Source organism: Ruegeria sp. BHSA162, from assembly GCF_059613385.1.
The window spans coordinates 1-43,178 of record NZ_JBXWSK010000026.1 but is presented as its reverse complement, the minus strand read 5'-3'; the positions used below and the strand labels follow the sequence as shown (position 1 = coordinate 43,178).

Genomic DNA, 43,178 nt, shown 5'->3' with positions numbered 1-43,178 from the left:
GCCCGAGGCCGTCCATGCGCCCGACATGCCGGTGATCGCCGGCACCACCTCGACGGGCACGACGTCGCGCAGGCGGCTGTAGAGATGCATGAACGAGCCGTAGAAGAACGGATCTCCCTCGCACAGCACCACCACGTCCTCGCCCTGATCGGCCAGTTCTTTCAAGCGTGCGGTGCAGCGTTCGTAGAACTCGGCCAGCAGAGCGTTGTAGCGCGGATCGGTGACCGGGATCTCGGTCGTGACGGGGTATTCCATTGGGAACTCGACCGCATCGTCGCGGATCATCTCGTTGACGATCTTGCGCGCCTGCCCGGTTCGGCCGGGCTTGCGGAAATAGGCCACGTGTTTCGCGCCGCGCAACAGGCGGTCGGCCCGGACGCTCATCAAATCGGGATCGCCGGGGCCGAGGCCCACGCCATAGATCGTGCCCATGGTCATTCCGCCCGGCTTGCGATGGCGTTGATCGCGGCAACGGTGATGGCGCTGCCGCCCAGGCGGCCCTTGACGATGCAGCTGGGGACGGGCTGGGCCTCCCACAGGGCGTCCTTGGATTCGACCGCGCCGACGAACCCCACCGGGCAGCCGATGATCGCGGCAGGGCGGGGGCAGTCGGGGTCCTCGAGCATGTTCAGCAGGTGAAACAGCGCCGTGGGCGCGTTGCCGATGGCCACCAGCGCGCCCTCCAGATGCGGGCGCCACAGTTCCAGCGCGGCGGCGGATCGGGTGTTGCCCATCTTCTCGGCCAGCGCGCGCACGCGCTCGTCATGCAGGGTGCAGATGACCTGGTTGTCAGCGGGCAGTCGAAAGCGTGTGACGCCTTCGGACACCATCCGCGCGTCGCACAGGATCGGCGCGCCGTTTTCCAGCGCGGCGCGGGCGGTGCGCACGAAGCCGTCCGAGAAATGGATGAATTCTTCCAGCCCGACCATCCCGGCGGCATGGATCATGCGGACGGCGACCTGCTCTTCGTCCGGATCAAAGCGGGCCAGATCGGCCTCGGACCGGATCGTGGCGAAGGATTGCTTATAGATCGCCGCGCCGTCGGTTTCGTATTCATAGGGCATCAGGTCAGGTCCATGGTCTTCAGTGTTTCGGGGTCCAGCCCGCGCTGGACGGGCTCATCCCCCGCGCGGCCGTGTTTTACAAGATCAAATCGCCCGTCGCGGCCCACCAGCGTCAGATCGGCCGCGCCCATGCGTGCGCAGCCCTTGGCGCAGCCCGAGACATGCAGACTGCCGGACACGCGCGGGGCCAGCGCGCGGGCGATGGCGCGGGTCTCAGCCTGCGCCTGCGGGCAGAATGGCGCGCCGGAGCAGGCGTCGGTGGTCAACAGGGGGTCGGCGCCGTCGGTCACGAAGGCCGGGGCCGGGATCGCCGCCCCGCCTTCCAGCAAGAACAGCCGCCAGGGCGTGACGCGCAGGGCGGCGGCGCCCGAGGCCTCGACCAATGCACGCAACTCGGCGGCGGGCAGTTGCCCGAAGGCCGCGCCATAGATCGGGCCGATTGCGCTGTTGCCGGGGTGCAGCGCCGGTGCCGTGGGGCCGGGGGCGTGGCCCTGCCATTCGTCGGGCAGAGCCTGCACCGCGATCAGGCGGGCCATGCGGCGGATGTCAGAAGTGAAGCGCTCGGAGAACCACCTGGCCAGATCGATCACGCAGTCGATCGCCGCGTCCTCGGTCACCAAGCGGCCGGTCTCGGCCCCGTCGGCGCGCAGGATCAGGCCCGCAGGTCCTCGCTCCAATCGGATATCGGCCGAGTCCCCGGCCAGCTGCCGCGCCTCGCCGGTATCCACCGCAAAGCCGAACTTGGCGGGCAGGGCGGGCAGATCACCGAGCCGGTCGATCAATGCCTGCGTCAGGCGCGCGGTCAGGTCGCCCGGTTGGTACAGCGGCGACACAAGGATGTTGCGCCGGGTCTCAAGCCCGGGCTCTGCATCCAGCAGGTTCAGCGCCGACAACTCGGCCAGCAGTGGCTGGTGATTGTCTTCGGCCACGCCGCGCAGTTGCAGGTTGGCGCGGTTGGTCAGGTCGATGGTGCCGTTACCGAACCGCAGCGCCAGATCGCACAGCCCCAGAGTCTGCACGGCGCTTAGCCGGGCCAGACGCGGGCGCACCCGCACCACCAGCCCGTCGCCGGACATCATCGGGCGATGCGCGCCGGGGCACCAGCCCTGAACGACCGGGGCGCTCATCCCAACCCCTCCAGATCCGCGCGGATCGAGTTGCGGCGGGTGTTCCACAGCCCGGCCTCGAACAGCGCGCGGAACCGGTCCTGCATGGCCTGATGAGCCTGCGGGTTGGCCTGCTGCAAGAACGCGTCCACCTCGGGGTTGCCGAGGGTGGCATCGTGATAGAGGTCGAACAGGTGCGGGGCGACGCTGCCCGACAGATGTGCGAAAGACGCCATGTGATCCAGCGTCGCGGCGATCTCGGCCGCGCCGCGGAATCCGTGGCGCTGCATACCGGCGATCCAGTCGGGATTGGCGGCGCGGGCGTGGACCACGCGGCTGATTTCCTCGGGCAGGGTGCGGGCGCGGGGTGTTTCTGGGCGGGTATTGTCCAGGTGGTACAGATGCGCCTGGCCGCCGGTCAGCTTCTTGGCGGCGGCAAAGCCGGCCTCGTGCGTAGCATAGTCATTGGCCAGCAGCAGGTCGGTCTCGGTCAGGTCCTGCAGGTGCACGAAACTGTCGGCCTGCGCCACGCGCTGGGTGATCCCGTCGGGGTCGTGGGCAATGTGCTCGCCCTCGAAGGCGAAGGCGCTGGCGTCCAGCCAGGCCTGACCGGCCTGCGCGCGGGCCTCGTCGGTATAGGTCTCGGACAGGTGGGTCATGTTCAGCCCATAGCTGCCCGGCGCTGGACCATAGACGCGGGCGGCGGGAGCGTGGCCCGCATAGGGGTTCCAGTCGGGTGCCTCATCGCGCTCCGACAGCGCCCGGACCGCCTGTCCGAACAGGGCCGACAGTGTCGGGAACACGTCGCGGAACAGGCCCGAGACGCGCAGGGTCACGTCCAGCCGCGGGCGCTCCAAGTCAGTGATCGGCAGAACTTCGATCCCGCTCACCCGCTCCGACCCCGGGTCCCAGACCGGTTTGACGCCCATCAGGTGCAACGCCATGGCGAATTCCTCGCCCGCCGTCCGCATCGTGGCCGAGCCCCACAGATCGACGATCAGGCCCTTGGGGTAGTCGCCCTCCTCCTGCAGGTGGCGGCGCACCAGTTCTTCGGCCAGTTTCACGCCCTGCGCATAGGCCGCGCGAGTGGGAACGGAGCGCGGATCGGTGGTGAACAGGTTGCGCCCTGTGGGCAGCACGTCGGTGCGCCCACGATAGGGCGAGCCGGACGGCCCGGCCTCGATCCGTTTGCCGGCCAGAGCATCCAGCAGGGCCTGGCGTTCGGCCTGGGCCGAGGCAGCGGCGTCGAAATTGCCCGCAACCTGCGGCGCGCGGCCGAAGACATGCAGCCCGTCGCCGAACTGGCTTTCCTTGATGTCGCAGACGAAACGGTCGATGCGGGTGATCGCCTCGGCGGTGCTGGTGGCTTGATCCAGCCCCAGATCGGCCTCGAGCCCGATGGCCTGCGCCTCATCACGGATATCGGCCTGCAACCGGTCGCGCCGTTTGGGGTCCAGCCCGTCGGCGTTCGAGAACTCGTCCAGCAGCGATTCCAGCCGCACCATGCGGTCGGGCGTGCTGCTTTGCTTCATCGGCGGAGGAATGTGGCCCAGCGTCACCGCCCCGATCCGGCGCTTGGCCTGCGCGGCCTCGCCCGGGTCGTTCACGATGAACGGATAGATCACCGGCAGATCGCCGATCAGCGCCTCGGGCCAGCATTCCGCCGAGAGCGCCACCGATTTGCCCGGCAGCCATTCCAGCGTTCCGTGGGCGCCGATATGGATCAGCGCATCGGCGCCCAACCCGTGCCGCAGCCACAGGTAGAAGGCTACGTAGCCGTGCCGGGGCGTGCGCGACAGGTCGTGGTATTCGTCGTCGCGCAGTTCCGGAGTGCCGCGTTCGGGCTGTAACGCCACCAGCGCCTTGCCGCGCCGAAGCGCGGTGAAGTGGAAGGCCCCATCGGCGCAGGCCGGGTCGTCCTCGGGTGCGCCCCAGACGGTTTCCAGATCGGCGCGCAACGCCTCGGGCAGTTGCGCCAGCGCCGCGCGGTAGGCCGAGACCGGCCAGGAAATCCGGGCGTCCAGCAGGGTATCGGCAATCGGTTCGGCGGGGGCGGTGTCATAGCCGGCGCCCTGCAGGTCGGACAGGATCGCCTCGGCCGAGGCCAGCGCGTCCAGCCCCACCGCATGGGCCATCTGCCAGTCTTTGCCCGGATAGGTGGACAAGACCAGCGCGGGGATCTGTTGCGCCTTTGGCTTCTCGGCCAGGTCCACCCAGGCCATCGCCCGGTCGACGATGGCGGTGATCCGGTCGGGCTCGGGCCGGTGGGCGAAACGGGAATATTCCAGTTGCGGGTCGCGCTTGCCCGGCTCCTTGAACGAGGCGACACCGGCTGTGATACGCCCGTCTACCTCGGGCAGGACCACATGCATGGCCAGATCGGCGGGCGACATGCCGCGTTCGGCCTCGGCCCAGGCATTGCGGCGCGAAGTGGCCAGCGCGACCTGAAATACCGGCACGCCCGCCACGTCCAAGGGCGATGTGCCCGACGCGCCCTTGCCCGAAAACGAGGTGGCATTGATGATCGCCGAGGGCGTCATCTCGGGGATAATCTCGGCCAGCCATTCCGCCGCCGCAGGCGCCTTGAGCGAGGGCGCGAACAGCCCTACCGCCTGATGACCCCGCGCGCGGATTTCTCGGATCAGGGCCGCGACCGGCGCGGTATCGGCCGCGGTCAGGTAGGCGCGGTAGAACGTCACGATGATGCGCCGGCCTTCGCCCGCGAATGCGTCCTCGGGCGCAATCACGCCGCGATCCGGGCACCACGCGCCGCAGTCGGGCAGAGTCTTGGCCCCCATCACCGGCCCGGCATAGAGCCCCGCCGCCAGCGCCATCTGCGCCAGCGCCGCCTGCGCGGCCACCTCGCCGCCGGTGTCGCACAGATGCGCCAGCCGCCGCAGGGTCGAGACCGGCAGGGTGGAATAGTCGTCCAGCCGCGTATCCTCGCGCCCGTCGGCGGGCAGCACCGCCAGCGCGATGCCCTTGGCCTGCGCCAGCGCCAGCACCTGCTGCAACCCGTAGGACCAATAGGGCACGCCGCCGATCAGCCGGATCAGGATGCCCTTGGCGCCCTCCAGCGTCTGCTCAACATAGGTGTCGACCGACAACGGGTGCTTCAGCGCCGTCAGGTTGGCCAGCCGCAACGAGGGCATCCGCGCCTCGGGCCCGCCGCCGCGATGCCAGCCGACCGCGAAAGCACCCAGGTCGCTGTCCGAAAAGGACAGCACCACCAGATCCGCCGAGCTCTGGCCCAGATCGGTCGGGGTCTCGGTTTCTTCGAGCCCGTGGCTTTCGCGGAAGACGACGTGCATCGGTGCTTACTCGGCGGCCTCGGTGACGCCCGAAAGGATGCCGCGGATCGCATCTGCGTCGATGTCGTCATGCTCGGCAATGACCACAAGGCGCGAGCGGCGCTCTTCCTCCGGTTTCCAAGGGCGGTCATACTGGTGCCGCACCCGCGCGCCGACCGCCTGGACCAGCAGGCGCATCGGCTTGCCCTGAACGGCGGCATAGCCCTTGACCCGCAGGATGTTCAGCTCGTTCGCCAGACGCTCGATATTGGCGACCAGCTGCGCCGGGTCGGTCTGTTCTGGCAGCTCGACCACAATGCTTTCGAAATCGTCATGTTCGTGTTCGTCATGGCCATCGTGATGCGAGGGGCGGGCGTCCATGTCGTCTTCGGCTGCGGCCTCCAGCCCCAGCACCACGCGCACGTCCACCGCACCCTCGGCCACTTCGACCACGGGCAGGGGGCGGGGCGCCTCGGCGGCGATGATCTCGCGCGCCTTGGCCACGCCTTCGGGGCCGGCCAGGTCAGGCTTGGTCAGCAGGATGATGTCGGCGCACGAGATCTGATCCTCGAACACCTCGGACAGGGGCGTTTCGTGGTCGATCGAGTCATCGGCCATGCGCTGGGCATCCACCGCCGCGACATTCGGGGCGAAGCGGCCTGCGGCCACGGCCTCGGCATCGGCCAGAGCGATCACGCCGTCCACGGTGATCTTGGAACGGATGTCGGGCCAGTCGAACGCCTTGAGCAGCGGTTTCGGCAGGGCCAGACCGCTGGTTTCGATCAGGATGTGATCGGGGCGCGGGTCGAGCGCCATCAGCGCCTCGATCGTGGGGATGAAGTCATCGGCCACGGTGCAGCAGATGCAGCCATTGGCCAGTTCCATGATGTTTTCCGCCGGGCAGTCGGGGATCGCGCAGCTTTTCAGGATTTCGCCATCGACGCCCACGTCGCCGAATTCGTTGACCACCACGGCCAGCCGCTTGCCCTGCGGGTTTTGCATCAGATGGCGGATCAGCGTGGTCTTGCCCGAGCCGAGAAAGCCGGTGATGACGGTGACGGGAAGTTTTTCGAGGGTGCTCATGCTCATGCTCCAATCGGGGGAATGCGGGCGGCGCAGTTCTTGCGGAAATGTTCAGGGCGGTCGCGCCATTTCACAAGGCCATCATCGGCGGCCAGATATTTGGTGGCGCCTTCGACGATGATCTCGACATGGTCGGATTCGTTCAGGTTTTCATAGACGAAGGTCCAGCGCGACGGCCCGCCGCGCAGAACGATCGAACAGCCCTGATCGCAGTTCGACAGGCATTCGACCGGCTTCAGGGTGATGCCCTCGGGCAGGTCGGCAGCGGCCAGCGCCTTGTGCAGCAGCGTGCCGGGGCGTTGGGCGTCATCCTCGATGGGCAGCCCGCGTCGGCAGGTGGTGCAGACCAGCAGTTCAACTGGTGTGGTCTCGGTCACGTCTCTCATCCCCCCTCACTCGGTTGTCGGGGGACGGGGTATGCGCGGGCCACGTTGCGGACATGGGCCCGACACCGGAACACCCCGTCCGGTTTGTCTTCGGGCGTTGGCAGGTCTCCCGGCTTGCGGATGTCAGAGCGGCGCTCTGTCGGATGTCCCGCCTTCCCGGCCAGCAGCCAGTGGCATTTGGGCACCCTCTCCGGTCACGGTCGCGGGGGCGGCTGCGTTTGACGGAAAACCGCTGACGCATTCCCTTTTCATCTGCTTGCACAGACACCAACGCAAGCGACATGCGGCACGGGCAGGGGGGTTGTCAAGCGCGCGGGGCCAAGTGCCTCGCGTCGGATCGAAAAAGCGACTTGCCGGGATCAATCCGCGGCATCGCCGGCCAGCCGGTCGCGCAGCCAGGCCAGGAACAACTGGGCAGGGATGGACGGAGGCGCCGCGCTGACGCTGCGGATCAGATAATGCGACTGGGCAAAGGGAATCGCCGGCCCCGCAACCCGGATCGGCGCGCCCTGGGCGATGGCGTTGCGCGCGAACCGCTCCAGAACGGTGGCATAGCCAGCGCCGGCCATCACCAGTTGCAGCGCCGTGACGGTCGTATCCGCCGAATTACGCGCGGGGCGGTCGGGCAGGTCGGTGCCCGTGGCCTCGAAGTACCGCGCCCAGTTGTCCTCATACCCCAGAATGTGAATCAACGGGCCGTTTTGCAGGTCTGGCGCCGGGTCCTGCGCCCGGCAGACGGGCACCAGCCGTTCCGAGCACAGCTGTTCGGCCGCAACTCCGGGCCAGTCGCCATAGCCCAGCCGGATTTCCACGTCCACATCCGCAGGCGCGGCCGAGTCGTTCCAGATATGTGACACCAGCCGCACCGGGATCTCGGGGTGCTGGGCGCTGAACGCGGGCAGCTCGGCCGCGATCCAGTAGGTCATCGTCGATATCGCCGCCCGGATGGTCAGCGCCTGCCGCGAGGCGGGGCCGAACAAGCTGTTGGTGGACAGCGCAATATCCGACAGCGCCCGGCGCACGGTCAGCGCATAGGACTGGCCCAGCTCGGTCAGCGACAGGTGTCGGGCGTTGCGGGCAAAAAGCGGCTGCCCGAGGTCCGCCTCGAGCGAGCGGATATGCAGCGACACTGCCGTCTGGGTCAGGCCCAGTTCCTGCGCGGCGGTGGTGAAGTTCAGATGGCGGGCGGCGGCTTCGAAGCTGCGCAGCCAGGCCGGATTGGGCAGGCGGTCCATTCAGCACCAAAATATTTTGCATTTAGATTGACTTATTATTCGTTTCTTTTGTCGATGGGCAACGGAAATACTCGTGTCAACGAAATTGCGCCTGCGGGAGGGCAGAACATGAAGGTCGGTTTCATCGGTTTGGGCAATGTGGGGGGCAAGCTGTCGGGGTCGCTGCTGCGCAACGGTATCGACCTGACGGTACACGACCTGAACCCCGATCTTGTGGCGGAGTTCGCCGCCAAGGGAGCAAAAGCCGGTGAAAGCCCGGCCCAGATGATGCGCGATTGCGATGCGGTCATCACCTGCCTGCCGTCGCCCGCTGCCTCGGACGCGGTGATGCAGCAGATGCTGCCCGAGGTCACCCGCGGCAAGATCTGGATGGAGATGTCCACCACCGACGAGGCCGAGGTCAAACGCCTAGGGGCCATGGTGATCGAACGCGGCGGGGCGGCGGTGGACTGCCCGGTTTCGGGCGGGTGCCACCGGGCGGCGACGGGCAATATCTCGATCTTCGCGGGCTGCGACCGGGCCACGTTCGAGCGCATTCTGCCGTTCCTGACGACGATGGGCCGGCGCATTCTGCATACCGGCGATCTGGGCACGGCCTCGGTTCTGAAGGTGCTGACCAACTATCTGGCCACTGCCAACCTGATCACCTGCGCCGAGGCGCTGGTGACCGCCAAGGCCGCCGGGATGGACCTGAACACCACCTACGAGGCGATCAAGATTTCGTCCGGTACCTCCTTCGTACATGAGACCGAAAGCCAGGTGATCCTAAACGGCTCGCGCGATATTTCCTTCACCATGGACCTGGTGAAAAAGGATATCGGCCTGTTCCAGGAGGTCGCCGACCGCGCCGGCGTGCCGTTGGAGATGAACCCGTTGATGATCAAGATCTTCGACGACGCCATCGCCCGCTATGGCGCGCGCGAGCTGTCGCCCAACGTCATTCGACGGCTCGAGGATGCAACCGGGCTGAGCATTACCGCGCCCGGTTTTCCGGCCGAGATGCAGGACGATGAACCGGAAGAGCCGGGGTATGAGGTGATTCCTCAAGGCCGAAGCGCGGTCTGATCCGACGGTCAGCGCAAGGCACGCCCTTTCCGGGGGGGCTCGCATGTACCGACCGCGTCGCTGGTGACCCAGCGCGGACTAAATCCTTGCCCGGAAATTACTGGTTAGCTCGGCTGCGCTAACCATCTCCGCGCGTATTTTGGCGTTTCGTATCAACAAACTGGTCCAGGCGACTATCACAGGACCAGAGAACAGCGATGCAATGCGAGGCTGGAAAGTTGGAGGCGAGTACCGGAATCGAACCGGTGTACACGGATTTGCAATCCGCTGCGTCACCACTCCGCCAACTCGCCTTTTCAAGCAATTTCAATTACTTGACGTGGTGCAGACGCGGTTCTAGCAGCTTTCCCGAACAACGTCCAGAGGGTTGCTGAAAATTCCGCCGACCACGGCGTTGGATGGTCGGTCAGCGCAGTGGCAACTTTTGTCGCGGCCTGCAATTTTTGCCGGGCTGGCCGTTGCCGGGCGGGATCGGATGTGGCAAAAGCCGAGCAACCATGGGAAATATACGAGCGGTCACATGACGGATTTCGCAGCCCGACGCCACACGATGGTAGACACTCAGATCAGGCCCTCTGATGTCACCAAATTCCCGATCATCGATTCAATGCTGAAGGTCCAGCGTGAGAACTTCGTGCCGGATGCCAGTCGCGAAGTGGCCTATGCTGGCGACCTGATCGACCTGGGAAACGGGCGCTGCCTGCTGGAGCCGAGGACTCTGGCGAAGATGCTGGATGCATTGAATATTTCGAATGACGAGGTGGTTCTGGATATCGCCCCAGCGTTCGGATACTCGACCGCCGTGGCCGCGAACATGGCGCAGCTTGTGGTGGGCGTCGAGGATGACGAGGCCAACGCAGCCGACGCGCAGTCCCGCCTGATGGAGGCGGATATCGACAACGCGATCATTCATGTCGGACCTTTGGAGCAGGGGGCGGCCGAGCATGGCCCCTATGATGTCATTATCATCCAAGGCGGTGTGGAACGTCTGCCCGATGCCCTACTCGATCAACTGAAAGATCATGGCCGCATCGCTTGCCTGTTCGTCGAAGGCAATCTGGGCACCGTTCGCATTGGTCGAAAGTCCGATGGGCGGGTGACTTGGCGTCATGGCTTCAACGCAAATGCTCTAGTACTGCCAGCGTTTTCGGCCGAGTGTGCATTTTCGCTATAGTCGATCAGCGGTTTTCCGCGGTCCCTTGATTAGTTGAAAACAAAGGCGCAAACTGCCTGCGGGCTTGCGTTATTTTGATTTGAGAGGATTTGGGTATGCTTGGAACGGCTGGAGGGAAGCTGGTCAAGGCAGTCGCTCTGACGGCGGGAATCGCGCTGAGCGTGATGCCGGGGCGCTCGGTTTTGGCGGACAATCTGACCGACGCGTTCATCGGTGCATACAACACAAGCGGGCTGTTGGAACAGAACCGCGCCTTGCTGCGCGCAGCCGACGAAGACGTTGCAATCGCGTTGTCGGCCCTGCGCCCGATCATCAACTGGACCGTCCGTGTCAGCCAGGATTACGCCAAGACCCGCGCCGGAACTGTGGTGTCGACGGTCGAACCATCGCGCTTCTTCTCGGGGTTAACGCTGAGCCAGCTGGTCTATGACGGCGGTGCATCGATTCTCGGGAAACAGTCGGCTCAGGAAACAGTTCTGGCAACCCGCCAGGCATTGATCGATATTGAGCAACAGGTTCTGTTCCGCGCAACGACGGCTTATCTGAGTGTTCTGCTGCAGGAAGAAACGGTTCAGATTCGCCAGAACAACGTCAATCTCTCGGGCGAGGAACTGCGGGCCACGCAGGACCGTTTTGAAGTCGGTGAGGTCACCCGGACCGACGTCGCGCTGTCCGAAGCGCAGTTGGCAAGCTCGCAGGCTGATTTGGCCGATGCGCGAGGCGACCTGAGCACCGCTCAAGCGGAATACGTGAATGCCGTCGGCAAACAGCCTGGCCGTACAGCGGGCCAGCCGCGTCTGCCGAAGCTGCCCGGTTCATTGGCCGAGGCCATCAGCCTGGCACAAAGAAACCATCCGGCAATCCTTTCGGCGCAGCATCAGGTGCGTGCCTTGGATCTGACCGTGCAGCAGCAGCGCGCGGGTCTCGGTCCGAATGTCAGCTTGAACGCAGACGCGGGGATCACGGAAAGCTATGACAACGACGACTATACCAACGATGCGTCCATCTCGTTGAATTTCAATCAGCCCATCTATGCCGGTGGTCGATTGGCGGCCAACGTGCGCCGCGCAATGGCTCAGCGGGACGCATCGCGCGCCAACCTTCTGAATGTGCAGAAAGACATCACTCAGGGTGTGACGGACGCCTATGTGCGCTTTGAAACGGCCACGGCCAGCCTGCGGGCATCCGTCGAACGGGTACGCGCATCGCAGGTCGCCTTTGACGGGATTCGCGAAGAGGCCACGCTGGGGGCTCGGACCACGCTGGACGTTCTGACAGCTCAGCAGGATTTGCTGGACGCACAATTGGCCGAAGTTGCCTCGCGGACGGAACGGTCTTTGGCTGCCTATCAGCTGTTGCAGGCGCAAGGTCTGTTGACCGCCGAGCGCCTTGGACTGGCAGTCCAGATTTATGACCCGACACTCTACTATAACTTGGTCAAAAAGGCGCCAGCACAGATCAGCAAGCAAAGCCGCGACCTGGATCGAGTTCTCAAAGCTTTGCGGCGCGATTGATCAGCCACACTATCTGTTGTTAGGTTCGACCGGATTGGATACACTGGTCCAAAAGGTCAGAGCGGTAGAGAACAATGACGGATAGCAGTGTCAAAGCAGGTGTCGAAGACGTATTGTCGTCGATCAAGCGTTTGGTCAGCGAAGAAGGGCGCAAGGTCCCGAACCTGATCAAAGCGACTGCGGCTCGCAAGCCGGGACGCCTGGTTTTGACGGATGCCCTGCGGGTTGGCACACCGGCCGAGGATCCAAAAGCACCTTTGAAACTGGCCCAAAAGATCTCGGCTGAGGCGGCCTCGCAGCATGCTGCGAATGTCGAGGCGGTGCGCCCGGCCAACGACCTGTCTCAACCTATGCGGTTGCGGTCTTGCGATATCGTTCGTCCCGGAACGCCGGCAATCAATGACATTGGCGGTGAGTCTTCGGATGATCGCGAAGGCCGCAGGGATCTGGCCGGAAGCCTGAGCGCCAAGATCGCAGCTCTTGAGGCTGCGATTGCGCGGACCGAAGATCAGTGGGAGCCTGACGGTGAAAGCGACGACGCTTATTCCGGCACGCGCACCGACACGGTCAGTTGGGCCTCGGACACCGGGTTTTCGACGTCGAAGGATGCGGCTGCGTCCGAAGCTGAGATGGACGCTGACAGCGACGAGGAAACAACGCCTGCCACGTTTATCCGCGACAACCGGGATGCCTCAGAGGCCGAAGTAAAGCTGGATCAGGAAACGCCGGCGATGGCGACCGGCACGATGGATGAAGACGAATTGCGCGAGTTGATCGCAGACATCGTCCGTCAGGAACTGCAGGGCGCGCTGGGTGAACGTATCACCCGCAACATTCGCAAGCTGGTGCGGCGCGAGATCAACCGCGCTTTGGCCGCTCAAACTTTGGATTGACGCTCAGCCGAACCGAGGCTCGGCTGTCAGTGACAGCAGGGCATCAAGGTCCATATGCTGTTCAAGGTGATCGGCCAAAGACTCCAACGTTTGCTCAACACTGACTTCGTATGCCAGTTCCGACTTGGCTCCAAACCGCTGCAGAAACGACGCGCGGAAGGCGTCTGACGCGAAAATGCCGTGCAAATAGCTTCCCAGAACGCGCCCGTCTCTCGATGCGGCGCCTTCCGGGCGCCCTTCCACCTGCAACCATGCGCGGGCAGTATCCGGACCTTGGGTGCGCCCCATGTGGATTTCGTAGCCGGTGACAGGCTCGCCGCCGGGCAAGGCCTGCGCTGATTGCAGTTCGACCCGTTTTTCCCCGGACATAACCGTTTCCACGTCCAGCAAACCCAGCCCATCGACGCCGCCGGGTCTGCCGTCCACTCCGTCGGGGTCAGCGATCACCCGGCCCAGCATCTGATACCCGCCGCAGAGGCCAAGAACATGGCCGCCCCGCCGTACATGGGCATACAGGTCGATGTCCCAACCCTGTTTGCGGAAAAAGGCCAAATCTCCGATCGTTGATTTGCTGCCCGGCAGAATCACCAGATCCGCGTCACCGGGAAGGGGGCGGCCAGCCGGAATGATCTCGACCGAAACACCCGGCTCGGCAGACAGCGGGTCCAAATCGTCGAAATTCGCCATGCGCTCCAACTGCGGCACCGCAACCTTGCAGGTGCCGCCGGCGTGCGAGCGGATATCCATCATGTCTTCGGCCGGTAGTTTCCAAGCATCGTCAAACCAGGGAACGACGCCCAGACAAGGCCATCCGGTGCGTGCCGCAATGTCGTCGCGCCCGTCATCAAACAGGCTGACGTCTCCCTTGAAACGATTGACCGCAAAGCCGCGGATCATTGCAAGGTCAGCGTTCTCCAGCACTGCATGGGTGCCTACGATCTGCGCTATGACGCCGCCCCGGTGAATGTCTCCCACCAGTATGACGGGCACATTTGCGGCGCAGGCAAAGCCCATGTTGGCGATGTCGCCTGCTCGCAGGTTGGTCTCGGCCGGACTGCCGGCGCCCTCGAGCAGCACAAGGTCGGCATCTTGGCAAAGCCTGGCAAAGCTTTCGAGCGCAGCGTTCAGAAGTTTGGATTTGTCCTTGCGATAGTCCTTGGCCCGCATCGTTCCCGCCCGCTTGCCCTGAACGATCACCTGCGCACCGGTATCGGTTTCCGGCTTCAGAAGGATTGGATTCATGTCCGTATGGGGCGCGCGCCCCGCCGCCCGGGCCTGCAGCGCCTGGGCGCGGCCAATCTCGCCTCCGTTTGCCGCCACTGCGGCGTTGTTGGACATGTTCTGCGGTTTGAAAGGGGCAACCTTCAACCCTCGCCGCGCAAAGGCCCGGGCCAGCCCGGCCACAAGCATCGACTTGCCGACGTTGCTGCCGGTCCCCTGAATCATGATCGCGCGAACCATCTGAGCCTCCTGCGGATGTTGGCAGATGACCGCATTTATTCAGCCGACGAAAGCGTGGATCGGGCCATTTGCACGACGAATGCGACCATTCCGCTGCGTACAGGGCAAAAAAAAGCGCGCCGAAAGTACCGGCGCGCGTTTTTGGGTCGGGCAAAGCCTTAGGCGGCTTCGGCCTGCTGGGCAGCGTTGCGGCGTTCGCTTTCTTCGCGCGACAGGGCGACGGACGTACGCACGCCACGGCCAACGAACTCCATCAGTCCGTGGACAACCCGTTCGTTCGGGTCGATGCCAGCGCAGGACAGCACTTCGCGACCATCGCGCGAGCGTGCCCAGCGGGCGATTTGTTCCGGGCCATTGCCGTATTTCTTGTCATCGGCGATGGCATCATCGAGTGCAGCCAGCACAACGGCCGCGAAAAGTTTGCGGGCACGGTTGCCTTGCTCATTGTTAAAGGCGGTGCCGTCAACGAAATCTCTCATCTCGTTTTCCTTGTTGTTCTTGCTCTTGTAATTTTCGGCGTGGCGGTCCTTATGACCTATTTAGTGCGATTCGGATACACCTAATTTGCATAGTTGCGTTGCGTCATTTGCATGGCTCTCTGCAGGTGCAGCACTAGGTTTCGTTGTATTGCATGGATCGGTCCCGCCAGATATAGGGACGACAACTGACGCATCAACCATGTGTGAAGGAAATATGTCATGCCCAAGATCAATGGGAACGAAATTCGCCCGGGCAATGTGCTTGAGCATAACGGCGGTCTGTGGGCGGCGGTCAAGGTCGATCACGTCAAACCGGGCAAAGGCGGTGCCTTTGCACAGGTGGAATTGCGGAACCTGCGCAACGGTTCGAAACTGAACGAGCGGTTCCGTTCCGCGGACAAGGTCGAGCGTGTTCGGTTGGAGCAGAAAGACCAGCAGTTCCTGTATGAAAGCGACGGGATGCTGGTATTCATGGATGCCGAGACCTATGAACAGATTGAATTGCCTGCAGATTTGCTGGGTGACCGTCGTCCGTTCCTTCAGGACGGGATGACCATCGTGGTCGAATTCTATGAAAGCGAGGCGCTGAACGCGACGCTGCCTCAGAAAGTCGTCTGCAAGGTCGTCGAGACTGAACCGGTCGTCAAAGGTCAGACTGCGGCGAACTCGTTCAAGCCGGCGGTTCTGGACAACGGGGTCAAAGTCATGGTGCCGCCGTTCATCGCGCAGGACGAGATGATCGTCGTGAACACCGAGACCATGGAATATTCCGAGCGCGCGTAACGTTGCGTCATACTCGGAGAAAGACCAAGAAACTGCGCCGCTATTCGGCGCGGTTTTTTTCTTGCGAGGCGGCCCCGCCCCGGCGGTAGCGGGCGCGGTCCGGGCCGAACAGTTCCAGCAACAGCTCGAACTTGATGCGATTGGCGCTGACCTGCCGGTAAAAAGCGATGAGAAACCCGGTCGGCCCCTGGATCCGGGCCAGACCGCTGGTCGCGGCGACGACGGTTCCCACGTCGGTTTCTCCCTGCAGAACCAGCCATCCGCCCAGCATCAGAACACCGACGGTGCCTGCACCGTTGATCACGCTCAGCAGAAACTTGGCCGACAATTTCCACAGGAACATCCGCCGCCGGGTGTCGTAGATCGCGTCGAACTGGTCGTGCACCTCTTGAGTCACGGCCTCAATGTTTTCGATTGTCAGATGGTCGGTCGCGCTACGCAATATGCGGACGCGGTCCGCCACGAACACGTTCACCTTTCTCTGCGAGACGAGAACGATAAGGATCTGCGGTGCGATCATCGAAAGGGCAATCAGTCCCAGCCAGGGTTGCGTCGACGAGATGTAGCCAATCACGCTGACCAAGGTTCCGATTTGTACGACCGGGTCCGAGAACGCGCCGCCTGCGAATTTGCCCAGTTCTTCGGCTTCGGCAGAAATGGCCGTCGTCATGGTCCCCTTGCGGACATTCTCGCCTGACTCGTCCACATCCACGGTGCGGGCCAGTAAAAGCTGGCGAATGCGACGGATCATGTCTTCGCCCAATGTCCCCGCGCGATATCCCAGCACCCACTTCAGAGCGAGGCTCAGCAGGATCACCCCCATCATGCCTGCACCCAGCAGCAGGAGATGAGGCGCCTCGATATTGTCCGAGGTCAGATGGTTGATGATGTCCCGTTGAAACTCCAACGGGGCCGCGGCAAGAGCCGCGACCGACAAGGACAACAGGATCAGTATGACTTGCCGTCCGGCGCTGGCGCGCCAGATGGCTGAATACAGTTGGAGCATGCAGGCACCCGATCAGCCAAGTGCCTCAAGTCTTACCGTGTGGCCGGGCCGGATAAAACGTTTACAAAGCAGCCCGGTTAGTGGTCGTGCCGGTTGGGCAACAGGCTCACTCCAGCAGACGCAGCCGGGCGTCTCCGGCCTGCATGTCGTCGCCCGCCCGATCAAGGCGCAGATAGGCGATGGCCTGTCCGTTCGATTGCGTGAACAGCGTACCAGCTGGCTTTCCCGCCGAGAGGATTTCGGAGCCGACCGGAGCCGCGCCGTCGATGGCGACAACCCGCAGCCCCTTGCGCAACTGGGTCTTGTGCTTCATGCGAGCGGTTACCTCTTGCCCGACATAGCAACCCTTTTTGAAATCAACGCCGTTGAGCGGCTCGAAACCGGCCTCGAGGATATAAGTGTCCGGTGTCAGCTCGATCCCGGTTTCCGGGATGCAATAACGCACCCGAATTGCGTCCCAATCCGTTCCATCATCGGCTTCGGGAGCGTCAGAATATGCGCGCCAGCCCATATCGGGGTGACGAGGATCGGGCAGGGCGCCTTCGGGTGCGGGCCCGGTTCCGCGTTGCAGGTGCAAGTTGGTTTCCTCGATACGCACGTCCGCCCGCAGCTTGTACATGTTCAGCCGCTTGATCAGTGCATCCGCCATCCCCTCAACCACGTCCAGCAGTACCGAGTCGCCATCGCGTTTCAGAAAGAAATCGGCCAGGTACTTGCCCTGCGGGGTCAGGATGGCCGCGTAGACAAGACCATCATCCAGCTTGCGGGTGTCATTGGTGACCAGACCTTGCAAGAAGCTGTCGGTATCCGTGCCGGTCAGGCGCAAAATGCGGCGGGTGCTCATCTTTGGGTCCTCGTCATTGCCCTGAGAGCGGTGATATAAGCGAACCCGTTGCCAAGACCAGAGGTTTCGAACGTGTCCGCCCCGATCAGTATCGTGATTCCGACATTCGATTCCCAAACCGAACTCGCGCGCTCGCTGATGACCCTGATGGAAGGTCTGCACGCCGGTCTGATCCGCGAACTTGTCATCGCCGATGGAGGGTCGACCGATCATACGTTGCGTATTGCCGATGAAGCAGGTGCCCGGATCGTTGCCGGGGCCGGGTCTCGTACCGCGCAGCTGCGCGTGGGATGCGACGCCGCGGTGGGCGACTGGTTGCTGATCATCCGTCCGGGGACCGAGCTTGAGCCGGGGTGGACCGATGCGGTGGCCGAGCACCTTGTAACGCAGCGTCCGGGTGTTTTTCGCCTTGGGTTCCGGTCCTCAGGCCTGAGCCCGAGTTTGACGGCAGGTTGGGCCAATCTGCGTAGCCGGGTCTTCGGACTGGCGTCTGGTGATCAGGGTCTGCTGCTGCCGGCGCAATTGTACAAGGCCGCCGGCGGATATCCGGATCAACCGGGGAAGGAGGAGGCGCTCATGCGCTCTCTGCCGCGCGCGACTCTGTTGCGGGCGCGTGCCATTACAGGTGCCGGGCGCCGTGGTCGGACGCGTCCTGAGGCGCCACCTCAGTAACCCCGGTCCCAGATGCTTCAGGGGGTGGCTGCCGCGCCGTCGGCTCGGTGATGAGGTTGGACCGCAACTCGACAACAGATTTGCCCAACCGGAATGGTGCCGCAAAGCTGACAAGACACAGCGCGATGATCTGTAGAACGAGAATGTGGGCGTTTTCCTGGAGGTACTCCCACTCTCCTTTCAGTTTGGCGACCTGAGCGATCAGGTCATCATAGCTTTGCGCGAGGATCATATAGTCTCCGGCGATTGCCGGCACTTTCCGCCGCATGTTGTCGATCGCGGTCTGCGTTTCTTCGTCCAGCGTGGTGAATACTAGGAATTGCTCGATGTCGAAGGCATCGGCCTTGGCGGCCATGTCCTGAATGTCATCCATCTGGCCTCGGGACCGTGCGCCGAAGATGAAGTTCAGGCCCTGCAGCGGCGCAACTTCGTTGGTGACGGCGATGAACAGCGGCAGGTCGGCGTTGCTGGCGGTCGAGGCCGACAGGAACTCGACCTTGTCGCACAAAACCGCCGTGTCCGGGTCGTAGGCCGGATCGCAGAACCGCAGCCGGAACCGCGCGGCGTCGCGATCGAAGGCCAGTGTCGCCGCATAGGCAACGTCGATCTGCCTGTCCAACCTTGAGCTGTCGGATTTGTAGAGCCCCGCCATGACCGCCACCAGCGCGCCCAGCCCACCCAACACGACCCACACGAGGTCGGCCAGCTTCCATGCCCGGTGACCCGCTGGTTTGCGAAACAGGAACGCGGTGCCAATCGATCCGGCCAGAAAGAACAGCAACAGCAGGGGCAGCTGGTAGTCGGTGATGAAGCTCATGCACCCGAGTTTAAGTTGTCAGTCTTCCCACGCAACAGCGATCACGTGCAGTTGTAACGCGTGTCAGGATGCCCATACTTGGGTCAGGGCCGGAGGGAGAACGTAATGAGCAAAGAGATTGTGCTGATCCACGGGGCATTTGCCGGGCCGTGGTGCATGGCGGACTACGCGGGGTTCTTCCGCGCCCGTGGCTGGACGGTGCACACCCCTGCGCTGAGGTTTCATGGCGGCGATCCCGCAGCCGAGTCCGATGCGGGTCTGACCGACACCAGCGTGATGGATTATGCCAACGACATCGCCGAATTCGTTCAGGGGTTGGGCAGCAAGCCCGTGATCCTCGGGCATGCCATTGCGGGCGTCGTTGCCCAGCAGGTTGCGTCTCGCGGGCTGGCCAGCGCCATCGTGTTGATCAACCCGAACGCGGCCTGGGGCACCCTGCCGGAAACCGATGACGAACGCGCCGTGCCGCGCGCCTTGATGGAGGGCGGGGCGTTCTGGAAGCAGCCCATGCGCGTCGATTTCGACCTGATGGCCCCATTTGCACTGAACAAAATGCCCGAACCCCAGCAACATGCGGTCTTCGATCAGCTTGGCCCGGAAAGCGGGCGGGTGATGTTCGAGATGTTTTTCTGGATGTTCGACGATCACCACGCGATGAAGGTTGATATCGACAAGGTCGACTGCCCGGTTCTGATCGTTTCAGGCTCGGAGGACAGGGCGGTGAACCCCAACACCTGCCGTGCCTTGGCGAAACTCTATGGCGACCGCGCGACCTTTCTGTCCGCAGAAGGTCACGCGCATTTTCTGTTCATGGAGCCCGGTTGGGAAAAGCCAGCCGCACAGATCGCGGACTGGCTGGACCAGAAGCTGGGCTAGGGGCCGTTCAGGCTTTATTTGCTGACCTGAAACGTGCTCTGAGGCCGCCAACGCAGCACGCCGTCGCTTTCGCGGTAACAACGCAACAGGCGTTCCTGCACCGTGCTCACCGTGCTGGTGACGGTGTTGTCACCGACCATCAGCACAAAGGCGTCCTCGGAATAGGCCATGCCTTCGTAATAGCAGAACCGGGTCTCGGCGCCGTCGGGGATGGGGGATGCGGTGCTGAGCATCTGCTGTGCGGAGGCTGCCGAGGCCATCAGGGTCAGGGCCAGCCCGAGGGTCAAAGTATTCATGTCGTCCTCCCGTTCGGATATCCGTTTTTCAAATTGGGTTTTGGACGCTCGGAACCTCAAAGCTCGTTCTTGAATGACGGTTTGAGGGTAAGTGTGAACGAGATCAACGGGTTAGGCAAGGGGCGTGTTTGCGTGCCGCTCGTGGCGACGTCCCGCGCTATCCACGAAATGCTTGATGCAAAGCCTCCTGCACGCGCCTAACTAGCCTCATGGGCGAGCGCAAGAATTGGAGGATTGGGGGTTCTTTAACCACAGTAAGCTTTTGACGAGTTTCGTCATCGGCCTTCAATGGAATTAGCGAGAACTCACAATTGTAGCCGTTATCATCGGAATAGTAACCTGTGTACAGCCAAATAGATGGGAAGGGCGTTAAAGAGATTTCATCCGCAATTGCGCCAAAAGCATCAAAGAAATCGTTCGGCTCGCTATGGGTTGTAAGATTATCAAGGACAAGAATCGTTTCATCTTTATCTCTATGTTTTTTTGAAGCTTTTTTTCTACTGCTTGAGAGATAGCTGCGCAAAGATCAATCTTTGGGTTCATTGGTGGGCGAAGAAATAGCTTTGGACCGTTCTCTACAAACTCGTTTTTGAAAGACTGTTTCTTGCCGTTTGGCGCATTTGCTTTTTCAACAATTTCACTCGGAAAAGTGCCGGGAAAGTGCTTTTCCACTTTGCGAATTTCAAAACCTTTCAAGTTCGCTTTCTGAAGCAGCAAAGTACAATCATTTTCTGCATTGATCGACTTCAGAAGTGCGGGATCGGCTACCCGGCAAATCTCCAAGTTAAAGCTGGTGCCATCGTGCATCACGTATTTGAAATCCCATGGGCAATCACGCCCAACTACGTAGAATTGCGGGGGCTCGCTACTCTCACTGTAGTTTAGTTTTCCGTACTGCTGACAAAAATGAAAGGCGATAAGATCTTCACGTAGGCGATCATCCCAAACGTTAAGACGAACTACTTCGCGTGAAGTGCCGTCCATGTCAATAAACACATGCCGACAATAATTGTGTTTGCCCTCCAGTCGGCTGCGAGGCTCAAACTTGTGCTCGCCACCTAATAGTACTTCTCTTTTGAATTCCGGCATAAGAAACATTCAAATCCGGAATAAATCAAACATCCAACTCCTCCACAAACCGCGCGTTCTCCTGAATGTATTGGAACCGCAGTTCGGGTTTCTTGCCCATCAGGCGCTCGACAAGGTCGCCGGTCTCACCGGGTTCGTCCTCGTCGATGGTGACACGGATCAATTTCCGCGATTTGGGGTCCATCGTGGTTTCTTTCAGGTCCTTGGCGTCCATTTCACCCAGACCCTTGAAGCGGCTGACGTCGATCTTGCCTTTGCCGCCCAGACCTTTCTCCAGCCATTCGTCGCGCTCGGCTTCGTCCAGGCAATAGACACGCTTGGCGCCTTGGGTCAGGCGGTAGAGGGGCGGGCAGGCCAGGTACAGGTGGCCCGTGTCGATCATCGGGCGCATCTGGGTGAAGAAGAAGGTCATCAGCAGCGAGGCGATATGCGCGCCGTCCACGTCGGCGTCGGTCATGATGATGACCTTGTCATAGCGCAGGTCGTCGATGTTAAACTTGGTGCCCAGCCCTACGCCAAGCGCCTGCGTCAGGTCATTGATCTCGGCGTTGGTGCCCAGTTTCGAGCTGGCCGCGCCAAGGACGTTCAGGATCTTGCCGCGCAGGGGCAGCAGGGCCTGTGTCTTGCGGTCGCGGGCCATCTTGGCCGAACCGCCAGCCGAGTCGCCCTCGACGATGAATAATTCGGTGCCGTCACGTGTTGAACTACTACAGTCCACCAACTTGCCGGGAAGACGGAGTTTCTTAGTGGCGGACTTGCGTTGTGTTTCCTTCTCGGCCCGTCGGCGCAGGCGTTCCTCGGCCCGCAGGATGAGGAAATCCAGAATGGCGCCGGCGGATTTGGTGTCGGCGGCCAGCCAATTGTCGAAATGGTCGCGGACCGAGTTTTCGACCAGCCGCTGCGCCTCGACCGTGGCAAGACGGTCCTTGGTCTGGCCGACGAATTCGGGTTCACGGATGAAGCACGAGACCAGCGCGCAGCCCCCGGTGATCAGGTCATCGCGGGTGATCTGGGCGGCCTTCTTGTTGTTGATCAGTTCACCGTAGGCCTTGATGCCCTTGAGGATCGCGGCCCAGAAGCCCGCCACGTGGGTGCCGCCCTCGGGCGTCGGAACGGTGTTGCAGTAGGACTGGATGAAGCCATCGCGCGACGGCGTCCAGTTGATCGCCCATTCCACCTTGCCGGGGGTGCCGAATTTCTCGTTGAAATCGACGGTCCCGGCGAAGGGCTGTTCGGAATAGGTCGAGGAGCCGTTCATCGTCTCCTTGAGGTAGTCCGACAAGCCACCTGGGAAGTGAAAGGTAGCCTCGGTAGGCGTCTCGCCGTCGTCGATCGCGGTTTTCCAACGAATTTCAACGCCCGAGAACAGGTAGGCCTTGGAGCGGATCGATTTGAACAGGCGGGCGGGTTTGAACCTGTGGTGGCCGAAGATTTCGGGGTCGGCGTGGAAGGTGACGGTGGTGCCGCGCCGATTGGGAGCCGAGCCCACCTTTTCGACCGGACCCAGCGGGATGCCGCGCGAAAAGCGCTGTTCGTACAGCTCCTTGTTGCGGGCCACCTGCACGACCATCGAATCCGACAGCGCGTTGACCACTGAGGCGCCCACGCCGTGCAGACCGCCCGAGGTCTGGTAGGCCTTCCCCGAGAACTTGCCGCCCGCGTGCAGGGTGCACAGGATCACCTCAAGCGCGGATTTGTCGGGGAACTTCGGGTGCGGGTCGATCGGAATACCGCGGCCGTTGTCCCGCACGGTCAGGGCGTAATCGTCGTGCAGTTCCACCTCGATACGGTTGGCATGGCCGGCAACGGCCTCGTCCATCGAGTTGTCGAGGATTTCGGCCACCATGTGGTGCAGTGCCCGTTCGTCGGTGCCGCCGATATACATGCCGGGGCGTTTGCGCACGGGCTCCAGACCTTCGAGGACCTCGATCGAGGAGGCGTCGTAGGTGTTGGTGGATTCGGGCGTCAACAGGTCGTCGGGCATGGGTGCTGCTCTTGTTTTTGGGTTTGGCCCATTATGGCAGGTGATGTGGGTCGGGGGAAGAGGGGCGCGAGGTGTTGTATCAAACTTGCGGGCGGCGGCGGGTTGCAAAACGGGTGGTTTTCCCGCTGAGATGCGGAAATCTTGGAGGAGCAGGTGATGAGCTGGATCAAGACGATACCATTCGACGAGGCACGCGGTCGGTTGAAGACGCTGTATGACCGGGTCACGGGGCCTGGGAACAATGTGGACAACATCATGATGGTGCATTCCCTGCGTCCACATTCGATGGAAGGTCACATGGCGCTCTACAAGAATGTGCTGCACCATTCAGGAAACTCGGTTCCCAAGTGGTTTCTGGAAGTGCTCGGGGTCTGGGTCAGCTCGTTGAATCGCTGCGGCTATTGTGTCGAGCATCATTTCAGCGGGTTGCAGCGACTCTTGGGCGACGAGCAGCGCGGTTTGGCCATCCGCGCGGCGGTCGAGGCGGAAACACCCGAGACGGCGCCGTTGGACCCCGCACAGATGGCGGCGATGGAATATGCCCGAAAACTGACCGAGAACCCGGCTGGCCTGGCGGCGGCGGATATCGACGCGTTGCGATCTGTTGGCTGGGATGATGGTGAGATCCTGGAGATCAATCAGGTTTGCGCCTATTTCTCCTATGCCAACCGCACCGTTCTGGGGCTTGGCTGTTCGACCAAGGGCGACATTCTGGGGTTGTCCCCGAACAATTCGGACAATCCGGATGACTGGGGCCATCGGTGAAGGGCGCTGCCTCTTGCGTCCTTCGGCGTCGGGCGAAGAGTTGGCTCAGTTGTCCTGAACCCAATCGAGAATAGCGTCGGCCACCGCCTGAGGTTTCTGGTGATGCAGCCAATGGTCTGTACCGTCGATCTGCATGCGGGTCAGGTTGGGAGCGAACTCTTCCAGCCCATCGGTGCATTCGGGAAGCAAGGCTTTGTCCCGCGGCCCCCACAGAAGCAAATGCGGGCAGCGGACCCTCAGCCTGTCAACGGGCAGTTCCGGCAGGTCCGTGCAGGGCGCGCCTGGCTCAGCCACCACAAGGGGTGAGGCCCGGTACCAGTTCAGCATGGCGTCGAGCCGTCCCGGGCGGGCCCATTCGGTGCGATAGTCGCCCATGCGCGCGTCGCTCATCCAGTCCAACCCCATGCCATGCCGAAAGAATTGTTCGAGCTTGGCGAAGTTGCCGGCCGAAAGAAATTCGGCTGCATCGGGCGCGCGCAGGCGGTTGATGTATTGAGAGGCCTCGGATTGTTTGCCTCCTGCCGCAAGTTCGCGCTGGAACGGGACAGGGTGAACACCGTTGGCGATGATCAGGCGGCTGACCAACTTGGGGTGGAACATGGCAATTCCGTAAGCCACCGAGGCGCCCCAATCATGTCCCAGCACAGTGACGGGGTCGCCAACCTGCTCGATCAGCACGGCCATGTCCGACACCAGCTTTGACAGCGCATAGTTCGAAATACCCTCGGGGGCCCAGCTTTGACCATAGCCACGCTGGTCCGGCGCGATGCAGTGAAAGCGGTCCGACAGGTGCGGGGCCAGGTCGGACCACGCGCCGCCATACTCCGGGAAACCGTGCAACATCAAAAGCGTAGGCAGGTTGGGATCGCCCCAGCGGCGGACGAAGAACGGGTGGCCGTTGAGGTCGAAGAATTCGCTGTCCATGCGGGATGCCCCTGACTGAGTTCACACCTGCAGAGTTTTCGGAGCCGTCGCCGAAGTCAACTTGATACGGATCAACGCGGAAAAGATGCAGATCTGCTAGGCGTTTCGGCGGACAGTGACACAGGAGAGAGCATATGGACGCAGTGATCCGAAAAAAGACGACCGCAGCCCCCGTGGCCGTCATGGCCAAACCGAACGCGGACACCGAAGCGCCCACCCGCGAAAAGATCCGGCAGGCCTTTGAAAGCGGGGAGTATCCGTATCGCTCGAAATTGTCCCGGGCGGCTTATGAAAAGCAGAAGGCCCAGTTGCAGGCCGAATTGTTGAAGGTGCAGTTGTGGGCGCAGGAGACCGGGCAGAAGTTCGTGCTGTTGTTCGAGGGTCGCGACGCCGCCGGCAAGGGCGGCACCATCAAGCGGTTCATGGAGCATCTGAACCCGCGTCAGGCCCGGGTGGTGGCGCTGAACAAGCCGACCTGGGAGGAGAAGGGCCAGTGGTATTACCAGCGCTATATCCAGGAATTGCCCACCGTCGGCGAAATGGTCTTTTATGACCGGTCCTGGTACAACCGGGCCGGGGTCGAGCGGGTGATGGGGTTCTGCACCCCGAACGAATACCTCGAGTTCATGCGCCAGACGCCCGAGTTGGAGCGCATGATGGTTCGGTCGGGAATCCAGCTTTATAAATACTGGTTCTCGGTGACACGGGATGAGCAGCTGCGCCGTTTCAAAAGCCGCGAGACGGACCCGCTGAAGCAATGGAAACTGTCGCCCATCGACAAGGCCAGCTTGGACAAATGGGATGACTACACCGAGGCGAAAGAGGCGATGTTCTTCTATACCGACACCGCCGACGCGCCTTGGACCATCGTCAAGTCGAACGACAAGAAGCGCGCCCGGCTGAACTGCATGCGGCATTTCCTGTCGACGCTGGATTATCCGGACAAGGATCATGACATCGTGGGCCAGCCCGATCCTCTGATCGTGGGGCAGGCACATCATGTGGTCCACCGGTCGGATCACATCCTTGGTACGGCGATCCATCCCGAGGCGCGCGTCACCTGATTGGCCCGACGGGCGTCACCGAGGTCTCGAAGTGAAATTTCAGAGATCTCCCCTTGCCCCGGCTCGGGGCCGCGCATATGGCTGGCGGGATGAGAAAGGTCATGACATATCCCGCCCATTTCCGGGCCATTGCTGTGCTGGGGCTGCCGTTGATCGGTGGTCATCTGGCGCAATTCGCCATTGGCCTGACGGATACGATCATGCTGGGCTGGTATGGCGTCGAGGCACTGGCCGCGGTGACGCTGGCCAGCAGCTTTTACTTTGTTCTGTTTCTTTTCGGAGGCGGATTTGGCCTGGCCGTCATGCCGATGGTCGCGACCGCGGCCGCAGAGGAGGATGAAACCAGCATTCGCCGCAGCACCCGAATGGGTCTGTGGCTGTCGCTGCTGTATGGCATGCTGATCATGCCGCTGCTGTGGTGGTCCTACCCGATTCTGATCGCCACGGATCAGGATCCACAAGTGGCGCAAACCGCGTCCGAGTATCTGCGGGTTGCGGGCTGGGGCCTGTTCCCGGCGCTGGTGGTGATGGTTCTTAAATCCTATCTGGCCGCTCTGGAGCGCACGCAGATCGTGCTGTGGATTACCGTCGCGGCGGCAGTGGTCAATGGACTTACGAATTATGCGCTGATCTTCGGCAACTGGGGCGCGCCGGAACTGGGCGTGATGGGTGCCGCGATTGCGTCGGTGGTCACGCAGACCGTGTCGCTGGTGGCGGTGATCATTTACGCGGTGAAAGTCCTGCCGGAGCATAACCTGTTCCAGCGGTTCTGGCGCCCGGATTGGGAAATGTTGCTGAGCGTCCTGAAGCTGGGTGTGCCCATCGGTCTGACCTTGTTGGCCGAAGTGTCTCTGTTCGCCATGTCCGCCTTCATGATGGGTTGGATCGGACAGGTGCCGCTGGCGGCGCACGGGATTGCGCTGAACCTGGCCTCGGCCACTTTCATGGTGCATCTGGGCCTGTCGAATGCAGCAACGATCCGGGCCGGCAATGCGCTGGGGCGCAAGGATCGACCGCATCTCGAGAAAGGCGCAATCGCGGTCACGGGCATGTCCCTTGTGGTGTCCGTGCTGACAATCATCCTGTTCCTGACCTGCGCCGAGCCGCTCATCTCGGTATTTGTCGAACCGGACGACCCGCAGCGTCCCCAGATTCTGGCCATCGGGACCGGTCTGCTGGCCATGGCGGCCCTGTTCCAGCTGGTGGACGGCGCGCAGGTAATCGCTCTGGGCCTTCTGCGCGGGTTGCAAGACGCCAAGGTGCCCATGGTTATGGCAGGCCTCAGCTATTGGGTCGTGGGGATCCCCGCATCCTACTACTTTGGTTTCGTGCAAGGCATGGCCGGGATCGGAGTCTGGCTTGGCCTTGTTCTGGGCCTTGCCTGCGCGGCGGTCATGCTGATGGGACGGTTCTGGCTGCGATCCGTCCGCGTGGTAGGTGCGCCCGCCGCGTAGCGACAACCGCCAGGCTCAACCCTTCTCCAGCCGGTCGGCCTTCTTGCGCACCAGTACCGTGCGCAAGTCGTGCATCGCCAGCAGCAACCGGTCCGTGATGTCTTCCAATTGGGTATCGGTCGCCTTGGACTGGGCCCATTGCGTGGTCAGGTTCAGGTGATCGATCGTGCGGTGGATGTCGTCGACGTCGCGCCGCGCAAGCAGGGCTTTGCGTTCGTCCATCCAACGGGCGATTTCGGTTTTGTCCGCTTCGGTCAGGGTACCCTGACCATGCGGCTTGACCTCGCCGTTGCGGATGTTGATCACCGCGATCTGGTCCATTTCGATCCGGCGCTGCCGGTTCTCCGTGTCGATCTTGAACACGACCGCGCCGTTCTCGCGGACGCGAAAGTAATATTCGGGCAGTGCTGCGGACATGTTGAACCTCGGTCTTAGCTCAGGGACGCGCAGAACCGCTGGATGCGGGTGCAGGCCTCGGTCAAGGCTTCGTCTGAAGTCGCGTAGCTGACGCGGAAATTGGGGCTGAGGCCGAACGCCGCTCCAAAAACTACGGCTACGTCGGCTTCCTCCAATAGGGCAGTCGCGAAGGCCTCGTCGGTGTCGATGACCGTGCCGGCCGGCGTGGTCTTGCCGATCAACCCGGCGATGGACGGATAGACGTAGAATGCGCCCTCGGGAGTGGGGCAGGTGATGCCGTCAATCTGGTTCAGCATCCCGACCACAAGATCGCGTCGGCGTTTGAAAGTTTCATTGTTCGGGGCAAGGAAGTCTTGGGTGCCGTTCAGGGCCTCGACCGCGGCCCACTGGCTGATCGAGCAAGGGTTCGACGTGGATTGCGACTGGATCTTGCGCATGGCCGCGATCAGCTCGACAGGGCCTGCGGCATAGCCGATACGCCAGCCGGTCATGGCATAGGCCTTGGAGACACCGTTGCACGTGAGCGTGCGATCATACAGCCCGGGTTCGACTTCGGCTGGCGTGCAGAACTCAAACCCGTCATAGGCGAGGTGTTCATACATGTCGTCCGACATGATCCAGACATGAGGATGCTGCATCAGAACATCGGTCAGAGCCTTGAGCTCGGCGCGGCTGTACCCTGCGCCGGTCGGGTTCGACGGCGAGTTGAAGATGAACCATTTGGTGTTTGGCGTGATTGCGGCTTCCAACTGGTCTGGGGTCAGCTTAAAGCTGTTTTCCAGTGTGGTCTCAACCACGACAGGCGAACCGCCCGCAAGCAGCACCATGTCCGGATAGCTGACCCAGTAGGGGGCGGGAATGATAACTTCGTCGCCCGGATTCATCGTCGCCATCAGCGCATTGTACAGCGTCTGCTTGCCACCTGTTCCGACCGAGATCTGTGCGGGCGTGTAGTCCAGCCCGTGGTCACGTTTCATCTTGGCGCAAGCGGCCTGTTTCAGCTCGGGAATGCCGTCAGGCGCGGTGTATTTCGTTTTACCGGCGGCGATTGCGGCAACGGCTGCGTCCTTGATGTTCTGCGGCGTGTCGAAATCGGGCTCACCTGCGCTAAGGCCGATGACGTCACGTCCGGCGGCCTTCAACTCGGCGGCTTTGGCCGTCATGGCAATGGTCGGCGAAGGTTTGACGCGCGACAGTGTCGCAGACAGAAAGCTCATGGCGGGCCCCGGTTTGTATGTTGCTCAGGACTGTCATAGGGTGCCGCCGAAACACGATCAAGCGATATGCTTTTGAAGAACTGGAGAGTTTGATGAGCGACGAAACCGACTGGTTCGGACCCGAGGCCGCGACATTCGGAGACCGCGTGGCCGGCGCGCGCGAAGCCGCCGGTATGACCCAGACCCAACTGGCCCGCCGGCTGGGTGTCAAGAAGTCCACTGTGGTGGCCTGGGAGAATGACCTGTCAGAACCGCGCGCCAACAAGCTGTCGATGATGGCAGGTATGTTGAACGTGTCGATCATGTGGCTGCTAACCGGTGAAGGCGAGGGCATGGATGCTCCGGATATCGCGGAAGCCGCGGATATGGAGCTGGCACCGCTGGTCGCGGAGTTGCGCGCCATCCGAGGCGAGATGCGCGCCAGTTCCGAGCGCCTTGCGCGGGTCGAAAAAATGCTGCGGCTGAAGCTGGAGAAAGGCGAATGAACGACATCCGGATCAAGCGGCTGAAGATGCGGTCGATGCGGCGCGGCATCAAGGAAATGGACATAATTCTGTCCGCCTATGCCGACCAGCGGCTTGAGCGGATGTCTGAGGCCGAATTGGACCTGTACGAAGCTTTGTTGCACGAAAACGATCAGGACCTCTACCAATGGGTAACCGGGCAGGTCGCCGCCCCTGAACACTACACGAGCATGATCTTCGATATCTCGCAAGTATTTCAAAAGTAATGGGAAAACAGACTTAACCGATTCTTCGGAATTTTGCGTCAAAGTTTCCTGAGCGGCGCGATTGAATCGGAGGATTGGATGAGTTTGGAATTGCAGGTCTCCGCACCCGGAACCAAGGGGTTCATGTCCAGCTATCTTGAGGCGCTGGCATTGGTTGAACGTCTGCATCGGTTGCTTCTGGACGTCATAAAGGACGAGTTCGAGCGGGTCGGCGTTCTGGAAATCAACGCGGTGCAGGCGCTGCTGCTGTTCAACATCGGTGACCACGAGGTGACTGCCGGTGAACTCAAAAGCCGCGGCTATTATCAAGGCAGCAATGTCAGTTACAACCTCAAGAAACTGGTCGAGATGGGGTTCATGCATCACCAGAGATGCGAGATTGACCGACGTTCGGTGCGGGTGCGTCTGACACCTCGGGGGCGGGAAATCCGTGACATCGTGGCCGATCTCTTCTCGCGGCACGCCGAAGGGCTACAGGCCAAAGGTGTCCTTGGCATCGAAGGGATCGAAGAGATTACCAGCGCTTTGCGCCGGGTTGAACGGTATTGGACGGATCAGATCCGGTACATCTACTGACTACCGCCGTTCAATGGCAAAACTTGGGACAGGGTCAGCGAATCCAGCTCTCTGATCAGCTTGCGCGTCATCGCGTCTTCGTAGGCTTCAAATCCCAAAGCGGTTTCGACGAAGGCTCCGGGCCCCAGAATGACCCAAGCGTTGTAATAGGCCGACAACTCTCCGATTTGCACATACCGCTTGTCCCCGGTGCTGGGATCATCGGCTCCGATCACGAGCCCATTGATCGTGATGCCGGTTGCCTGCAGTTGGGCTTTAGCTTCTCTGGGATGGAGGCCGACATTGTGCTTGCCATCTCCTGAGAGGTCCAGCGTCCGCTTCAAGCAGGCGGCTTGGGCATCCAACAAATCAGCCCCGTACTGCATGGCAGACCCCACCGCTGTGCCCTGAGGTGCCGATGACCGACGCGTGGATTGCAGACGTTGCGCAATCCCGGACAAATCGGTCGGGGACCGAATGTCGGTCCAGCCGACCAACAGCCGCTGGAAACCTGCTTCGCTCCATTCGAAAACGGCGATCCGAACGGGGGCTTCGGGATTCGACAGGATCAGCCGTTCCACCTCCGGCCGTTGCAATGCAGCGGCCAAGCCGTTCAATTGAAGTCGGTATTCGTTGCTGTCGACTGAGCCTGAAACATCCAACCCAAGCGCCAGGGCTTGCCGGCATTGAGCAGCGGCCGGGCTGCCCAAGGCCAAACAACACAGAGCCAGCGCACGGGTAATCATTTTGCGTTGCGCCCCAACGCGCCGACCTGAAGGCTGGTCAATTCCCGTTCCAGCTTGCGTCGCATGGCGCGCTCAAAGTCTTCGAACCCTTGCGCGATTTCCAAAAAGGCGTTTGGCCCATGCAAGACGTTGTTCTCAAAAAACGGGATGAGGAACAGCTCCCCTTCGAAATCCGCCGCATTTATGACCAACCCATTCACGGTTATGCGGTCGAAGGGAAAGTGGCGATAGGCGATCTGCGGACCGTAGCCGTCATTGTTCGAGCCGTCCCCGGACAGGTCAATCGTTTGAAACAGGCATTGCGGAGCCTGCTCCATCAGAGAGGCCCCGAAAGCCAGGGCATATCCCATGGCAGTGGCCGAGCCGCTGTCAGATCTTTGGGACTCGCTCACCTGTGTCGCTGCAACAAGCAGATCAGCCTCGGTCTCGATCAGGCGCCAGGGAAGGACGATGTACTGGGCGTCGCGACCGCTCCACTCATAAACCGTCAGGGCTACGGGCAGCGGCGAGGAAAAGAACGCTTTCCGGACTTCAGGAGCGATCAGGGCTGAAGCTAGGCCCTGCCGCTGCAGGGCGTCTTCTTTGGCGTCGACCGAAACGGAGATGTCCAAGGCAAGCGCCAAGGCCAGCCGGCAGTTTTGGGCCTCAGCAGAGCTGGCCAGAACGGCCAGCCCCAATCCTGTCAGCCAGCGGATCACCAGTGGCCGGTGCTTTCCATGCTGGCCCAAGGTTCGGCCGGGGGCAGGGCATCGCCATTCTGCAGCAGTTCAACCGAAATGTTGTCAGGCGAGCGTACGAACGCCATGCGCCCATCGCGCGGAGGGCGGTTGATGACGACACCATTGTCGGCAAGGTGCTGACAGGTCTCGTAAATGTTGTCGACCCCATAGGCCAGGTGGCCGAAATGGCGGCTGTCGCTTGGCAAACCCTCATCGCCATCCCAGTTCCATGTCAGCTCGATCGGCCTGTCCTCCTGACCCGGAGGGGCCATGAAGATCAGCGAAAACCGCCCTTCCTCGCTGTCGTAACGGCGGGTTTCCTGGAGTCCCAGCAGCTTGTAGAAGGCCATGGATTCTTCCAAATCCTTCACGCGCACCATGGTGTGGAGGTATCTCAGCCCCATCTCGGCGATCCTTTCGGTGTTGATGATTGTGTGCAGCTTAGCGCGCTGCAGGGGCGTGTCGAGGGGGCGGTCGCAGAGAAACCGAAAAATGCGTGACGCAGCACACATATGGCGGTTTCAGTGCTGATGTTGCCGATATATAGTGGTCGGCGACTCATTTCAAAAACGAGGTATGTCCATGCCGCTGTCCGCCGAACAACTGGCCGAGATCGAAGAGCAACGCGCACAAACGCAGTCGACCCGCCGTGTTGTGGCTCCGGGTATGGAACAGCACCTCTACACTGCGCATCCTGTTCTGGACCACGGGTTCGTGCGGGTCATCGACTATATGGGCGATGATGCTGCGATCTGCCAAGCGGCCCGCGTGTCCTACGGCAAAGGTACGAAGTCCGTACAGAATGACGAGGGGTTGATCCGCTACCTGATGCGCCACTGGCATTCGACCCCGTTCGAGATGTGCGAAGTGAAACTGCACGTGAAACTGCCGGTCTTCGTGGCTCGTCAGTGGATCCGCCACCGCACGGCGAACGTGAACGAATACTCGGCCCGTTATTCGATCCTTGACCGGGAATTCTACATTCCCGCGCCGGATCAATTGGCTGCGCAATCAGCGATCAACAATCAGGGGCGAGGCGAGGCGCTGCAGAGCGAAGAGGCTGCGCGCGTGCTGGACATTCTCAAGGCCGACAGCGCCCGCTGCTACGACAATTACGAAGCGATGATCGGCCAGGATGGCCAGCAGGGTCTGGCGCGCGAACTGGCGCGGATGAACCTGCCGGCAAACATCTACACGCAGTGGTATTGGAAGGTGGACCTGCACAATCTGTTCCACTTCCTGCGCCTGCGGGCAGATCCGCATGCGCAATACGAAATCCGCGTCTATGCCGAAACCATGTGCAAGATCGTGGCCGACTGGGTACCGTTCGCGTACAAGGCGTTCGAAGACTATCGCCTGGGTGCGGTCAACCTGTCGGCACAGATGGTCGAAGCGCTGCGTCGGATGCTGAGGGGCGAGCAGGTGACGCAGGAAAACTCGGGCATGACCGCGCGCGAATGGCGCGAGTTCGAAGCGGTGATCCGCGAAGGCTGATCGCCACCTGTTCGGATTGTCATGATCCTGTTACACTTTGGGCATGACGTTCAGCTTGATGTTTAGAACTGCGGCGATCGCTTTGTTGCTGTGCCAGCCGGCCTACGCAAAGTCGCCAATCGCTGAGGTGATCTGTGAGCCTACGGCGCGGATGCATGACAAACTGCGCCACCAATTCGGGGCGCAGCAGACCGCCTCCGGTGTTCGGGGACCCGAGCAGATCATGGAGGTGTGGACCAGCCGTCGCGGTGACTGGACCCTTGTCGTAACCTATGCGACCGGGACGTCCTGCATTGTGGCCATGGGCGATAACTGGACAAACCGCATCGAGGCCGACCCGACGCGAGGTTAGACTATCCGGGAAGAGGGTGGACAACGGCCTGTCAATTGGCCGTTGACCTTGTTTCGTCGCACCCGCCAGTTGGCGGGCCCTTTTACAATGGCTTCAAATCAGCCGCCATTTGGCGGCCGTCACGTCCGTCCTGCAACTCGTACGAGACTTTCTGATTGTCGGCGAGTCCGGTCAGGCCGGATCGTTCTACGGCCGAGATATGAACAAACACATCCTTGCCCCCTTCATCGGGGGCAATAAAACCATAGCCTTTGGTCGTATTGAACCACTTCACGGTGCCGGTTGGCATTTCCCGTGTCTCCTTCTCCTTGCGCGTCACCCAGCAAATCGGCAGGGCATAGTCAAAGCGACCACAAACCCACGCAGTTCCGAACGAACGAGACGGCGTAAATTGTGTGTTTCGCCTTTTTCAACATTGCACGGTGAAGTAAAAAATCAAGGAATACTGGGTTAACCTATTCGTTTTGCCCGAAATTGCTGCAACGACCGGAGTGGATACATCATGCGCCTTTTTGGCCTGAAGACCTGCGATACCTGCCGTAAGGCACTGAAATCACTGCCTGATGCCGAATTCATTGATGTCCGAGGCGCGGGTGTTCCTTCGGAGGTGCTGGCCAAAGCGTTTGACCAGTTCGGCGAAGCCTTGCTCAACACCCGCTCGACAACCTGGCGTGGATTGGACGACGATCAACGCTCGCGACCACCGCTGGAACTGCTGGCGGATCATCCTGCCCTGATGAAGCGTCCGCTGATCGAACGTGACGGTCACTTGTTCCTGGGCTGGACCCCGCAAACCCGCGCAGCCCTTGGCATTGCTTGATCGGGTGACTATCTGAACCGGCGCAACAATCAGGAATAATTCATGCGAAACGCAGCCATGATATTGGGTGTCATTGCCGGTCTGGTCGGAATGATCGTCGGTTTTTTTGGGTACGGGTTTGTCGAGCTTGTGGATCGTTACGGCGAGATCGAGGGGTTGGCAGAGCAGGTGGAAAACCCCCAGCTTATCAAGACAGCATCGCTTTTGGCGCCGTTGCTGGCGATTGCCGGGGGGGCCATGGCGCATGCGCGTGCGCTGGTGGCGGGAGTGCTTCTGCTGATTTCCGCTGCGGGGATGTACTATGCCTTTGGCTTTGGCGTGTTCACCATGTTCCCGATTGCCTTCGCCGGCGTCGCCGGGCTGCTTGGGATCGCCGCGGGCAAGCCGGACGAACCCAAAGCGCATTTCTAGATCATTTCAGGCGCAGGACCCGGTCGAGCGAGAGTGGGCCCGCGCCGTTGATCACGATCACCACGAACAGGAAGGTCCACATGACCCGCTGATCCATCAGAGTGATGGTGTTGTCGAACAGACCACCCAGTTTGACCCCGTGCCCGGTGACATCGGTGAAGGTCTGGACCCAGACGAACCCGATCATGCCCAGGGCGGCAAGGCGGGTCAGCAGCCCCACCAGCAGCAACGCAGGCAGGATGAACTCGGCCCAGGTTCCGGCGACGGCAACGGGCCAGGTAAAGAACCCTAGCTGCGAGCTGTCGTAGCCGACGGCCTCCATGGCCTTGGGGAAGATCTGGACATAGGCCCCATCCGAGGGGAACAGGAACCCGAAAAAGCCGCTGCCCAGCTTGGTTATGGCCGAGTTCCAGTAATAGACCAGAAGAACCGCTATGAAAGTCAGCCGCGCCACGGTCGGTGTCAGCCAGTTCGAGGCGTGGTCCAGCTTTCCAAGTGCGGAATTATGCATAGAGATCAGGGCAGTCATGTTTCCGGCCTTTCGATAGTCATTGAAGTAATTGCACTGCCCTGCAACAGCAGTGCCAGGGTGGTTCCCAGGTCGAACGCGGGAGTCCGGGCGGTGGTTGCCTCGAAGGCCTGACCAATGGTCTGGCCGGCCTGCATGGCGGTGATCCAGTCGACCCCGCCGGGCGGCAGCAGGTGTGGCGACGGGTCGAATTCGGGGCGCGTGATCAGCACGTCCTGCGCACCGGGCTGAGGCTTTGGCGCGCCGTCTTCGGTGTTGAACCGCCAGATGGAGTGGATGGGCCAGTCGGATCGGATCAACTGCATGGCCGGGGCAAAGCCCAGCCGGGCCTGCATCAGGTCTTCGGGCGGCAGGGCGGCCAGCGCGTCGGGCGCGATCGGTTGGCTGTCGGCGGCGTGGTAGGACCGGCGCAATGCCAACTCCAGCCGTGCCACGTCGGACAGATAGCCAAGATGCGCCAGTTGCTCGGTGTCGGCGAGGAATTCGGGGAAGTTCTCGCCATAGAACATCATCAGCGGAGAGCTAGGCGGGTTCTGACGCAGATAGATCCCGGCCAGACCGTCCATATTCTGCGGACCCAGCAGCTTGGTTATGACCGGAAATGCCTGGTGCATGGCCTCGGTCAGCGACACGGCCACGTTGTTGCGGTAGACGCTGAAGCGGCGTCCGGCGGGGCGGGCCTGATCGTCCAGCAACCCCTCGGGCACGGGAGCCGTCGGGTCCAGCAGGGCCGCCCGGAATTCTGATTGCGAGACGCTCATGCCGGGATCCGGTCCAGCGCGGATTGCGCGCGTTCTGCCTCGGCGCGCAGGGTGGGCCAGTCGGGCACGTCATTGTCCCATTCGATCAGCACGGGTTTGGGGCCCGACTGGTCGAGCACATAATCCAGCAACGCCCAGACCGGATCGACGACGGCGCGGCCATGGCTGTCGATCAGCAGGGGTTGGCCGTGATCGTCCTGATCCTCGTCATGGCCACCCAGGTGGATCTCGCCAACCTGGTCCAGAGGGTAGGCGTCAATATAGGCCCGCGGGCTGTAATTCAGATTGGTGGCCGAGACGAAGACGTTGTTGACGTCCAACAGCAGGCCACATCCGGTCCGGCGCGCAACCTCGCGCAAGAAGTCGGGTTCGGACCACGTGCTTTCGGTAAAAGCGAGATAGCTGGAGGGATTTTCCAGCAACATCTGCCGGCCCACCGTCTGCTGTACCTGGTCGATATGATCGCAGATGCGGGCCAGTGTGGCGTCGGTATAGGGCAGGGGCAGCAGATCGTTCAGGAACTGGCTGTCATGCGTGGACCATGCCAGATGTTCCGAAAAGCTGGCCGGGTTCAGCCAGCCCACAAGATGCTTCAGGCGGGCCAGATGCTCGGCGTCCAAGGGGGCTTCGCCACCGATGGACAGGCCCACGCCATGCACCGAGATTGGGAACCGTTCGGACAGGTGACGCAGCTGCGCCAGCGGTCGGCCGCCGTCGCCCATGTAGTTCTCGGCGTGGATTTCCAGCCAACTGACCGGGCCGGGCTGGTCAAGGATCTCGGCATAGTGCTGCGGCTTGTAGCCGACCCCGGGCGCGGCGGGCAGCCGTTGCATTCTGCGGGCGTCATCCAACATCGCGTGATCCTTCTCAGCAAGAAACAGGGCGGGCTGTTTGGTTTAGCCCGCCCCTGACATTCCTTCCCGTGCCTTATGCCGGCAGATCGCGTTCCAGCGGCTCGAGCGAGCCTTTGCGGGGCGTTCCGTCCGCGGATTTGGGCAGCTCGATGTCGGCGCAGGTGCCTGCATCGACCAACGTCCAGGCGTTGCCTTGGTAGTCCACGGTCGAGGTGCCGGCACACGTGGTGCCCGGTCCGGCGGCGCAGTCGTTCTGGCCTGCCAGCGATACGCCATAGCATTTTTCTTTGGCCTGAGCGGCGGCGGTGGTTGCAGAGCCCGCAACGGCTGCGGCAACGGCGCTTGCGATTACGAGGGTTTTGGCGGTGTTCGACATCTCAGGTAATCCTTTTCGTGATTGCGTATGTCTGCTTGTGACAGTGACAAAGGTAACGGCTGACACTGCTCTGTTGAATTCACGAGCCCGTGTCTCACGGCTGTGTCAGGGAGCGTTAATGCCCCTTGCAAGTTAACACATTGTAATAAATTAGGAAATCCAGAAATGTTTCAATCCGGCCCCGTGCTGGGGGCCGGATTGGCGGCAAGACTGTGCCGATTGTTACAGAAGATCGGGGGGCGTTGCCGCGTGCGCCAGCTCTTTTGTTACAGCGTCAAGCGGCTGGACCTGGGTCTGCTTCTCGCCCAGGCGGCGGACGCTGACTGTGCGCTCTTCGACCTCACGGTGGCCGACGGCCAGGATCACCGGCACCTTGCCGACGGAATGTTCGCGGACCTTGTAGTTGATTTTCTCGTTGCGGATGTCGGCCTCGGCCCGGACACCGGCAGCCTTGAGCGTTTCGACCACTTCCAGAACATAGTCATCGGCCTCGGAGGTGATCGAGGCCACGACGACCTGGCGCGGCGCCAGCCAGAACGGCAGTTTGCCGGCGTGTTCTTCGATCAGAATGCCGATGAACCGTTCGAACGACCCCAGGCAGGCGCGGTGCAGCATCACCGGACGGTGTTTGGACCCATCAGCGCCGATATAGGTGGCGTCCAGCCGTTCGGGCAGGACGAAATCCACCTGGAAGGTGCCGCACTGCCAGTCACGCCCGATCGCGTCGGTCAGGACGAATTCCAGCTTCGGCCCATAGAAGGCGCCTTCGCCGGGGTTCAGTTCCGGCTCGACCCCTGCAGCGCGGGTGGCGGTCAGCAGGGCTTCTTCGGCCTTGTCCCAGACCTCGTCCGAGCCGGCGCGCTGTTCGGGGCGATCCGAGAATTTGACCTTGAAGCTGTCAAAGCCCAGATCTTTGTAGACATCGGTCAGAAACCCGATGAAGCGGGCACATTCGTCGCCGATCTGGTCCTCGGTCGAGAAGATATGCGCGTCGTCCTGGGCAAAACCCCGGACCCGCATAATGCCATGCAGCGCGCCCGAGGGTTCGTAGCGCGCGCAGGATCCGAACTCGGCCATGCGCAGCGGCAGGTCGCGGTAGGATTTCAGGCCCTGCTTGAAGATCTCCACGTGGCACGGACAGTTCATCGGTTTGAGCGCGTTTACTGCCTTTTCGCGGGCGTGTTCCTCGTCAACTTCGACGATGAACATGTTTTCCTGGTACTTGTCCCAGTGGCCCGAGCGTTCCCACAGCTTGCGGTCGACCACCTGAGGGGTGTTGACCTCGACATAGCCGCCGCGGTGCTGGGCACGCCGCATATAGTCCTGAAGCTGGGTGTAGATGGTCCAGCCGTTGGGGTGCCAGAAGATCTGGCCCGGGGCCTCTTCCTGCATGTGGAACAGGTCCATCTCGCGGCCCAGCTTGCGGTGGTCGCGCTTGGCGGCCTCTTCCAGCATGTGCAGGTGCGCCTTGAGCTTTTCCTTGCCGGTGAAGGCAACGCCATAGATACGCTGCAGCATCGGGCGGTTGCTGTCGCCACGCCAGTAGGCGCCGGCGATGGACATCAGCTTGAACGCGTCGCCGGGTAGTTGGCCGGTATGCTGCAGGTGCGGGCCGCGGCAGAGATCCTGCCAATGGCCGTGCCAATACATGCGCACCGGCTCGTCACCCGGAATCGCCTCGATCAGTTCGACCTTGTAGGGCTCGTTGTTGGCCTTGTAGAACGCGATGGCACGCTCGCGGTCCCAGATCTCGGTGGTGACGGGATCGCGCTTGTTGATGATCTCTTTCATCTTTTTCTCGATGAGGCCGAGATCTTCGGGCGTGAAGGGTTCTGCGCGGTCGAAGTCGTAATACCAGCCGTTTTCGATGACCGGGCCGATGGTGACCTTGGTGTCGGGCCAGATTTCCTGCACCGCGCGGGCCATCACGTGGGCGAAGTCGTGGCGGATCAGCTCGTTGGCCTGAGCCTCGTCCTTCATCGTGTGAAGGGCGATTTTGGCATCCTGTTCGATGGGCCACTGCAGGTCCCAGTGCTGGCCGTTGACGGTGGCCGAGATGGCCTTTTTTGCCAGCGAGGTGGAGATGTCGGCAGCGACCTCGGCCGGCGTGACGCCTGCCGCGTACGATCGGGAATTGCCATCGGGGAAGGTAAGAGAGACGGATTTTGAATCCAGGGCCATGGTCTGGCTCTCCTCGTCGGTTTGGCGCCCACTGAACGCCCGGTTGCGGGTATCGCCATTTAAGGTTCTGAAAACAGTAGTTTTTTTGGACGTTTCGGCGTCACTCGTCACTGTTTTGTGGCTTTTGGCGACAATAAAGCCACGAGGCGCCTGATATAGCGATTGTCAGGGCAGTGCAATCACTGTCCTGCACCGTATGGTCCACCCTCCTTTAAATCGCCGAATACTGCCCATGCCTCCTGGCATGCGTTTGCGAGTGCTATGTAATCCTCGGGAATGCTGTCCTTGAAATTGGGGTACGCCATTCGGTCGCCCAGGTTCATCAGCACAATCACGAGGTGGTTGCGTGGAATGAACGCCCGGAAGCGATAGTCGCCGCCTGGTGTTTCGATCACTTCGCCGTCCATACCATAATCGCGCAGAAGTTCGGCGTCCTGAGCGCGGCGGAACCGCAGACAGACGCGAGAACCGATGTTCGGCCCGCTGGTCTTGCCGTCCTCATCCTTTGCAACGGCAGAGAAAAAGCCCGAGCCCTCGGGCGTCGAGAATGCTACCCACATATGCAGGTCCTCCTAATTTTTTGGAAAAGGGCGCCTTCGATATCAAATAGAATATAGGGTCGTCAACTCGAGGCGGCTTGCGTGCGCGGGCGCATGGCCTGTAGGCACAAACCCAAACCTCTAAACCCGGCAGTAGCTACGTGATGGTTGGAGACTATTCGTCGTCATCCAGTTTTGACTCAATCACCTTCTGTTGAGCCAATCTCTCTGGAAGGCGGTCGCTGATATCTTTGAGACGCTGTGTTGGATTGACGCTCATGCCGACTGTTCCGCTGTGGGTATGGGTGATGCTAACGCCATCAGCGCGTCCGAATGCTCGGTCCTGAGCTAAGGCCAGCAAGGCAATTTGTTCTTTCCCCGAAAGTTTTCCTGATACAAATTCACCATTCTCATCCCGGCGATTGAAGAGTTCGTCCATCGACAACAGATCGTTCATGCGTTTCACAGCGATCTCGCCGTTCGACTGGATCAACTTTCTTGTCTCGGGATCCAGCTTGGGCCGCCCACCCGGATTACCAGAATGACCGGGCTTGAAGAGAGGTGTTGGCACAGTGGACTCCTCTGTTCTCAGAAGGTGAAGGCACCAAGAGATAAGTATATCTTTTGTATAGCACAATAGATGCCAAATTGCGATCATTTGCGCACTCTATAGACGCACCAGGTAAGGTCGCATTTATGTCTCTCTCTCAAATTTCCTAGGGATGCTGTACAAATGCATTCAGGATTAGCGTAGCTGTGGCTTTCGTCATCGTGGGCTGAACTGTTGTTCGCCATCTATTTATCCGAGAGGCTGAGGTAAGTGAGGCAGATTAATGTGTAACCTCTATTCGAATACGACCCCGGCAGATGCGATGCGGCAGCTATTCGACGTCGCTGTAGAAAAAGACAGGCTCGGAAACGCGGAACCGCTTCCAGCAATCTACCCAAAGCACATGGCGCCCATCGTCAGGAAAGACGAAGACGGGGCGCGTGAACTCGTGTCTCTGTCCTGGGGGTTTCGAACGACCAAGAAATCAAAAAAGACTGGCGCCATCCTGCAACCTCATGCCTGGAACAATGCGCGGGACGACAAGGTCCTGAAGAGCGGGCTGTGGAAGAACAGCTTCGAAGAGCGCCGTTGTCTCGTACCTGCAAGTTCGTTCTGCGAGGCGCAAGGGCGCAATCCAGCCACATACCACTGGTTCGCGCTCAAGGGCTCCGGGGCTCGCCCACCATTTGCGTTTGCCGGGATGTGGCAAGTATCGCGATACGATGGCAAAGAAGGGCGAGAAGAGGTTCCAGCATACACAGTGATAACCACCTCAGCGAATGACATTGTGCGTCCAATACATCCGCAGAGAATGCCAGTCATACTCCGTCCTAGTGATTATGAGGCCTGGTTGGGTGGCAGCGCCGCGGAGGCCTTTGAACTGCTAAAGCCCTATGCCTCAGATGAGATGGAAATCGTCAGATCGGGCGTAGGAGAAAAGTCTGACACTTGTCTTTGAACGGCACGGTGTTGGAGAGAGTTCACGTCAATGAATGTCCGCTTACCATCTCGCCTCAGACATCCGACGATTTTTGTCAGATGACTGCACCGAGCCCGGAGCGGATTCGCGCCTGCTTCCGATTTCGCGCCAGCCGCATCTGCGGTGACGCTGGGGCGTCGCAGCGCGCCGCCTTTATTGCGGCACGAGGTCGGGCAAGCGGTAACTGAGGTCGAGCACCTCTTGCGTCGGGGCGTAAAAGCGGACCATCGCGTAAAAACCGCCCTCCGGCGCGGGAAGCCAGTTTGCCTCCGGGTCCTCCGGCTGCTGATTCGAGACCGTGACCGTGACCGAGCCGTCCGCATTTGGTGTCAGCCCCTCGGTCGCAGGGCCGATGGAATAGCGGTCGATTGGATTGGCGACGAGGTCGTAGGTGCCGAGGCTGTACATCGTGAGCGACCAGAAGTCGGTAACCGGCGGAAGCTGGTCCGGTTCGAACGTCATCGTATAGGTGGTCGCACCCGAGAGCGGATCGCCGTTCGCGTCCTCGAAGAGATCGGCATAACGGCTGACCTCGGTCGTCGGATACATGGCCCCGGCCAGCACCATGGCGGCCCTCAGCAGGTAGTCGTCGCCGTAATTGCCAGCGTCGCCCGAGGTGAACGTCGCGCTGCCGACCTTTTCGCCGCGTTCCGGGATAAAGGCTTGCACCCGGTCAAACCCGCCTTCCTGAGCATCGAGCAGCGCGGCGCGTTCCGCGTCCGTCCGGCTGCCCCAGGCAAAGCCTCCGTCCGCGTCGAATCCTATGACCTGAAGCGGGCCGGCCATGAAGGCAATGTCGGACTCCGCGCTCGGCGGATCGTAGGTCAGAACCTTCGAGACCTGCGCGAAGAAGGCAGGATTGCGCTGATCGGCGCCGCTGGCGTCTTCGGAGAAGACGAGAACGTCCTCGATCGCCGAGAGTGGTGCGGATGGCAGCGTGCGCATTGACCGGCGTTCCCCGGCCAGCCAGTCCGCCAGGGGAAGCGTCAACGTGGCATCCTGCAAGGCGCGCGCCTCGTCGCCTTCGGTGGCCTCGTCTTCAACTCGGATGCGGTAGAGAACGTTGACCAATCGGCCAGGCGCGTCCACCCGGGCGAGATCTACCGGCACATCGCCCTGATACCCGGGTGGGACCAGCACGAAGTCATAAGGTCCGTCATATTCCGGCGGCGATCCGGACGAGAGGCCATTACCGACGTTTTTAAAGTTCCGCCCGTAGATGTCATTCATCTGAAAAACGTAGTACCGCTCCCCGAACGCGGGCAGAGACACCACGATGGGACCGTCGCTCAGGTCAAACCACCCATAAGAATAATACGTATCCACGTTCGGACCGGACCCCGGCTTGTCGCCCGGATTCAGGAAGCTGCGGGTGTGCACAAGCTGGTTCAGCCCATCTTCGGCAATCGCCATACCGGAATAATAACGGTACATCGCCACGATCCCTAGACCCCAGACATAGCTTTCCTCGGCCGCGGCTTCGAATTCCGCATCGACCGTCTGGGCGGTCGCCGTCCCGGCCGCCAGCACCGCTGTCGCCAATATCGCTCCAATGAAACGGCCGCGGATCAGGATGCCTCCTCGACGTAAAGCCGGACACTTGTCCGTTCGAGCACGGCCTGAC

Annotated in this window: 48 protein-coding genes, 1 tRNA gene and 1 riboswitch; of the genes, 18 read left to right on the top strand and 31 right to left on the bottom strand. The window is 61.4% G+C overall.

What is annotated here, in order from left to right; genetic code table 11:
• The 7 genes from AC2FM5_RS09840 to AC2FM5_RS09810 all read right to left on the bottom strand — a co-directional run.
• Positions 1 to 438: SAM-dependent methyltransferase (locus AC2FM5_RS09840; RefSeq protein WP_496735294.1), on the bottom strand; the 438-nt coding region annotated here is incomplete at its 3' end.
• Positions 435 to 1,064: a precorrin-8X methylmutase gene (locus AC2FM5_RS09835; RefSeq protein WP_170366531.1), complete on the bottom strand. Its 630-nt coding sequence runs from the start codon at positions 1,062 to 1,064 to the stop codon at positions 435 to 437. The genes AC2FM5_RS09840 and AC2FM5_RS09835, both read right to left, overlap by 4 nt.
• Entirely contained in the window at positions 1,064 to 2,191 is a 1,128-nt protein-coding gene (gene cobG / locus AC2FM5_RS09830; protein WP_496735291.1) for a precorrin-3B synthase, read from the bottom strand. The genes AC2FM5_RS09835 and cobG overlap by 1 nt, the downstream gene beginning before the upstream one ends.
• A complete protein-coding gene (gene cobN, locus AC2FM5_RS09825; RefSeq protein ID WP_496735289.1) occupies positions 2,188 to 5,481 on the bottom strand; it encodes a cobaltochelatase subunit CobN in 3,294 nt (1,097 codons plus the stop codon). The genes cobG and cobN overlap by 4 nt, the downstream gene beginning before the upstream one ends.
• Positions 5,482 to 5,487: 6 nt before the next feature.
• Positions 5,488 to 6,543: a cobalamin biosynthesis protein CobW gene (cobW, locus tag AC2FM5_RS09820; RefSeq protein ID WP_496735287.1), complete on the bottom strand. Its 1,056-nt coding sequence runs from the start codon at positions 6,541 to 6,543 to the stop codon at positions 5,488 to 5,490.
• A gap of 2 nt (positions 6,544 to 6,545) precedes the next feature.
• The gene (locus AC2FM5_RS09815) at positions 6,546 to 6,929 is read right to left on the bottom strand and encodes a DUF1636 family protein (RefSeq protein WP_093962591.1); all 384 of its coding nucleotides are present in this window, start codon (positions 6,927 to 6,929) and stop codon (positions 6,546 to 6,548) included.
• A gap of 82 nt (positions 6,930 to 7,011) precedes the next feature.
• Positions 7,012 to 7,216: riboswitch (cobalamin riboswitch) on the bottom strand.
• 72 nt (positions 7,217 to 7,288) lie between these two features.
• Entirely contained in the window at positions 7,289 to 8,164 is an 876-nt protein-coding gene (locus AC2FM5_RS09810) for a LysR family transcriptional regulator (RefSeq protein ID WP_170438054.1), read from the bottom strand.
• Between the two features lie 108 nt (positions 8,165 to 8,272).
• On the opposite strand from AC2FM5_RS09810, the gene AC2FM5_RS09805 reads away from it, so the two are divergent.
• On the top strand, positions 8,273 to 9,229 hold the full coding sequence (locus tag AC2FM5_RS09805) for an NAD(P)-dependent oxidoreductase (RefSeq protein WP_170449383.1): 957 nt from the start codon (positions 8,273 to 8,275) through the stop codon (positions 9,227 to 9,229).
• Between the two features lie 219 nt (positions 9,230 to 9,448).
• On the opposite strand, the gene AC2FM5_RS09800 is transcribed toward AC2FM5_RS09805, so the two are convergent.
• Positions 9,449 to 9,522, bottom strand: a tRNA-Cys gene (locus tag AC2FM5_RS09800).
• A gap of 227 nt (positions 9,523 to 9,749) precedes the next feature.
• Between AC2FM5_RS09800 and AC2FM5_RS09795 the strand changes: the two genes are divergently transcribed.
• From AC2FM5_RS09795 to AC2FM5_RS09785, 3 genes are all read left to right on the top strand, one after another.
• Entirely contained in the window at positions 9,750 to 10,403 is a 654-nt protein-coding gene (locus AC2FM5_RS09795; RefSeq protein WP_496735283.1) for a protein-L-isoaspartate O-methyltransferase family protein, read from the top strand.
• A gap of 95 nt (positions 10,404 to 10,498) precedes the next feature.
• Positions 10,499 to 11,917 carry a TolC family outer membrane protein gene (locus AC2FM5_RS09790; RefSeq protein WP_496735281.1) on the top strand — a complete coding sequence of 473 codons (1,419 nt, stop codon included), beginning with the start codon at positions 10,499 to 10,501 and terminating at the stop codon, positions 11,915 to 11,917.
• 74 nt (positions 11,918 to 11,991) lie between these two features.
• Positions 11,992 to 12,810 (top strand): hypothetical protein, encoded by an 819-nt coding sequence (locus AC2FM5_RS09785; RefSeq protein ID WP_170438665.1) that lies wholly within the window; start codon positions 11,992 to 11,994, stop codon positions 12,808 to 12,810.
• Between the two features lie 3 nt (positions 12,811 to 12,813).
• Here the strand turns inward: AC2FM5_RS09785 and AC2FM5_RS09780 are convergent, their stop codons facing one another.
• The gene (locus AC2FM5_RS09780; RefSeq protein WP_496735279.1) at positions 12,814 to 14,271 is read right to left on the bottom strand and encodes a cobyric acid synthase; all 1,458 of its coding nucleotides are present in this window, start codon (positions 14,269 to 14,271) and stop codon (positions 12,814 to 12,816) included.
• Between the two features lie 158 nt (positions 14,272 to 14,429).
• The gene (locus AC2FM5_RS09775) at positions 14,430 to 14,750 is read right to left on the bottom strand and encodes a DUF6280 family protein (protein ID WP_093962585.1); all 321 of its coding nucleotides are present in this window, start codon (positions 14,748 to 14,750) and stop codon (positions 14,430 to 14,432) included.
• Positions 14,751 to 14,969: 219 nt separating this feature from the next.
• Between AC2FM5_RS09775 and efp the strand changes: the two genes are divergently transcribed.
• Entirely contained in the window at positions 14,970 to 15,533 is a 564-nt protein-coding gene (efp, locus tag AC2FM5_RS09770) for an elongation factor P (protein WP_093962584.1), read from the top strand.
• 40 nt (positions 15,534 to 15,573) lie between these two features.
• On the opposite strand, the gene AC2FM5_RS09765 is transcribed toward efp, so the two are convergent.
• Together AC2FM5_RS09765 and ygfZ are read right to left on the bottom strand one after the other, a co-directional pair.
• Positions 15,574 to 16,539 carry an ABC transporter transmembrane domain-containing protein gene (locus AC2FM5_RS09765; RefSeq protein ID WP_170338230.1) on the bottom strand — a complete coding sequence of 322 codons (966 nt, stop codon included), beginning with the start codon at positions 16,537 to 16,539 and terminating at the stop codon, positions 15,574 to 15,576.
• Positions 16,540 to 16,645: 106 nt separating this feature from the next.
• The gene (ygfZ, locus tag AC2FM5_RS09760) at positions 16,646 to 17,383 is read right to left on the bottom strand and encodes a CAF17-like 4Fe-4S cluster assembly/insertion protein YgfZ (RefSeq protein WP_170370773.1); all 738 of its coding nucleotides are present in this window, start codon (positions 17,381 to 17,383) and stop codon (positions 16,646 to 16,648) included.
• Positions 17,384 to 17,455: 72 nt separating this feature from the next.
• On the opposite strand from ygfZ, the gene AC2FM5_RS09755 reads away from it, so the two are divergent.
• Entirely contained in the window at positions 17,456 to 18,055 is a 600-nt protein-coding gene (locus tag AC2FM5_RS09755) for a glycosyltransferase (RefSeq protein ID WP_367647375.1), read from the top strand.
• Here the strand turns inward: AC2FM5_RS09755 and AC2FM5_RS09750 are convergent.
• Positions 18,003 to 18,872, bottom strand: a complete 870-nt coding sequence (locus AC2FM5_RS09750) for a hypothetical protein (protein ID WP_496735276.1) — start codon at positions 18,870 to 18,872, stop codon at positions 18,003 to 18,005. The two genes, AC2FM5_RS09755 and AC2FM5_RS09750, sit on opposite strands and share 53 nt — an antisense overlap.
• 105 nt (positions 18,873 to 18,977) lie before the next feature.
• Here AC2FM5_RS09750 and AC2FM5_RS09745 point away from each other — a divergent pair, with 105 nt between their 5' ends.
• A complete protein-coding gene (locus tag AC2FM5_RS09745; RefSeq protein WP_496735274.1) occupies positions 18,978 to 19,748 on the top strand; it encodes an alpha/beta hydrolase in 771 nt (256 codons plus the stop codon).
• Positions 19,749 to 19,762: 14 nt separating this feature from the next.
• Here the strand turns inward: AC2FM5_RS09745 and AC2FM5_RS09740 are convergent, their stop codons facing one another.
• From AC2FM5_RS09740 to parE, 3 genes are all read right to left on the bottom strand, one after another.
• Positions 19,763 to 20,044 carry a DUF1496 domain-containing protein gene (locus AC2FM5_RS09740; protein ID WP_496735272.1) on the bottom strand — a complete coding sequence of 94 codons (282 nt, stop codon included), beginning with the start codon at positions 20,042 to 20,044 and terminating at the stop codon, positions 19,763 to 19,765.
• 369 nt (positions 20,045 to 20,413) lie between these two features.
• On the bottom strand, positions 20,414 to 21,133 hold the full coding sequence (locus AC2FM5_RS09735; RefSeq protein ID WP_496735270.1) for a hypothetical protein: 720 nt from the start codon (positions 21,131 to 21,133) through the stop codon (positions 20,414 to 20,416).
• Positions 21,134 to 21,158: 25 nt separating this feature from the next.
• A complete protein-coding gene (gene parE, locus AC2FM5_RS09730) occupies positions 21,159 to 23,117 on the bottom strand; it encodes a DNA topoisomerase IV subunit B (RefSeq protein ID WP_496735268.1) in 1,959 nt (652 codons plus the stop codon).
• Positions 23,118 to 23,273: 156 nt separating this feature from the next.
• On the opposite strand from parE, the gene AC2FM5_RS09725 reads away from it, so the two are divergent.
• Complete coding sequence (locus AC2FM5_RS09725; protein WP_170358483.1) at positions 23,274 to 23,882, top strand: carboxymuconolactone decarboxylase family protein; 609 nt, start codon at positions 23,274 to 23,276, stop codon at positions 23,880 to 23,882.
• A gap of 45 nt (positions 23,883 to 23,927) precedes the next feature.
• Here the strand turns inward: AC2FM5_RS09725 and AC2FM5_RS09720 are convergent, their stop codons facing one another.
• Positions 23,928 to 24,806 (bottom strand): alpha/beta fold hydrolase, encoded by an 879-nt coding sequence (locus AC2FM5_RS09720; protein WP_170435058.1) that lies wholly within the window; start codon positions 24,804 to 24,806, stop codon positions 23,928 to 23,930.
• 182 nt (positions 24,807 to 24,988) lie between these two features.
• Between AC2FM5_RS09720 and ppk2 the strand changes: the two genes are divergently transcribed.
• On the top strand, positions 24,989 to 25,870 hold the full coding sequence (ppk2, locus tag AC2FM5_RS09715; protein WP_254430284.1) for a polyphosphate kinase 2: 882 nt from the start codon (positions 24,989 to 24,991) through the stop codon (positions 25,868 to 25,870).
• Positions 25,871 to 25,971: 101 nt separating this feature from the next.
• Positions 25,972 to 27,324 (top strand): MATE family efflux transporter, encoded by a 1,353-nt coding sequence (locus AC2FM5_RS09710; protein ID WP_170358487.1) that lies wholly within the window; start codon positions 25,972 to 25,974, stop codon positions 27,322 to 27,324.
• A 15-nt stretch (positions 27,325 to 27,339) separates the two neighbouring features.
• Here the strand turns inward: AC2FM5_RS09710 and AC2FM5_RS09705 are convergent, their stop codons facing one another.
• Complete coding sequence (locus tag AC2FM5_RS09705) at positions 27,340 to 27,741, bottom strand: hypothetical protein (protein ID WP_093962573.1); 402 nt, start codon at positions 27,739 to 27,741, stop codon at positions 27,340 to 27,342.
• 14 nt (positions 27,742 to 27,755) lie between these two features.
• The gene (locus tag AC2FM5_RS09700) at positions 27,756 to 28,958 is read right to left on the bottom strand and encodes a pyridoxal phosphate-dependent aminotransferase (RefSeq protein WP_170366516.1); all 1,203 of its coding nucleotides are present in this window, start codon (positions 28,956 to 28,958) and stop codon (positions 27,756 to 27,758) included.
• 92 nt (positions 28,959 to 29,050) lie between these two features.
• Here AC2FM5_RS09700 and AC2FM5_RS09695 point away from each other — a divergent pair, with 92 nt between their 5' ends.
• The 3 genes from AC2FM5_RS09695 (at position 29,051) to AC2FM5_RS09685 (ending at position 30,264) form a co-directional block, all read left to right on the top strand.
• Positions 29,051 to 29,443 carry a helix-turn-helix domain-containing protein gene (locus tag AC2FM5_RS09695; protein ID WP_496735264.1) on the top strand — a complete coding sequence of 131 codons (393 nt, stop codon included), beginning with the start codon at positions 29,051 to 29,053 and terminating at the stop codon, positions 29,441 to 29,443.
• On the top strand, positions 29,440 to 29,688 hold the full coding sequence (locus AC2FM5_RS09690; RefSeq protein ID WP_170443255.1) for a succinate dehydrogenase assembly factor 2: 249 nt from the start codon (positions 29,440 to 29,442) through the stop codon (positions 29,686 to 29,688). Before AC2FM5_RS09695 ends, AC2FM5_RS09690 begins: the two co-directional genes overlap by 4 nt.
• Positions 29,689 to 29,766: 78 nt before the next feature.
• Positions 29,767 to 30,264 (top strand): MarR family winged helix-turn-helix transcriptional regulator, encoded by a 498-nt coding sequence (locus tag AC2FM5_RS09685; RefSeq protein ID WP_170363092.1) that lies wholly within the window; start codon positions 29,767 to 29,769, stop codon positions 30,262 to 30,264.
• On the opposite strand, the gene AC2FM5_RS09680 is transcribed toward AC2FM5_RS09685, so the two are convergent.
• From AC2FM5_RS09680 to AC2FM5_RS09670, 3 genes are read right to left on the bottom strand one after another with little or no spacing between them, the layout of a single operon-like run.
• Positions 30,258 to 30,989 (bottom strand): DUF1194 domain-containing protein, encoded by a 732-nt coding sequence (locus tag AC2FM5_RS09680; protein ID WP_496735261.1) that lies wholly within the window; start codon positions 30,987 to 30,989, stop codon positions 30,258 to 30,260. The genes AC2FM5_RS09685 and AC2FM5_RS09680 overlap by 7 nt on opposite strands.
• Positions 30,986 to 31,687: a DUF1194 domain-containing protein gene (locus AC2FM5_RS09675; RefSeq protein WP_170435053.1), complete on the bottom strand. Its 702-nt coding sequence runs from the start codon at positions 31,685 to 31,687 to the stop codon at positions 30,986 to 30,988. Before AC2FM5_RS09675 ends, AC2FM5_RS09680 begins: the two co-directional genes overlap by 4 nt.
• Entirely contained in the window at positions 31,684 to 32,112 is a 429-nt protein-coding gene (locus AC2FM5_RS09670; RefSeq protein WP_170529062.1) for a VOC family protein, read from the bottom strand. Before AC2FM5_RS09670 ends, AC2FM5_RS09675 begins: the two co-directional genes overlap by 4 nt.
• 178 nt (positions 32,113 to 32,290) lie before the next feature.
• Here AC2FM5_RS09670 and thyX point away from each other — a divergent pair, with 178 nt between their 5' ends.
• Both thyX and AC2FM5_RS09660 read left to right on the top strand, forming a co-directional pair.
• Positions 32,291 to 33,202, top strand: coding sequence for an FAD-dependent thymidylate synthase (gene thyX, locus AC2FM5_RS09665; protein ID WP_496735259.1), 912 nt, complete (start codon positions 32,291 to 32,293; stop codon positions 33,200 to 33,202).
• 43 nt (positions 33,203 to 33,245) lie between these two features.
• The gene (locus AC2FM5_RS09660) at positions 33,246 to 33,554 is read left to right on the top strand and encodes a hypothetical protein (RefSeq protein ID WP_496735257.1); all 309 of its coding nucleotides are present in this window, start codon (positions 33,246 to 33,248) and stop codon (positions 33,552 to 33,554) included.
• 82 nt (positions 33,555 to 33,636) lie between these two features.
• On the opposite strand, the gene AC2FM5_RS09655 is transcribed toward AC2FM5_RS09660, so the two are convergent.
• Positions 33,637 to 33,843, bottom strand: coding sequence for a cold-shock protein (locus tag AC2FM5_RS09655; protein ID WP_008758035.1), 207 nt, complete (start codon positions 33,841 to 33,843; stop codon positions 33,637 to 33,639).
• Between the two features lie 213 nt (positions 33,844 to 34,056).
• Between AC2FM5_RS09655 and AC2FM5_RS09650 the strand changes: the two genes are divergently transcribed.
• On the top strand, positions 34,057 to 34,374 hold the full coding sequence (locus AC2FM5_RS09650) for an ArsC/Spx/MgsR family protein (RefSeq protein WP_093962565.1): 318 nt from the start codon (positions 34,057 to 34,059) through the stop codon (positions 34,372 to 34,374).
• A gap of 42 nt (positions 34,375 to 34,416) precedes the next feature.
• Positions 34,417 to 34,785, top strand: coding sequence for a hypothetical protein (locus tag AC2FM5_RS09645; protein WP_170358498.1), 369 nt, complete (start codon positions 34,417 to 34,419; stop codon positions 34,783 to 34,785).
• A 1-nt stretch (position 34,786) separates the two neighbouring features.
• On the opposite strand, the gene AC2FM5_RS09640 is transcribed toward AC2FM5_RS09645, so the two are convergent.
• From AC2FM5_RS09640 to AC2FM5_RS09610, 7 genes are all read right to left on the bottom strand, one after another.
• Positions 34,787 to 35,314, bottom strand: a complete 528-nt coding sequence (locus tag AC2FM5_RS09640; RefSeq protein WP_496735254.1) for a DoxX family membrane protein — start codon at positions 35,312 to 35,314, stop codon at positions 34,787 to 34,789.
• Entirely contained in the window at positions 35,311 to 36,075 is a 765-nt protein-coding gene (locus AC2FM5_RS09635; RefSeq protein WP_496735252.1) for an HvfC/BufC family peptide modification chaperone, read from the bottom strand. Before AC2FM5_RS09635 ends, AC2FM5_RS09640 begins: the two co-directional genes overlap by 4 nt.
• On the bottom strand, positions 36,072 to 36,929 hold the full coding sequence (bufB, locus tag AC2FM5_RS09630; protein ID WP_496735250.1) for an MNIO family bufferin maturase: 858 nt from the start codon (positions 36,927 to 36,929) through the stop codon (positions 36,072 to 36,074). The genes AC2FM5_RS09635 and bufB overlap by 4 nt, the downstream gene beginning before the upstream one ends.
• Before the next feature lie 73 nt (positions 36,930 to 37,002).
• Positions 37,003 to 37,305 carry a BufA1 family periplasmic bufferin-type metallophore gene (locus tag AC2FM5_RS09625; RefSeq protein WP_005982123.1) on the bottom strand — a complete coding sequence of 101 codons (303 nt, stop codon included), beginning with the start codon at positions 37,303 to 37,305 and terminating at the stop codon, positions 37,003 to 37,005.
• 222 nt (positions 37,306 to 37,527) lie between these two features.
• Positions 37,528 to 39,486, bottom strand: coding sequence for a threonine--tRNA ligase (thrS, locus tag AC2FM5_RS09620; RefSeq protein ID WP_496735247.1), 1,959 nt, complete (start codon positions 39,484 to 39,486; stop codon positions 37,528 to 37,530).
• A 179-nt stretch (positions 39,487 to 39,665) separates the two neighbouring features.
• Entirely contained in the window at positions 39,666 to 40,046 is a 381-nt protein-coding gene (locus AC2FM5_RS09615) for a hypothetical protein (protein WP_496735245.1), read from the bottom strand.
• A 154-nt stretch (positions 40,047 to 40,200) separates the two neighbouring features.
• Positions 40,201 to 40,482, bottom strand: coding sequence for a hypothetical protein (locus tag AC2FM5_RS09610; protein WP_496735243.1), 282 nt, complete (start codon positions 40,480 to 40,482; stop codon positions 40,201 to 40,203).
• Positions 40,483 to 40,858: 376 nt separating this feature from the next.
• On the opposite strand from AC2FM5_RS09610, the gene AC2FM5_RS09605 reads away from it, so the two are divergent.
• Positions 40,859 to 41,533: an SOS response-associated peptidase gene (locus tag AC2FM5_RS09605; protein ID WP_496735241.1), complete on the top strand. Its 675-nt coding sequence runs from the start codon at positions 40,859 to 40,861 to the stop codon at positions 41,531 to 41,533.
• 174 nt (positions 41,534 to 41,707) lie between these two features.
• Here AC2FM5_RS09605 and AC2FM5_RS09600 read toward each other — a convergent pair.
• Positions 41,708 to 43,178: DUF1254 domain-containing protein (locus AC2FM5_RS09600; protein WP_496735239.1), on the bottom strand; the 1,471-nt coding region annotated here is incomplete at its 5' end.

Coding starts and splice junctions, on each gene's coding strand:
- AC2FM5_RS09835 (WP_170366531.1), bottom strand. CDS start 1,064: ATGCCCTATGAATACGAAACCGACGGCGCGGCGATCTATAAGCAATCC.
- cobG (WP_496735291.1), bottom strand. CDS start 2,191: ATGAGCGCCCCGGTCGTTCAGGGCTGGTGCCCCGGCGCGCATCGCCCG.
- cobN (WP_496735289.1), bottom strand. CDS start 5,481: ATGCACGTCGTCTTCCGCGAAAGCCACGGGCTCGAAGAAACCGAGACC.
- cobW (WP_496735287.1), bottom strand. CDS start 6,543: ATGAGCACCCTCGAAAAACTTCCCGTCACCGTCATCACCGGCTTTCTC.
- AC2FM5_RS09815 (WP_093962591.1), bottom strand. CDS start 6,929: ATGAGAGACGTGACCGAGACCACACCAGTTGAACTGCTGGTCTGCACC.
- AC2FM5_RS09810 (WP_170438054.1), bottom strand. CDS start 8,164: ATGGACCGCCTGCCCAATCCGGCCTGGCTGCGCAGCTTCGAAGCCGCC.
- AC2FM5_RS09805 (WP_170449383.1), top strand. CDS start 8,273: ATGAAGGTCGGTTTCATCGGTTTGGGCAATGTGGGGGGCAAGCTGTCG.
- AC2FM5_RS09795 (WP_496735283.1), top strand. CDS start 9,750: ATGACGGATTTCGCAGCCCGACGCCACACGATGGTAGACACTCAGATC.
- AC2FM5_RS09790 (WP_496735281.1), top strand. CDS start 10,499: ATGCTTGGAACGGCTGGAGGGAAGCTGGTCAAGGCAGTCGCTCTGACG.
- AC2FM5_RS09785 (WP_170438665.1), top strand. CDS start 11,992: ATGACGGATAGCAGTGTCAAAGCAGGTGTCGAAGACGTATTGTCGTCG.
- AC2FM5_RS09780 (WP_496735279.1), bottom strand. CDS start 14,271: ATGGTTCGCGCGATCATGATTCAGGGGACCGGCAGCAACGTCGGCAAG.
- AC2FM5_RS09775 (WP_093962585.1), bottom strand. CDS start 14,750: ATGAGAGATTTCGTTGACGGCACCGCCTTTAACAATGAGCAAGGCAAC.
- efp (WP_093962584.1), top strand. CDS start 14,970: ATGCCCAAGATCAATGGGAACGAAATTCGCCCGGGCAATGTGCTTGAG.
- AC2FM5_RS09765 (WP_170338230.1), bottom strand. CDS start 16,539: ATGCTCCAACTGTATTCAGCCATCTGGCGCGCCAGCGCCGGACGGCAA.
- ygfZ (WP_170370773.1), bottom strand. CDS start 17,383: ATGAGCACCCGCCGCATTTTGCGCCTGACCGGCACGGATACCGACAGC.
- AC2FM5_RS09750 (WP_496735276.1), bottom strand. CDS start 18,872: ATGAGCTTCATCACCGACTACCAGCTGCCCCTGCTGTTGCTGTTCTTT.
- AC2FM5_RS09745 (WP_496735274.1), top strand. CDS start 18,978: ATGAGCAAAGAGATTGTGCTGATCCACGGGGCATTTGCCGGGCCGTGG.
- AC2FM5_RS09740 (WP_496735272.1), bottom strand. CDS start 20,044: ATGAATACTTTGACCCTCGGGCTGGCCCTGACCCTGATGGCCTCGGCA.
- AC2FM5_RS09735 (WP_496735270.1), bottom strand. CDS start 21,133: ATGCCGGAATTCAAAAGAGAAGTACTATTAGGTGGCGAGCACAAGTTT.
- parE (WP_496735268.1), bottom strand. CDS start 23,117: ATGCCCGACGACCTGTTGACGCCCGAATCCACCAACACCTACGACGCC.
- AC2FM5_RS09725 (WP_170358483.1), top strand. CDS start 23,274: ATGAGCTGGATCAAGACGATACCATTCGACGAGGCACGCGGTCGGTTG.
- AC2FM5_RS09720 (WP_170435058.1), bottom strand. CDS start 24,806: ATGGACAGCGAATTCTTCGACCTCAACGGCCACCCGTTCTTCGTCCGC.
- ppk2 (WP_254430284.1), top strand. CDS start 24,989: ATGGCCAAACCGAACGCGGACACCGAAGCGCCCACCCGCGAAAAGATC.
- AC2FM5_RS09710 (WP_170358487.1), top strand. CDS start 25,972: ATGACATATCCCGCCCATTTCCGGGCCATTGCTGTGCTGGGGCTGCCG.
- AC2FM5_RS09705 (WP_093962573.1), bottom strand. CDS start 27,741: ATGTCCGCAGCACTGCCCGAATATTACTTTCGCGTCCGCGAGAACGGC.
- AC2FM5_RS09700 (WP_170366516.1), bottom strand. CDS start 28,958: ATGAGCTTTCTGTCTGCGACACTGTCGCGCGTCAAACCTTCGCCGACC.
- AC2FM5_RS09695 (WP_496735264.1), top strand. CDS start 29,051: ATGAGCGACGAAACCGACTGGTTCGGACCCGAGGCCGCGACATTCGGA.
- AC2FM5_RS09690 (WP_170443255.1), top strand. CDS start 29,440: ATGAACGACATCCGGATCAAGCGGCTGAAGATGCGGTCGATGCGGCGC.
- AC2FM5_RS09685 (WP_170363092.1), top strand. CDS start 29,767: ATGAGTTTGGAATTGCAGGTCTCCGCACCCGGAACCAAGGGGTTCATG.
- AC2FM5_RS09680 (WP_496735261.1), bottom strand. CDS start 30,989: ATGATTACCCGTGCGCTGGCTCTGTGTTGTTTGGCCTTGGGCAGCCCG.
- AC2FM5_RS09670 (WP_170529062.1), bottom strand. CDS start 32,112: ATGGGGCTGAGATACCTCCACACCATGGTGCGCGTGAAGGATTTGGAA.
- thyX (WP_496735259.1), top strand. CDS start 32,291: ATGCCGCTGTCCGCCGAACAACTGGCCGAGATCGAAGAGCAACGCGCA.
- AC2FM5_RS09660 (WP_496735257.1), top strand. CDS start 33,246: ATGACGTTCAGCTTGATGTTTAGAACTGCGGCGATCGCTTTGTTGCTG.
- AC2FM5_RS09655 (WP_008758035.1), bottom strand. CDS start 33,843: ATGCCAACCGGCACCGTGAAGTGGTTCAATACGACCAAAGGCTATGGT.
- AC2FM5_RS09650 (WP_093962565.1), top strand. CDS start 34,057: ATGCGCCTTTTTGGCCTGAAGACCTGCGATACCTGCCGTAAGGCACTG.
- AC2FM5_RS09645 (WP_170358498.1), top strand. CDS start 34,417: ATGCGAAACGCAGCCATGATATTGGGTGTCATTGCCGGTCTGGTCGGA.
- AC2FM5_RS09640 (WP_496735254.1), bottom strand. CDS start 35,314: ATGACTGCCCTGATCTCTATGCATAATTCCGCACTTGGAAAGCTGGAC.
- AC2FM5_RS09635 (WP_496735252.1), bottom strand. CDS start 36,075: ATGAGCGTCTCGCAATCAGAATTCCGGGCGGCCCTGCTGGACCCGACG.
- bufB (WP_496735250.1), bottom strand. CDS start 36,929: ATGTTGGATGACGCCCGCAGAATGCAACGGCTGCCCGCCGCGCCCGGG.
- AC2FM5_RS09625 (WP_005982123.1), bottom strand. CDS start 37,305: ATGTCGAACACCGCCAAAACCCTCGTAATCGCAAGCGCCGTTGCCGCA.
- thrS (WP_496735247.1), bottom strand. CDS start 39,486: ATGGCCCTGGATTCAAAATCCGTCTCTCTTACCTTCCCCGATGGCAAT.
- AC2FM5_RS09615 (WP_496735245.1), bottom strand. CDS start 40,046: ATGTGGGTAGCATTCTCGACGCCCGAGGGCTCGGGCTTTTTCTCTGCC.
- AC2FM5_RS09610 (WP_496735243.1), bottom strand. CDS start 40,482: ATGAACGATCTGTTGTCGATGGACGAACTCTTCAATCGCCGGGATGAG.
- AC2FM5_RS09605 (WP_496735241.1), top strand. CDS start 40,859: ATGTGTAACCTCTATTCGAATACGACCCCGGCAGATGCGATGCGGCAG.